Below are 57,671 nucleotides of genomic sequence, written 5' to 3'. Positions count from 1 at the left end.
GGTGGACCCCATCGTCGTGACCGACGAAACCGGCACCATCCTGTCCTTCAACCGGGCGGCCGAGGCGACCTTCGGCTACACAGCCGAGGAGGCCATCGGCGCCAACGTCCGCCTGCTGATGCCGGAGCCGCACCAGAGCGGCCACGACGGCTACATGGCGCGCTACCGGCAGACCGGGGAGCGGCGGGTCATCGGCATCGGGCGCGAGGTGGAAGGGCGGCGCAAGGACGGCTCCACCTTCCCGCTGGAACTGTCCGTCGCCGAATGGCAGGGCGGCAAGCGGCGCTTCTTCACCGGCATCATGCGCGACATCACGGCCCGCAAGGCGGCCGAGGACGCCCTGCGCCGCGCCAAGGACGAGGCGGAGAGCGCGCGGGAGGAAGCGCTCGCCGCCCGGGACCGGGCGGAACAGGCGGACATGGCGAAGAGCAAGTTCCTGGCCGCCGCCAGCCACGACCTGCGCCAGCCGCTGCAATCCCTGTTCTTCTTCGCCCACGCCCTGTCGGACCGGCTGAACGGCCACCCCGCCTCGCCCATTCTGGCGAGCATGAGCGAGTCGCTGAACGGCCTTCGGCTGCTGCTGGACAGCCTGCTGGACGTGTCGCGGCTGGACGCCGGGGTGGTGACTCCGGCGGTGACCGAATTCGCGCTCGGCCCCCTGCTGGAGCGGCTGGCCGCCGAATACGCCCCGCGCGCGGCGGAGGCCGGCATCACCCTGCGGCACGTCCCGACCAGCGGATGGACGCGCAGCGACCCCGCCCTTCTGGAGCGCGTCCTGCGCAACCTGATCGAGAACGCCATCCGCTTCACCGAAAGCGGCCGGATCCTCATCGGCTGCCGCCGCGCCGGCCCGGATTTGCGGATCGAGGTGCTGGACAGCGGCATCGGCATCCCGGCGGAGCATCACGGCGCCATTTTCCAGGAGTTCACCCAGCTCGCCAACCCGGAGCGCGACCGGCGCAAGGGGCTGGGGCTTGGCCTCGCCGTGGTCCGGCGGCTGGCCGGGCTGCTGGAGCACCCGGTCACGCTCCGTTCCGTTCCCGGCCGCGGCAGCGCCTTCTGCCTGACTGTTCCCTCCGTCACAGCGCGCGCCGTGCCCAACGGGCGTTCCGTGGACCAGCCCGCCGCCACATCCGCCGCCCAGGGCCTCGTCGTGGTGGTGGAGGACGACGCCATCATCCTGCTCAGCATGCGGGCGATGCTGGAGGAGTGGGGGTATCAGGTGGTCGCCGCCATGTCCGCCGAGGAAGCCGTGGAGACGCTCGCCAACCTCGACCAGCGGCCGAGCGTGATCGTCGCCGACTACCGCCTGCGCGAGGGCCGGACCGGTCTCCAGGCCATCCGCGACATCTACGGGGTGTGCGGCGTGCGCGTGCCGGCGGTGGTGCTGACCGGCGACACCGACCCCGCGCGCATCGCCGAGGTGCAGCAGAGCGGCCACCGCCTGCTGCACAAACCGGTCTCCCCGGCCCTGCTGCGCGACGTCCTCTCGTCAGCGGCGTGACGGGGCGACGTAAAGCGCGAAACGGCTTTGGCGGCGCCCTGTTCGGACACCATCTGTTGAGGACACCGCGAACGGAGCCCGGATGATCCGCCGTGCCGTAGCCCGCCGTGCCGCAGCCGTCGTGCTCGCCCTTCTGGCGCTGCTGGTCCTGGTCCCCGCCGTGGGGGCCGGCGGCTTCCTGCTGTGGATGCGGGAGCAGATGCCGGCCCACGCCGGCGCGGTCACCGTGCCGGGGCTCGACCGTCCGGTGGAGATCCTCCGCGACCGCCACGCCATCCCCCACATCTTCGCGGCGACGGAGCGGGACGCCTATTTCGCGCTGGGCTACGTCCACGCCCAGGACCGGCTGTGGCAGATGGAGACCATGCGCCTCAGCGGCGCCGGCCGCCTGTCGGAACTGGTGGGCACCCGCTTCGGCGATTGGTCGCTTCGGATCGACCGGTCCATGCGGACGCTCGGCGTCTACCGCCGCGCGCAGGCCGCCTACGACGCCATGCCGGCCGACGCGCGCGGCGCCTTCGATTCCTACGCGGCGGGCGTGAACGCCTATCTGGAGACGCGGACCGAGGCCCTGCCCATCGAATTCCAGATTCTGCGCCATACACCGGAGCCCTGGAAGCCCGCCGACAGCATCGTCTGGGGCAAGCTGATGGCGTTGCAGCTGTCCGGCAACTCCTACGACGAGCTGTACCGCGCCCGGCTCCTGCAAAACCTGTCGCCGGAGCAGGTGCAGGACCTCTTCCCCGCCGACCCGCCGGGCGCCCCCGTGACCCTGGCCGCCGAGCTGAAGGGCATGGACCTGCAAAAGGCGCTGGCCGCCCTGCCCGACCTCGGCTTCGACACGGCCTCCAACGAATGGGCGCTGGCCGGCGGCCGCAGCGCGACCGGCAAGCCGATCATCGCCAACGACCCGCATCTGGGGCTTGAGGCGCCGATCCTCTGGTATCTGGCGCGCATCGTCACGCCCTCGCACAGCATCGCCGGGGCGACGATCCCCGGCGTGCCGCTGCACATCCTGGGACACAACGCGCACGTCGCCTGGGGATTCACGACGACCCACAGCGACACGCAGGACATCTTCATCGAGAAGATCGACCCGCAGGATCCGACCCGCTACATCACTCCCGACGGCTCCCAGCCCTTCGCGACCCGCACGGAGACGATCCACATCGCCGGCCAGCCCGACGAGACCCTGACGGTGCGCGAGACCCGGCACGGCCCGGTTCTCACCTCCCCCGACACGGAGGGCATCGCGCCGGAAGGGCATGTGCTGGCGCTGGCCTTCCCCGCCCTGACCGCCCCCGCCTTGAACGTCAAGGACACGTCCGCGGAAGCACTCTACCGCCTGAACCACGCCGCCAACGCCGAGGCGGTGCGCGAGGCTCTGTTCCTCCACGTCGCCCCGCAGCAGAACGTGGTCTACGCCGACACGGACGGGACGGTCGGCTTTCTCTCCCCAGCACTGGTGCCCGTGCGGAGGGCCGGCGACGGGCGGGTTCCGGTGCCGGGCTGGACCGGCGAATACGACTGGGCCGGCTACATCCCCTTCGATTCCCTGCCCCAGGCGGTCGATCCGCCCTCCGGCCAGTTCGTCAACGCCAACAACGCGGTGGTCGGCCCCGGCTACCCCTACCTTCTCGCCACCGACTGGCCCGACCCGGCGCGCGCCCGCCGCATCGAGCAGATGCTCGGCACCGGCCGCTTTACGGTCGAGGAGGTGGCGGCCCAGCAGCTCGACACCCTGTCCCTGCCGGCGCTCGACCTGCTCCCACTGCTGCTCAAGGCCCCGGTGGACGGCCCGCGCATGGCCGAGGCGGTCGGCCGGTTGAAGGCCTGGGACGGCCGCATGGACCGCGACCGGCCGGAGCCGCTGATCTTCGATTGGTGGCTGCGGGAGCTGGTCCGCACCCTCTTCGCCGACAAGCTCGGCACCCTCTTCCCGCCCTACTGGGACCTGCGCCCGCGCGCCGTGAAGCATGTCCTGACCGAGGCGCCGCAATGGTGCGACGACGTGACGACCCCGGTGAAGGAGACCTGCGACGCGGTCGTGACCGGCGCGCTGAAGTCCGCCCTGGCCCAGATCGAGCAACGGCACGGCCCCGACATGGCCAAGTGGCGTTGGGGCGACGAGCACAAGGCCGACCTGACCCACCGGCTGCTGGGGCGGATCCCCCTGCTGGACCGCCTGTTCGACCTGACCATCGAGACGGACGGCGGCGCCTTCACCGTCAACCGCGGCACGACCCGCCCGCGCGACCCGCAGCAGCCCTTCGCCCATGTGCATGGGGCGGGCCTGCGGGCCGTCTACGACCTCGCCGACCTCGGCAACTCCCGCTTCATGATCGCCACCGGCCAGTCCGGCAATCCGCTGTCGCCCTATTGGGGCGATCTGGTTCGGAGCTGGCGCGACGGCGGCACGCTGCGCCTGACCGGCGACCCCGGCGCGCTTGCCGCCGAGGGCGCCAAGCGGCTGACGCTCACCCCCCGCGACACCGGGAACTCCTCATGACCACAAGCCCTCCGACCGTCACGCTTGCCGACATCCGCACCGCCGCCGACCGCATCCGGGGCCTGCTCCCGGTCACCCCGACCGAGGCGTCGCCCCGCCTGTCCGAACTGGCCGGCTGCACCATCCTGCTGAAGCTGGAGAACCAGCACTACACCGGCTCCTTCAAGGAGCGTGGCGCGCTCAACAAGCTGCTCTCGCTGGAGGAGGCGGAGCGGCAGGCCGGGGTCATCGCCATGTCGGCCGGCAACCACGCCCAGGCCGTGGCCTGCCACGCCAGCCGCCTCGGCATCCGCTCGACCATCGTGATGCCGAGCTTCACCCCCTTCACCAAGGTGGAGCGGACGGAGAGCTTCGGCGCCAAGGTCGAACTGCACGGGGATACGCTGAGCGATGCGGCGGCCTTCGCCCACGACCTCGCGGCGCGGGAGGGGCTGATCTTCGTCCACCCCTACGACGACCCGCTGATCGCCGCCGGCCAGGGCACGGCCGCGCTGGAGATGCTGGAGGCCGCCCCCGACCTGGACGTTCTGGTGGTGCCCATCGGCGGCGGCGGGCTGATCGGCGGCATGGCGGTGGCCGCCAAGGCGCTGAAGCCGGACATCCAGATCATCGGCGTGGAGTGCGCCATGTACCCGTCCATGCGGCAGGCTCTCGCCGGGCAGCCGATCCAGTGCGGCGGCGCCACCATCGCCGAGGGCATCGCCGTGAAGGCCCCCGGCGGCGTCACCCTGCCGCTGGTCCGCCGCCATGTGGACGATGTGTTCGAGGTCGGCGAGACGCGGCTTGAGGAGGCCGTCTACCGCCTCGCCACCCTCCAGAAGCTGGTCGCCGAGGGGGCCGGCGCCGCAGCGCTCGCCGCCGTGCTGGAGAACCCGGCGCGCTTCACCGGCAAGCGCGTGGGCGTCGTCGTGTCCGGCGGCAACATCGACGCCCGAATCCTGGCGCAAGTGCTGATGCGCGGCCTCGTCTACGAAGGCCGCATCGTCCGCCTGCGCATCGGCATCACCGACGCCCCCGGCGCGCTGGCCCGCGTCGCCCGCCTGCTGGGCGAGGCCGGCGCCAACATCGTGGAGGTGCACCACCAGCGCCTGTTCCACGACGTGCCGGTCAAGATGGCGGAAATCGACGTGGTGCTGGAAACCCGCGACCGCACCCACGTTCACCAGCTCGTCGCGAAGATGGAAGAGGCCGGCTTCCCGACGGAGCTGATGACCGAGGTTTCGTGAAGCCCAAACAGCACGAAAGGCTCGACAGCACACCAGAATGGCCAAATATCTTAGATATCAAAGAATTTCACCGCTGCCACAACACTCATATCGCCATATTCAGACAGACCGCCCCCTGAAATCGTACTATGCGACAGATCGCCGCTTCTTTTTACGTGAACAACACGCGATTTGCATGAAACGCATGCCGCGAGTATACACGGCGCCAAACGATCACTTGGCTTGTGTTTCTGGCGGGTGAATGCACATGTCCCTTGCATCCTGGGTTCCGACCTCCATCTCCACCGTCTATGGCCTCACAGCCGCCAACCGCCCGGTCACCGACATCGACGGCGGCCCGCTGGGCACCGATCCTGCCCTTCCCCGCGGGGCCGTGGTCACCACACCCACGGCCTTGTCGGACCCGTCCATGTCGCCTATCGGCTCGGCGGGATCGCCTTACGGGAAATGGGGCTCCACCGTCTCGCCGCAGCCGGTCACGCTGACCTATTCCTTCTACGAGACCGGCGGTCCGGCCGTCGCCACCGGCGGCATAACGCCGGCTCCGCTGAGCGCCGCACGCCGCGATGCGATCCGCAGCGCACTCGCCAGCGTCGCGGACGTGGCCAACATCCGCTTCGTCGAGATCGCGGAAACCGCCACCGGTGGTCCAACCACCAGCCCGGGCGCGTCCGGTGCGCTGGTCGGGCAACTCCGCTTCGTCGAAGACACGCAGTTGGAATCCAACCCGACCACGGCGTCCTACGCCTTCGGCCCCTCCAGCACCGTCCTGTCCAGCGGCTTCGTCGCTTTCGACGCCGACCGTTCCGGCATTCCGGACGACATGAGCCGAGGGGGAAGCGCCTATGCGGTCACACTGCGCGAGATCGGCCGCGCCCTCGGCCTGACGAATTCCTTCGACGCTGGTGACGCCCTTGCGTCGGCGGGGGATCCGCGCGCCGTCAACGGCGCGTGGCACACGGGATGGACGATGATGTCCAACACCGCGCCGTCCGGCGGGACCTTCAACCCGATCGGCCCGATGATCGCGGACATCCAGGTTCTTCAGTCCTGGTACGGCGCCAACTGGACGACCCGCACCGGCAACGACGTCTACAAAATCGACGGCAGTCTTCCGACCGCCGCGATCTGGGACGCAGGAGGCACGGACACCATCGACGCCTCGGGGGCGACCGCCGGCCTCGCCATCGACCTCAATCCCGGTGAATTTGGCCGGAACCTGTCCATCGCCAAGGGCGTCAGCATCGAGAACGTCATCGGCGGCGCCGGCAACGACACGATATTCGGCACGAATTCCATGCCCAACATCGCCGCCGATGGCACCTTCACGGTCATCAACGGCAACAACCGCCTTGACGGCGGCGCCGGCAACGACACCATCATGGGGCTTGACGGCGACGACACGCTGATTGGCGGCCTCGGCGAGAATTTCCTCGACGGCGGGCTTGGGACCGACACCGCCGTCTACACCGTGGCGTCATCCGATGTGGCCGTGGCCACCGAGGGTAATGCGCTGATTCTCAACGTCCCGGCTCTCGGCATCACCGATCGGCTGAGCGGCATCGAATACTTGTCTTTCACCGACCGCACCATCGCCGCTTCAGACGCTCCCGCCAAGTTGCCCAAAGCCCTCTTTTCTAAAGGGGTACTTGGGCCTATGATTGTTGAACCACCGGGCCCCATTGATCCCCCCATTGATCCGAGTCGGCGTCTCGCGGTCTGGTGCAAAGGGATCCGCCGCGAAGTGGAGATGAAGGCCTATTCCGGGCCCGTCTCCTGGCTTAAGAACATGCACATCGGAGAGAACGACAGCGAGGCGATGCGGGGGACCTCCCAGGCCGACTTCATCAACACGGTCGGGGGTGACGACGCCATCGATGGTGACGCCGGTGACGACGTGCTGGACGGGGGCGTCGATTCCAACTTCCTGACCGGCGGTTCCGGGAACGACACTTTCTTCGTCGATGGCCGCAGCAGCGGCGTCACTTGGTCCACGGTGACCGACCTGGAGAAAGGCGAGTGGGTCACCGCCTGGGGCTGGAAGAACGGGGTGTCCAAGCTGACCTGGGCGGAAATGTCTGGTGCGGAGGGGTATAAGGGCGCCACGGCACACATCGACCTTGACACCAACGGCACCATTGATATGAGCATGACCATCACTGGCAAGTCGTCCGGTTCGATCCTGGTCACCCCCGGCCAGGTGAACGGCACCGACTATCTGGCCTTCACGCTCCGATAAGCCCGGGGCATTGAGCAAAAGGCGTTCGTTGGGGAACCGACGAACGCCTTTTCCATCACCGCATCAAAGGTCGCCGATCAGCCGATCCGCTGATACCCGCCGCGAAAATACAGCAGCGGGTTGCCCTGCTCGGTGCCGGCCAGACGGCGCACGCGGCCGACGATGATGACGTGGTCGCCGCCCTCGTAGACGTGCTCGCGGTCGCATTCCAGGTTGGCGAGGCAGCCGGACAGGATCGGCACGCCGCTGTCCCAGCGCTCCACGCCCACGCCTTCCCAGCGCTCCTGCAGGTCGCGCTTGGAGAAGCGCGCCGACAGGTCGGCCTGCCCCTCCGCCAGGATGTTCACCGCGAAGGACGGGGCCTTGGTGAAGGCGTCGAAGGACATGGCGGCGCGGCCCAGGCAGAACTGCACCAGCGGCGGATCGAGCGACACCGACGAGAAGGAGTTCACCGTCACACCGATGCGCTCCCCATCCGGGGCGATCGTGGTGACGACGGCGATGCCGGTGGCGAAGCAACCGAGGGCGTTGCGGAATGCCCGAGAATCGAAGGTCATGGCGGCCTGTGTTCGGCTCGACGGAGCGGTATCCGGCGGGCTTAACCCACCCGGACGTTCGGTGCAAGCCGGATCTGTCTTCACAACCGGCCCCTTACAACCGGATACGGCAACCAGACGCACGTCCATTCCCATTAAATGGATCTTAAGGATGAGGCCCGAAGCTTTCGACGCTGAATAAGGCCCCGCCATCCGAGGCGCCCAACCTCCCTACCAACCTCCTTAGGGAACCATGGCCGCGAACCCTGCCGGCACCGAACAGCCGATCATCATCAAAAAGAAGAAGGGCGGGCACGGCGGCCACCATGGCGGCGCGTGGAAGGTGGCCTACGCCGACTTCGTGACGGCGATGATGGCCTTCTTTCTGCTGCTGTGGCTGTTGAACGTCACCACCTCGGACCAGCGCAAGGGCATCGCCGACTATTTCTCGCCCATGTCGGTCAGCCGGGAACAGTCAGGCTCCGGCGGCATGCTGGGCGGGCGCACCATCACCGCCCCGGGCGCACAGCTCTCCCCCTCCTCGCCGGTGTCGGCCGACGTGCCGGTCTCCGGCCCGCCGGGCTACGCGACTCAGGAGACCGACGAGTCCGCCGACCCCACCGAAGCGTCGGCTTCGGCCTCCCCGACCGAGCAGAAGCCCAACGAGTCGCGGATGGACTACCAGAAGCGGCTGGAGGAGCAGGCCAAGCAGGTCGGCGTTCCCGGCCAGAAGCCGGGCGAAAAGCTGTCCGACTTCGCCGACCGCGTGAAGGACGGGGCGGAAAAGCTGGTGGAAGGCCAGAAGGAGGCCCGCCAGTTCCAGCAGGCCGCCACGGAAATCCGTCAGGCCATCCAGTCGGTGCCGGAGCTGGAGCCGCTGGCCCAGAACCTGATGATCGACCAGACGCCGGAAGGCCTGCGAATCCAGATCGTGGACCAGGACCGCGTGTCCATGTTCCCCGGCGGGTCCGGCCAGATGTACCCGCAGACCCGCCAGCTGGTGATGCAGGTGGCGAAGGCGCTGGCGAAGCTGCCCAACAAGCTGTCGATCAGCGGCCACACCGACGGCACGCCCTTCACCTCCGGCATGGGGCGCGACAACTGGGACCTGTCGGTGGAGCGCGCCAACGCCACGCGCCGCGCCCTGACCGCCGGCGGCATTCCGGAGAACCGGATCCAGGACGTCGTCGGCCGCGCCGACCGCGAACTGCTGGTGCCCGACCAGCCCGGCAACCCGCGCAACCGCCGCGTCAGCATGGTGCTTCTGCGCGAGACTCAGCCCGCCGACAATTCCGCCGCGCCGCGCTGAGACCAAAGCCGCACGCCGGCGGCACCTAAGCGTCGACCACTGGTCTCTAAGCGTCAGATTCTTGCCGTCTTATCGACGCGTTCTTGTTTTGACATTGCGTCGCACAACGTTCGGAACGTTTGCCCCTGTTCAAAACGCAAAATGTTGGTCCATACTTCCTTGGACACACCATTGCCGAACGGCATCGGTCAATTGAGAGCGTAAGCTGCGGGGGAGTCTGTGAGCGTACCCGAGGGCAAGGCGACCGACCTTTTGTCAACTTACGATCCCGGCCTCTATTACGACGAATTGTTCGGAGGCCGTGAACGTCCAGCCGATCACGCGGCGCTGATCCGGCAGAGACTGGCCGGACTGAATTTCGAGGAGCTGCGACGGCGCTCCCAGGATGCGGAGCGGGAACTCTACAATCTCGGCATCACCTTCCTGGTCTATTCCAACAAGGACGCGGTCGACCGCATCCTACCCTTCGACATCATCCCGCGCGTCATCTCCGCCAGGGAATGGGCGCATCTGGAGGCGGGCATCAACCAGCGCGTCACCGCGCTGAACCTGTTCCTCCACGACATCTACCACGACCAGAAAATCCTGAAGGACGGCGTCATCCCGGCCGATCTGGTCCTGGGCAACGGCTGCTTCCGGCCGCAGATGGTCGGGCTGGACGTGCCCTTCGACACCTACATCCACATCATGGGCGTGGACCTCGTGCGCGACCGCGAGGGCACCTTCCGCGTGCTGGAAGACAACGGGCGCGTGCCGTCCGGCGTCTCCTACGTGGTGGAAAACCGCCACATGATGCAGCGCGTGTTCCCCGACCTGATGCAGGACATCGGCATCCGCCCGGTCGACAACTACGGGCACAAGCTGCTGGACGCGATGATGGAGATCGCGCCGCAGGACGTGGCCGACCCGCAGGTCGTGCTGCTGTCGCCGGGCTCCTACAACTCGGCCTATTTCGAGCACATCTTCCTGGCGCGCGAGATGGGCGTGCCGCTGGTCGAGGGCCGCGATCTGGTGGTCGAGAACGACCGGGTCTACATGAAGACCACCAACGGTCTGGCGCGCGTCGATTCGATCTACCGCCGCATCGACGACGCCTTCCTCGACCCCAAGGCCTTCAACCCGGACAGCATGCTCGGCGTCCCCGGCCTGCTGGAGGCCTACCGCAAGGGCAACGTGGCGCTCGCCAACGCCATCGGCACCGGCGTGGCGGACGACAAGGCGATCTACTGCTACGTCCCGCGGATGATCAAATACTACCTGGACCAGGACGCGATCATCCCCAACGTCGACACCCGCATCTGCCGGGAGCCGGACTCCCTGCAATACACGCTCGACAACCTGGACAAGCTGGTGGTCAAGCCGGTGGGCGAGGCCGGCGGCTACGGTATCACCATCGGCCCGCGCGCCACCCGGGAAGAGCTGGCGGAGGCTCGGGCCAAGCTGCTGGCCGATCCCGCCAACTACATCAGCCAGCCGGTCGTCGACCTGTCGGTCTGCCCGACCGTGACCGAGGACGGGATCGAGCCGCGCCACGTCGACCTGCGCCCCTTCGCCATCACCGGAAAGAACACCTGGGTCCTGCCCGGCGGTCTGACCCGCGTGGCGCTGAAGAAGGGTACGCTGATCGTCAACTCGTCCCAGGGCGGCGGTTCGAAAGACACCTGGGTGCTTCAGGACGGGGCACAGGAAGGGGGCGCGTCGTGAATCTGCTGGCCCGTTACGCGGAGTGCATTTTCTGGATGGCGCGCTACATGGAGCGTGCCGAGAACCTCGCCCGCATCCTCGACGTGCACGAGACCTTCGCGCGCGACACGCGGGGCACGACCAACTGGTTCTCCATCGTCCAGCTGAACGCCGACGAAAAGGACTTCTTCAGCCGCCACGACCGGCCGACGGCGGAGGCGGTGGTCCATTACTACATGTTCGACACCCAGCACCCGAACTCGCTGGTGTCGATGCTGCGCATGGCGCGGGAGAACGCGCGCGTCCTGCGCCCCTGGATCTCGACCGAGATGTGGACGCAGATCAACGTGTTCCACAACAAGCTCGTGGAGATGAACGGCAAGGACGTGGCCCTGTCCAACCTGTCCAAGGTCTGCACCTGGATCAAGGAGGAGTGCCAGACCCACACCGGCATCACCGAGGGCACCTTCTACCGGGACCAGGGCTGGTATTTCTACCAGCTGGGCAAGTACATCGAGCGGGCGGACCAGACCACCCGCCTGCTGGACATCAAGTACCACACGCTGCTGCCCTCGCCGCTGGACGTCGGCTCCACCTTGGACATGAGCCAGTGGACCACCGTTCTGCGCTCGGCCGCCGGATACCACGCCTTCCGGCGCGTCTACCCGCGCGGCATGACGCCCACGACGGTCGCCGGCTTCATGATGTTCAACGAAGGTTTCCCGCGATCCGTTGTGATGTGTGTGCGACAGATCGATGGCTTCTTGACCCGCCTGAAGTCGCGCTACACCTTGCGTGGTGGCAGCGAGGCCATGGAGAAGGTGGACGAGCTGCTGGGGGCGCTTCTGGCGCGTCCGATCGACGAGGTGATCCACGGCGGCCTGCACGAGTATCTGGACTGGGTGCAAGGGCAGCTTTCCGGCATCACCACCGAGATCGGGCGGGCCTTCTTCGGCCAGGATGTCGCCGTCCAATCCCAGACCCAGTCGCAATAGCCGGACTCCATGTCGGTCATCCAGCCGCAGCACCGCCCGCTCCAGCAGTTCTTCCGGTCAGGGCCGATGCCCTGCCCCTATCTGCCGGGACGGGTGGAGCGAAAGCTGTTCACCCGGCTGCTCGGCCCCGGCTCGGCGGAGGTCAACTCCACCCTGTCGCGGGCCGGTTTCCGGCGCAGCCACGACATCGTCTACCGGCCGGTCTGCCCCAACTGCCAGGCCTGCGTCCCGGTGCGCATCCCGGCGGCAGCCTTCCAGCCCAGCCGGTCGCAGAAGCGCGTGATCCGCGCCAACCAGGACCTGACCCTGCACGAGGCGCCGGCCATCGCGACGGCGGAGCAGTACCGGCTGTTCGCCAACTACCAAAACTCCCGCCACGGCGAGTCCGACATGGCGCGCATGGCGATGGCCGACTTCGCCGCCATGGTGGACGAGGGGCGCGCCGACACCAGCCTGTTCGAGGCGCGCGACGCCGCCGGCCGGCTGGTCGGCTGCATGCTGACCGACCGGCTGACCGACGGCTTTTCCGCCGTCTACAGCTTCTACGACGCGCGGCAGGACCAGCGCAGCCTGGGCACCTTCATGATCCTCAGCCTGCTTCACCGCGCGCAGGCCGAAGGGCAGCCCTACGTCTATCTCGGCTACTGGATCGAGCAGAGCCGCAAGATGGCCTACAAGGCCAAGTTCCGCCCCCTGGAGGCGCTGGGGCGCGACGGTTGGTACCGGTTGCCGGACGATCCCCCCCGCTGATACCGCATATCAGGGCAATCCCGTACACAGCCGTCCAGACTCTTGCCAAAAGCAGGACATCTGCGGAATATTGCGCCTGAAAAACACCCAATGGTGTTACCATTTAAGATTGGATCGGCGCCACCCACGGCCTCGATCAACGGACAACAAAAAGAGACAGAGCGGGAAAATCCCGCGACATCCACAGGGGGGCACTCCGTTGAGATTCCTGCTCCGTATCAGCGGGCTGATCGACGCCGTGAACAACGGCATCGGCAAGCTCGTCACATGGCTGGTGCTGGTCGCCGTGCTGGTCAGTGCCATCAACGCGGTCGTCCGCTACAGCGTCAACTACAGCTCGAACGCTTGGCTTGAGCTGCAATGGTACCTGTTCGCGGCGATCTTCCTGCTGTGCTCGGGCTACACGTTCCTGCGCAACGAGCACATCCGCATCGACATCGTTTTGGGCCGCTTTTCCAAGCGGGTGCAGGCGGCGGTGGACGTCTTCGGGATCCTGTTCTTCCTGTTCCCAATGGCGCTTTTGATCATGTGGCTGTCCTGGCCCATGTTCATGGATTCCTTCCGCACCCACGAGATGTCGAGCGACGCCGGCGGCCTGATCCGCTGGCCGGCCAAGTTCCTGGTTCCCGCCGGCTTCTTCCTGCTCAGCGCGCAGGGGCTGTCGGAACTGATCAAGCGCATCGCGTTCCTTGCCGGCGTCATCGACGAGCCCGGCGAGAAGATGCACAGCCACTCCTAAGAAGGCGGGAACCGAATCATGGCTGAGATGCTCGCCGCCAACATGGCGCCGTTTATGTTCGCGGCGCTGATCGTTTTTCTTCTGATGGGTTTCCCGGTCGCCTTCGCGCTGGCCGCCAACGGTCTCATGTTCGGACTTGTGGGCGTGGAGCTAGGGCTGCTGACGCCCGCGCTGTTCCAGGCCCTGCCGGAGCGCGTGTTCGGCATCATGCGCAACGACACGCTGCTGGCGATTCCCTTCTTCACCTTCATGGGCCTGATCCTCGAACGGTCCGGCATGGCGGAGGATCTGCTCGACACCATCGGGCAGCTGTTCGGCCCGCTGCGCGGCGGTCTGGCCTACGCCGTGATCTTCGTCGGCGCGCTGCTCGCCGCGACGACCGGCGTGGTGGCCGCGTCGGTAATCTCGATGGGCCTGATCTCGCTGCCGATCATGCTGCGTTACGGCTACGACCGCCGGCTGGCGTCGGGCGTGATCGCGGCGTCGGGCACGCTGGCGCAGATCATCCCGCCGTCGCTGGTGCTGATCGTGCTGGCCGACCAGCTCGGCCGTTCGGTCGGCGACATGTACGCCGGCGCGATGGTTCCGGGTCTGGTGCTGACCGGCCTGTATGCCGGCTACATCCTGATCATCACCATCGTCAAGCCCAGCTTCGCCCCGGCCCTGCCGCCGGAGGCGCGGTCGCTGCGCGGGGCGAAGCTGCTGCTGCGCGTGCTGACCTCGCTGGTGCCGCCGCTGGTCCTGATCTTCCTGGTGCTGGGCACCATCTTCCTCGGCATCGCGACGCCGACGGAGGGCGGCGCCATGGGCGCGGCGGGCGCGCTGCTCCTGGCGATGGCGAAGCGCCAGCTCAGCCTCGGTCTTCTCAAGCAGGCCATGGACACGACCGCGAAGCTGTCGTCCTTCGTGGTGTTCATCCTGATCGGTTCGACGGTGTTCGGCCTGGTGTTCCGCGCGGTCAACGGCGACCTGTGGGTGGAGCATCTGCTGACCAGCCTGCCGGGCGGCCAGCTGGGTTTCCTGATCGTCGTCAACCTGATGGTCTTCGTGCTGGCCTTCTTCCTCGACTTCTTCGAGCTGGCCTTCATCATCGTGCCGCTGCTCGGGCCGGTCGCGGAGAAGCTGGGCATCGACCTGATCTGGTTCGGCGTCCTGCTGGGCGTGAACATGCAGACCTCCTTCATGCACCCGCCCTTCGGCTTCGCCCTGTTCTTCCTGCGCAGCGTCGCGCCGCGCGAGGACTACAAGGACAAGATCACCGGCAAGATCATCGCGAAGATCACCACCGGCCAGATCTACTGGGGTGCGGTGCCCTTCGTGATCATCCAGCTGATCATGGTCGCCCTGGTCATCATCTTCCCCGACCTGGTCTTCTCCGGCCTGGATCGTGGTGAGAAGGTGGACATCGACAAAATCCAGATCGAGATCCCGCAGTTCGACAACGGCGAGCCCCCGCCGCCCTTCGGCACCCCGGACCAGCCCGCCGACGATCCGAACGCCGACCTGATGAAGCAGTTGCAGAAGCAGTAATCATCAAATCGTCGAAAAACAGGAAAGCCCCCCTCCGGCACCCCGGAAGGGGGCTTTCCCGTAGGTTGGGTTGAGCGTATGCGAAACCCAACGCATCTCATCATCAAACGACGTTGGGTTTCGCGGCGCTCAACCCAACCTACAGATCGAAACCGGACAACAAAAAAGCCCCGCTTGCGCGGGGCTTTTTCTTTGGACCTCGTCAGCCCTTCTTCGGCGGAGGGGCGGAGAAGACGAAGTTGTCGAAGGTGTTCTCGGCGACACGGAACCACAGATATTCCTCGTCGCGGAACTTGCGCCACTGCTCGTAGATCTTGCGGAACTTCTCGTTGCGCGCGGCTTCCTCCTCGTACACCTCGAAGGTGGCCTGATAGCAGGCCTGCATAACTTCACGCGGGAAGGGCTTCAGGATGGTGCCGGCGCCGACGAGGCGCTTCAGCGCGCGCATGTTCTGGACGTCGTACTTGCCGAGCATGTCCAGCGTGGCGTCGGAGCAGGCGGCCTCGAAGATCGCCTTGTAGTGCTTGGGCAGCTGTTCCCACTGGGCGGTGTTGACCAGCATCGACACCTGCGGGCCGCCTTCCCACCAGCCGGGGTAGTAGTAGTACTTGGCGACCTTGTTGAAGCCCAGCTTCTCGTCGTCGTACGGGCCGACGAACTCGGCGGCGTCGATGGTGCCCTTTTCCAGCGCCGGGTAGATGTCGCCGCCGGCGATCTGCTGTGGCACGACGCCCAGCTTCGCCAGGATGGTGCCCGCGTAGCCGCCGATGCGGAACTTCAGGCCCTTCAAGTCGTCCATCGACTTGATTTCCTTGCGGAACCAGCCGCCCATCTGGGTGCCGGTGTTGCCCGCGCCGAACTGGATGATGTTGAAGCCCTTGTAGAACTCCCGCATCAGCTCCATGCCGCCGCCGTAGGTCATCCAGGCGTTCTGCTGGCGCGCGTTCAGGCCGAAGGGCATGGCCGAATCGAAGGCGAAGGTCGGATCCTTGCCGACATAGTAGTAGGAGACGGTGTGGCCGCACTCCACCGTGGCGTCCTTCACCGCGTCCAGCACCTGCAGGCCGGGGACGAGTTCGCCCGCCGCGAAGGTGCGGATCTGGAACTTGCCCTCGGTCGCCTCGGCGACGCGCTTGGCGACGAATTCGGCGCCGCCGTAGATGGTGTCCAGGCTCTTGGGGAAGCTGGAGGCGCAGCGCCACTTGATCTCGGGGTTGCTCTGCGCGATGGCCGGGGCGGCCAGCGTGCTGGCGGCGACGCCGACACCGGCGGTGGTGAGGAATGCGCGGCGTTTCATGATCGTCTCCCTTGTCCCTCGTCATTGGGCCGATTCACGCGCCCGGTCCGGCTCCGTTGCGGGAGCCCGGCGTGTCGGCTTTGGGATGTTGCGTTGATAATCCGGCGGTGCAGGGCAGGCGTTACGGACGATAGCGTTATGGACGACGGTCGGCGGAGGAGCGTCTCCGCGATGCCGCCCGTGCGCTTTCACACGGATCCGTGCTGCCCATGCGTTTGCCTCCCCTTTGCGTCCGGGGCTCTGCCGCACCGGGGTACCCCCGCGGCTCGGACCGCCCCGTTTCCGTTTGATAGGAAGACTATGCCGGAATCGCAGGGCAGTGTTCAAGCCCGGGCATGGCTTGAACGGGACGTTCCGCGCAAATTGTTTGGAAAACGAACGGTTCTTCCCCTCCCCCACCCGTCGCCCGGTGTCCGAGGCCGGGAGCGGAGGAGGGGAAGCGCAAGCTCAAGTAAAGCGGTTCACCTTGGGGAAGCCGTTGGGCGGCATCTTGCCGACGCCAGCGCGGTTGCCCAGCCAGCCGGTCAGGTTGGTGACGTTGAACTGCCGCTCCCCGTGCTTCCAGCTCAGGCCCTCGGCCAGGGTGAAGACCTTCAGGTCGGACAGGCTGCCGTCCTTGTATTTCTGCAGCTGCACGCCCTTGCCGCGCGCCATCACCGGCACCTGATCCAGCGGGAAGACCAGCAGCAGGCGGTTATTGCCGATCACCGCCACATGGTCGCCCTCCGCCGGGATGCAGATCTTGGCTTCCTTGCCGTCGTCGGGGTTCAGCACCTGCTTGCCGGCGCGGGTCTGGGCGACGACCTCCGTCTCCTCGACCACGAAGCCGCGCCCGTCCTCCGACGCGACCATCAGCTTGCGGCCGGGCTGGTGCTTGAACAGGGCGATGATGTCCACGTCGTTGCCGAGTTCGATCATCAGCCGCACCGGCTCGCCGAATCCGCGCCCGCGCGGCAGCTTCTCGGCCGACAGCGTGTAGAACTTGCCGTTGGTGCCGAAGACCAGCAGCTTGTCCGTCGTCTCGCAGTGGACCCAGTAGCCTTCCGAATCGCCGTCCTTGTACTTCACATCGGCGCGTTCGGCGTCGGTGAGGTGGTTGCGCACCGCACGGATCCAGCCCTTCTTCGAGCAGAGAACGGTCAGCGGCTCGCGCTCCACCATCGCGTCAACGGGAATGTCGATGATGGCGGCGGCCTCGGTGACCAGCGTGCGGCGGTCCTCGCCGAAGCGCTTGCGGGTCTCCTCCGTCTCCTTGCCGATGGCTTTCCAGCGCAGGGATTCGTCCGACAGAAGCTCGGTCAGCCCCGCCTTCTCGGCGGTCAGCTTCTCGTTCTCCTTGCGGATTTCGAACTCCTCCAGCTTGCGCAGGTTGCGCAGGCGCATGTTGAGGATGGCTTCCGCCTGCACCTCCGTCAGTTCGAAGGCGCGCATCAGCTCCTGCTTCGGCTCGTCCTCCTCGCGGATGATGCGGATCACCTCGTCCAGGTTCAGGAAGGCGATCAGATAGCCGCCCAGCACCTCCAGCCGGTGGTCGATCTGCGCCAGCCGGTGGCGGGACCGGCGGACCAGAACCTCGTGCCGGTGGTCCAGGAAGGCGTCCAGCACCTCGAACAGGTTCATCACGCGCGGGACGTTGTCCTTGTCCAGCACGTTCATGTTCATGGCGAAGCGGACTTCCAGGTCGGTCGCCTGGAACAGCGAGGCCATCAGGACCTCGGGGTCCACGTTGCGGCTCTTCGGCACCAGGACGAGGCGCACATCCTCCGCCGATTCGTCGCGGACGTCTTCCAGCAGCACCAGCTTGCGGTTGGCCAGCAGCTCCGCGATCTTCTCGACCAGCCGGGCCTTCTGCACCTGATAGGGCATCTCGGTGACGACCACCTGCCAGGTGCCCTGCCCCAGCTTCTCCACTTCCCACTTGGCGCGCAGCCGGAACGATCCGCGGCCGGTGCGGTAGGCCTCCACGATGTTGGCGCGCGGCTCCACCAGCACGCCGCCGGTCGGGAAGTCGGGGCCGGAGATCAGCGTGACCAGATCCTCGATCTTGGTCGCGGCCGGCTTCTCCTTGCCGGCCAGCGCGGCCTTCACGCAGTCCTGCTTGTATTTCAGGATCAGCCGCAGGGCGGAGCAGAGCTGGGCGACGTTGTGGGGCGGGATGTTGGTCGCCATGCCCACGGCGATGCCGCTGGACCCGTTCGCCAGCAGGTTCGGGAAGTTGGCGGGCAGGACCGCCGGCTCCTCCCCGTCGCCATCGTAGGTCGGGCGGAAGTCGACCGCGTCCTCGTCGATACCATCCAGCAGCGCCTTGGCGACCTCGGTCAGGCGCGCCTCGGTGTATCGCATGGCGGCGGCGTTGTCGCCGTCGATGTTGCCGAAGTTCCCCTGCCCGTCGATCAGCGGGTAGCGCACGGCGAAGTCCTGCGCGAGGCGGACCAGCGCGTCGTACACTGCCGTGTCGCCGTGCGGGTGGAACTTACCGATCACGTCGCCGACCACGCGGGCCGACTTCTTCGGCGGCGTGCTCGGGTCCAGGCGCAGCTGGCTCATGGCGTAGAGCAGCCGCCGGTGGACGGGCTTCAAGCCGTCGCGCACGTCGGGCAGCGAGCGCGCCATGATCGTGGAGAGCGCGTAGCTCAGGTACCGCTCGCTGAGGGCCTCGCGAAGCGGCTTCTCCGAAATGTCGAGTACGGGGTCTTGGGACGTCATGCTTTCTGGATACCAAATCTAGCCGCGACGCGCCACCGCGTTCGCGTAACGTTCTCTTAATCGTTCACGGGCCGGCGGCACGGGGCCGTTCAGCAGGTGCCGCTCCAGGAAATGGCCGGTCAGCCGCAGCCCTTCCTCCACCTCGCGCGGGCCTCCGCCGCCCAGCCCGATCAGGAATCCGGGCAGCGGCAGCAGGCGTTCGCGGTAGGGTTCCCCGGCCACGGCCGACACGGCGCGGCCGGTGCGCGGGCTGACATAGGCAAGGTAGTCGTTCGCTCCCGTCACCGCGCAACGGTCGAGGTCGAGCCCGAATCCAAGCTCACCGAGCAGCCCGACCTCCCACCTGACGTAGGACTCGGCCCAGGCGTCGGTGCCCAGCAGGCCGAACAGAGCCAGCATGCCGTCGAACACGGCGGTGTGCGGCTCATGCTCCGGCAGCGCGGCCTCGACGAGCGCGCAGGATGCGGTCAGCGCGGCCAGCCGAAGCGGGTCGTCCAGGAAGGCGGCGGCGTAGCCGTGCAACGTCTCCAGCGTGTAGTGGCCCAGATGCTCCGGCAGACGCGCGCGCCAGCGCGCCGCGACCAGCGTGCCGGGCTCCAGCGAGCCGCGATGCCGGCTCGACCGCCCGCCCATGACCATGCCGGCGTGCCGCCCGTGCTCCCGCGTCAGCAGAGTGGCGACCGCCGAGCTTTCGCCATGCGGGCGCGCCGACAGCACGATGCCCTGATCGGACCATTCCATACCCATGCTCTAGCAATTTGTGGGCGAACCCGCAATTCGCCAAGGGCTTTCCCACCGGGGCAGAAATCCCCTCGCCCGCCTCCGGCTCTCAGCGAATGCCTCCGGCATTCGCCTGACGCCGTCAGCGCAAGCGCAGCTTGCGCGAGAGGCGGGAGGGTGAGGGCAAGGTCAATCCAAAAATCCTCCCTGCGCTTCACCTGAATACTCGGCACAACCTTGCCCTCACCCTCCCATGCTCCGCATGGGCCCCTCCCTCTCCCAGCGGGGCTGGGAGAGGGGGAAAGGCGCGCGATACGAAAGGGTTCACATCGCGCCGTTCTTGCTTTGTTTTGCAACCTCCGCTACCCTATTGCCGTCATCACCCGAACCATGCCCTGCTTTCCGCGCTCATCGATTCGCACACGTATCGTCGTGCATCGAACGCACAACGAACGCATGCAAATGACCACTCGCAAATCTCTGACCTGAAACGACAAACCGCCCTTTTCCGCCCATTGTGCACCGGCGCTACGCTGCCCAATCCGCCCAATGGCGCCCAATCGGCGGCACACACGCAACACCGCCGCTTCTTTGGGCAGCGCTTCACCTCTCGTTCACCATTGTGGAAATATGGTGGCTGCTGGCGGATCGCCGACAGGGCGAGCCGGGCGGGGGAAACTGTCCCCGCGGGGTGGTGAGGGGGGTCTTGAGCAGCACGATCGAGCGATACCTTCTGGCCGAAAAAGCGGGCTCCGAAGGCGTCTGGGATTGGGATCTTCGCAACGACACGATGTTCCTGTCCCCGCGCTTCAAGGAGTTCCTCGGCCTGCCGCCGGGCGACGTGAATCGCCCGGAGGATTGGCTCGACCGCGTCCACCCCGAGGACATCGACTGGCTCTACGCCTCCTTCGAGGGGCAGATGGTCGGCGTCTCCCTGCCCTTCCAGATCGAACACCGCGTGCGCCGCGCCGGCGCCCCGACCGGAGAAGGCGAGGACCGCTGGCGCTGGCTAGTCTGCCGCGGCATGGCGGTGATGGACGAGACCGGCGACCCCGTGCGCCTCGTCGGCTCGGTCTCCGACATCACCGACCGCAAGCACGCCGAACGCCAGCTCCGCAAAAGCGAGGAGCGCTACGCGCTCGCCGCGGCGGCCAGCAACGACGGGCTCTACGACTGGGATTTGGCCGAGGGAACCGTCTACTACTCGCCGCGCTGGAAATCGCTGCTGGGCTTCGAGGATGGCGCCATCGGCAACAGCCCGGACGAGTGGCTGGGCCGCGTCGCGCCGGAGGACCAGCCGGCTCTGCACGCCGCGCTCGGCGCGCTGGGGGGCGACGAGACGGCCTTCCAGATCGAATACCGGATGCGCCACGCCGACGGCGGGATCCGCTGGATGTCCTGCCGGGGCATCGCCGTGCTGGGGCCGGACGGCAAGCCGGTGCGGCTGGTCGGCAGCCAGGCCGACGTGACCGACCGCAAGAGCGCCGAACAGCGCCTGCGCCAGAGCGAGGAGCGCTACGCCCTGGCCGCCGCCGGCGCCAACGACGGGCTGTGGGACTGGCGGCTGGACACGGGCGAGGTCTACTATTCGCCGCGCTGGAAGGCGATGCTGGGCTTCGCCAAGAGCAACCTGTCCAATTCCGTCGCGGAGTGGTTCGACCGCGTCCTGCCCGACGACCTGGACAATCTGAAGACCGCCATCGAGTTGCACCTGATCGGCGAACGCGAGCATCTTCAGCACGAATTCCGCATCCGCGCTGCTGACGGGTCGGCGCTGTGGATGCTGGTACGCGGGCTGGCGGTGCGCGACGAGACGGGCCGGGCGATTCGAATCGCCGGTTCGATGACCGACGTCACCGCGCAGAAGAAGGCGGAACAGCAGCTGCTGTTCGACGCCTTCCACGACGGGATGACCGGGCTGCCCAACCGCACGCTGCTGCTCGACCGCATCGGGCAGGCGCTGGACCGTGACCGGCGCGTCGGCGGCAAGCCCTTCGCCGTGGTGATCATCGACCTGGACCGCTTCAAGTCGATCAACGACGCGCTGGGCTCGGCGGTTGGCGATGCCCTGCTGAAGATCATCGCGGAGCGGCTGGACGAGACCCGCCGGGTCGGCGACACGCTGGCCCGCCTGTCGGTGGACGAATTCGCCGTGCTGCTGGGCGACATCGACGACGCGGGCGACGCGCTGGCCGCCGCCGAGCGGATGGCCCAGACCATCGCCCGGCCCCTGACGTTGGACGGGCACGACTTCGTGCTGACCGCCTCCATGGGCATCGCGCTCAGCGCCACCGGCTACGAGCGGCCGGAGGAGATGCTGCGCGACGCGGGCCTTGCCATGTACCGCGCCAAGTCGGGCGGGCGGGCGCGCATCGACGTGTTCGACAGCAACCTGCGCCGTCAGGCCATGGCGCAGATGCGGACCGAGACCGACCTGCGCACGGCGCTGGAGCAGAACCAGCTCTGCCTCTTCTACCAGCCGATCATCGGCGTGTCGGCGGGCCGCATCGCCGGGTTCGAGGCGCTGATGCGCTGGCGCCACCCGGAGCGCGGCCTCGTTCCGCCGGTCGAGTTCATCCCGCTGGCCGAGGAATCGGGCCTGATCGTCCCCATGGGCCGCTGGGCGCTGCGCGAGGCGACGCGGCAGCTCGCCCTGTGGCAGAAGCGCTTCCCGCGCCCGGCGCCGCTGTTCATGAGCGTCAACGTTTCCTCCCGCCAGTTCCGGGACGACGACCTCGTCGGGCTGGTGCGCGCGGTGCTGGAGGAGAGCGCCGTCCCGCCCTCCTCGCTGAAGCTGGAGATCACCGAAAGCCTGCTGATGCAGGACCCGGCCAAGTGCCGGGCGCTGATGCAGCAGATCCGCGACATGGACGTGCGCCTGTCCATCGACGATTTCGGCACCGGCTATTCGTCGCTGTCCTACCTGCACAAGTTCCCGGCCGACACGCTGAAGATCGACCGCAGCTTCGTCCAGGCCCTGTCCACGGGCGAGGGCAACGCCGCCATCGTCCAGGTCATCACCACGCTGGCCGCCATCCTCGGCATGGACGCCGTGGCCGAGGGCGTGGAGACGGAGGTCGAGGCGGAGTTCCTGCGCGACATCATGTGCAAGTACGCCCAAGGCTATCTCTACGCCCGCCCCGCCCCGGCGGACGCCATCGAAGAGCTGCTGGAACGGGAGCTGACCCAGCCCCTGACCACCGGCAGCCTTACCTGACGCGATGCCCGCTTGACCCAACGGACACTTCCCCTGGACCCGGCCTTTGTGCGAGTGTCCGCGCTCACCACCCGGACATGCCCCCGGATTTGAAGGACGTTGCGTTATGGCCGACCGCACCTGCGGAGAGTGCACCCTGTGCTGCAAGCTGATGGGGGTGCCCGAACTGAAGAAGCCCTCGGCCAAGTGGTGCGTTTCCTGCGACCAGGGCAAGGGCTGCACCGTCTACGAGGAGCGCCCGCCCTCCTGCCGGAACTTCCAGTGCTTCTGGCTGATGGACGAGAACTTCCCCGAGGAGTTCCGCCCCGACCGCATCCACGCGCTGGCCGCCTTCAACGACACCAAGGACAGCTGCGTCCTCCATGTGGACCCGGCCAAGCCCCGCGCCATGTCCAGCCCGGAGGTGAACGCCCTGATCGATGCGCTGCTGAAGCCCTACAAGAAGGTCTTCGTCCTGTCCGGCAAGGAAAGCGCCCTGATCCAGCGGTGACGTTGCCATGATCTCTGGCGCAACCTTTCATTAACCATAAACCATCACCGTTCCGGCGCCCTCCCACCAGCGGACCGCCGGACGATGAACGCTCTTCCCCGCCTCCTCCTTGCCGCCACGCTGACCGCCCTGCCTAGCCTTGCCCTGGCGGAGGCCCCGGTGGCGCTCAGCGGTTCCGGCGGCGACGCGTGGACCTTCCGCAAGGCGGTCGAGGGAACCGTCACACCCGGCGCCTGCGAGCGGGTGGAGGTCGCCTCCCCGCTCGGCTCGGCGGTTGCGGATGTGGACGGGAGCCGCTTCACCGCGACCGTCCCGCTGGCCTCCGGCGCCAACGACGTTCAGGCGCTCTGCCGGCATGACGGCCAAACGGTCGCCTCCGCGCCCCAGCGCTGGGAGGTCCGGCTCCCCGACACGCCGAAAGCCTGGGTGCGCGCGGTTGCCACGGCGGAGGGGCTGACCCTCGACGCCGGGCGCAGCGAGCCCGCCGCCGGCCACACCGCCCTCATCGTGAAGACCGAGTGGCGCGCCGCCCCCGGCAACCCCGCACCGCTCCCCGCCCTGCCGTCCACCGCCAAGCGGCTAACCCTGCCCACCCCGGCCACCGACGGCGCCTACCGCGTCACCCTGCGCGTCACCGACGCCCTCGGTCGCTCGGACGAGAGCACCATCCTGTTCCAGGTGCGCGACGGCCACGCCGAGCCCGCCGACCCGCAGCGGCACCCGCCGACCTGGATGCGGGACGCGGTGGTCTACGGCGTCGTGCCCCACCTGTTCGGCCCGCGCGGCCTCGCCGACGTGACCGCGCGGCTGGACGCGATCGCCGCGCTCGGCGTCACGGCGCTGTGGCTGTCGCCCCTGACGGAGGCCCCGGGCCTCGACTTCGGCTACGCCGTCACCGACCATTTCCGGCTGCGCGCCCGCTTCGGGACCGAGGATGACCTGAGGGTGCTGATCACCGCTGCCCACGCGCGGAGCCTGCGGGTGCTGATGGACTTCGTGCCGAACCACCTCGACGAGCACCACCCCTACCACGCCGACGTGGCGGCCCGTGGAGAAGCGTCGCCCTACCACCGCTTCTTCGACCGCAAGCCGGACGGCTCCGTGTCCAGCTATTTCAACTGGTCGAACCTGAAGAACCTCAACTACGACAACCCCGAGGTCCAGCGTTACATGACCGCCGCCTTCTCCCGCTGGGTGCGGGACCTGGGCATCGACGGCTTCCGCGTGGACGCCAGTTGGGCGGTCAAGGAGCGCGCCCCGGAGTTCTGGCCAGCCCTGCGGACTGAGCTGCGCCGCATCAACCCCGACCTGCTTCTGCTGGCCGAGGCCTCCGCCCGCGATCCCTGGTATGTGGAAAACGGCTTCGACGCCGCCTACGACTGGACCGACCAGCTCGGCCAGTGGGCCTGGGCCAACGCTTTCGACGACAGCGCGCCGACGGCGGCCCGCCTGCGCGCCGCGCTGTTGGCGGGTGCACCGGACACGCCGGTCTTCCGCTTCCTCAACAACAACGACACCGGCGCGCGCTTCATCGCCCGGCACGGGCTGGCGCGGACCAAGGCCGCCGCCGTGCTGCTGATGACCCTGCCCGGCGTGCCCTGCCTCTACACCGGCGACGAGGTCGGCGCGGTCTACGAGCCCTACGGTGAGCCGGCGCCAGTCGCATGGGATGATCCCCAGGACTTGCGGGCCTTCCACACGCGCCTGACCGCGCTGCGCCGCTCGGAATCCGCCCTCACCGCTCCCGGTCTGGATTGGATCGAGACGGCCCGGCCCGACACGCTGCTCGCCTACCGCCGTCCGGGTGCCGAACCGGTTACCGTGGTCCTGAACTTCGGCAGCGATCCGGCGGAGGCACCGCGCTTCGACGCCCCGATGCGGGATCTGCTGACCGGCGCGCCGGTCCCGGCGGGGTCGACGGTCCCGCCGTCCGGAGCCCTGGTGCTGAAAGCCGCCCGCGCACAGAGCGCCGACAGCGCCAGTCACTGACCGTCGTCGGTCAGCGCCAGCGCATCCCCCCAATCCAGCCGGCGCGCGGCCTTGAAGACCGCCCCGTCGCGCTTGCCCAGCACCGTTTCCGACACGCCGCCATCGCGGGCGCAGAGCTTGAAACCGATGCGCCCGTTGCCGGCCGACCGAGGAGGGGCGACGATGCGCGCGTCCGGAATCCGGCCGGGCCGGCGCGAGGCCGCGATGTAGACGAACTTCTCGTCCTCCCACGGCACCTCCGCCCCCTTGGCCTGCCGGTGCAGGCGGGAGCGGGCGACCCGCCGTGAGAAGTGGCACCAGTCCGGAGCCACCAGCGGGCAAGCCGCGCTGTGGACGCAGGGCGCCAGCAGATGGGCATCGGCCCCAACCAACCGCTCCCGCGCCCGCAGGATGCGGGTCCAGCCGGCGGGCGTGCCGGGCTCCACGATCAGCAGCGTTCCAGCCGTCAGCGCCCACAGCCGGTCCACCAGCCGGTCCCGCGCCTCCTCGGACAGTTCGTCCAGCACATAGGCCAGGGTCACCAAGTCGCGCGGCGCGATGTCCGGCAGGCCGGCGCCCACATCAGCTGCCCGCCACTCGATCCGCGACGGGGCAGCGTCCCGCGCCAGCGTTTCGCCGACCGCGCGGATGGCCGGGCTGCCCTCGACCAGCAGCGCGTCGTCCAGGCTCGGCCAGCAGTCGGACGCTGCCCAAAACGCCGTGCCCGGCCCCGCCCCGACGTCGAGCGCCGTGGCCGGCGCGAAGTCCGGCTGCACCTCCGCGACCGCCTCCATGCTGGCGCGGACGGCGGCGTAGGTGGCCGGCAGGCGGGTCGCCAGATAGGCCCGCGCCGCCATGTCGTCGGACAGGTGGAAGCGGCCGTCGCGCACCTCCGCCCGGTAGCGTTGCGACAGCCGGTCCGCCTCGCGCTTCAGGTCGGCAAGCGCGATGCCGTCCAGCGCGCGGTCCACCGCGTGGCGGAGCGTTGGGGGAAGTTCCATGGCCTTTGAGACAAGCGTGATCGTTTCCGCCGCCTCGATAGCACGCCGCGCGAGCGCACGGGAATGGACAAGCGTGGGACGCGCAGCGACGCCGCCTCAGCGGACCCAGACGCGACGCGGCCCGCTGTCCACGTGAACGAAGTCGGAGTCCGGGTAGTAGCCGACACCCCCGAGCCCCAGGCCATTGGCGTAATGGGCCACGGCCAGCGACGACAGCTTGGGCAGGCGAATGTCCGCGGCCATGGCGCGGATGTGGAAGCTGCGGTGGGCCACGCTCTCCCCCAGCGTCCGGCGCAGCATCTCGTTGGTCTGTCGGGAGCGGTAGCCGGACAGCACCTCGATGGGAACGGTGAAGCGCGCGCCCATCTGAAGGCGCCACAGGATGTCGAGCAGCGACGCGGCGGTCGGCACCACCTCCCCCGTGCGCCAGTCGCGGAAGAAGCGGTCCACGGCGGCGAGCCCGTTCAAATCGTAGGCGCCGTCACGCCAGTAGACGGTGTTCAGCCGCTCGCCGGTGTTGAGGTTCCGCATGACAAGGCGGCGCGGCACCGTCATCCACTGCGGCACCGCCGCGTCCAGCGCCTGCGCCGGCCGCGCGAGGCTGCTCAGCAGGGCCGAGGCCGCCAGCCCACTCAGAATCCGGCGCCGCGTGGGCCGATTTTCGCCATCGTCATCCATGTTTGATCGGCCGGACGTTACGCGAAATGTTACACAAGTCAAAGGCTTTCCCGGTTGACTCGCATTTGCCCCACCCGTAGATACGGAAGGTCGTGGTCCGCAAGGTTTTGGGGTATGCTACAGCTTCAGCATACCGTGTCTTGTGGGCCGCCCGTGAAGTGACAAGCGAGGGTCCGTTGTCCGGCGGCAGGCAGGCCACCAACGTCCTGTTCGGCTATCTGGAAGGCGTCGATCGCAAGGACGCCGAGCGCTACGCGCGCGCCTTCGGCCGGCGCTGCCTGAAGACATCGGAAACCTGCTGGTATTCGGTCGAGCCGCTGTGGAGCGGCTTCCTCTACGAAATTCACGAGGGCGGGCCGGGCCTGTCCTTCCTGCCGGCCCTGACCAAGGAAATCGACGCCAACCCCGGCGGGATCGCGCTGCTGCCCTCCGGCCGGCGGGTGTTCGAACTGACGGTGCGCAACGGCCGTCCGGTGGGCGCGCTGCTGTCCGAATCGCGCTCGCGCGAGGTGCAGAGCCACATGGCCGTGGTCCAGCCCGCCGGCCGCACCAACGGGCGGCCCTTCGGCATCGTCGTGCCGGCCTGGGCGCCGCAAGGGCATGTGCGCTTCCACGCCGTGCTCGCCTCGCGCCGGATGAAGCGGCTGACGCCGGCCTTTCCCCTGCAACTGGCGGCCAGCGCCGTGGCCTTCCTGGCGGGCTTCGCGGTGCTGCTGGGCGGCGGCATCACCTACGCCTGGTCGCCCTACCGCGTCCCGCCCGGCCGCCTGGACATGGCCCGCATGCCGCACCGGCAGTGGGAAACCGTCATGGCGGCGATCACCGCCAACAGCTACGCCGCCAAGCTGGAGTTCAAGGACGGCAAGTGGGTGGTCGAGACGCTGGCGCCGCCCGCTCCCGCCACCCTTCCGAAACCGTAAGGTCCGTTACAGACCCGCGTTTCCGCCGGCGAGCGCCACGCAGACGCGTTCCTTGCCCTGCATGCTGCCGCATCCGCCGCTGCGCTGGGACACGAACCGGATGACCACCCGTTCGCCCTTGCCGGCGGCGTTGGGCGGCAGCACAGCCTCCGCCACCATCGTCTCCAGCGAATGGGCCGGCGGCGTGCCGGGCTTGACGGCGAGCGTGTGGGTGGTGATGCGGGAACGGTCCGCGGCGGCGACGAATTCGACCGGCGGGTTGGAAGCGGACGACGCGCGCCCCCTGGGTTCCACCGCGCGCTGGGGCGGCGGCTCCAGCGCGGCGACGGCGACCGGCGCCGCCGCGGGGGCGGGCATCCCCGGATCCGGCCGGGCCTCGGGCCTCGGCGGCTCCTGCGCGACCGTGATGGTCGACGGCGCGGGGGCCTTGGGAGCCGGCGCGTTGTCCGGCACCACCGCGATCTCGATGGCCGTGGCGCCCGCCGACTGCGACGCCGTGCGCGGTTCGGTGCCGCGCAGGGCGGGCGTCAGCGCCGCCAGATACATCTTCGTCTCGCGCGGCAGCTTCTGCTTCTTGGCGAGATATGAGGCGTAGCAGGCTGGCCCGCAGTTGTAGGCGGCGAGGAAGCCCGGCGCGCCGAACAGGTCGTACATCTCGCGCAGATACGCGGTGCCCGCCAGGATGTTGTCGCGCGGATTGGACGGGTCGGGGCCGAAGCCGTACTGCCAGCGCAGCATCTCGTAGGTGGCCGGCATCACCTGCATCAGGCCGATAGCGCCGGCCGAGCTGGTGATGGTGCGCCCATTCACGAGCGAGCGCCCACCGCTCTCCCGCACCATGACCGCGCGGATCCATTTTTCCGGCACGTCGAACCGCTCCGACGCCTCACGGATGTAGGGGACCCAGGGGGCCAGGGGATCGTTCGGGTCGATGGGGTTGGCCGCCATCTCCGCCGCCGCCGTGGGGGCGGTTGCCGTTTCCGGAGGATTGGAGGCGCAGCCCGCCAGACCGAGGCCGAGGATCAGGGCGACACCGGCGGCACGGGCCGCCGCAAAGTCTCGATAAGCCACAAGGAAGGGTCCGTGCTGGTGGCGCAGAGATCGAAAGCGTTAGCCTCTCTTTGAGGTGATACGACGCCCGCTGTCAAGCAACAACGTGGCTGTATTGGGCCCGATCACGGGAAACCCGCTTTTTTCATCTCCGAAAGGAATGGTTTTCCCGCGAATGCTGTTCATCCGCTTTCGACCCTTCTTTGTGCCGCTGCGCACGCCGTCTTACGGCTTCGAAGCCGCGCGACTCCCTTGATCCAAGCGCGCCTTCTGCGTGCGGCCCGGCCGCCGCAATTCGGGGGTTAACGCCTTGACAGAACGGGGAACCGTGCATATTGAATGAACGTTCATTTAGAGCATGAGCAGCATGCCCGACGGTTCCCCCTCTCCCGCGCCGCGCCGGTCCCGGCGCAAGGACGCCCGCCCCGCCGAGGTGATCGAGGCCGCGCGCGACCTGTTCGTCACGCGCGGCTACGCGGCGACGAAGCTTGAGGATGTGGCGAAGAAGGCCGGCGTCAGCGTCGGCCTGCCCTACCTCTATTTCGAGAACAAGGAAGGGCTGTTCAAAGCGGTCATCCGCGAATCGATCCTTCCCCAGTTCCGCCTGGGCGAGGACCTCTTGGACGCCCACACCGGCAGCACCGAGGAGTTCCTGCGCATCCTCGCCCAGAAGTTCTGGGAAATGGAACAATGCCCCAACGCCGGCATGTCCAAGCTGGTGATCGCGGAGGCCGGCAACTTTCCGGACATCGCCCGCTTCTACATGGATGAAGTGATCCTGCGCGGCCGGCGCTTCTTCGCCCGCATCCTCCAGCGCGGCATCGACCGGGGGGAGTTTCGCCCGATGGACGTGAACCAGATGGCCCGCGTCGCCGCGGCCCCGCTGACCATGCTGTCGCTGTGGAACCATTCACTTCGGCCGTTCGAGCCCGATCAGGCCTCCGCCTCGGCCGAACTCTACCTTGACGCCTACCTCGACCTTCTTCTGCGCGGTCTGCGGGCCGCACCCAAGGACGACCACCATGATTGACGCCGCCCCCAACCTCCACGACCGCCGCAGCCGCCCTAGCAACCGCCTGCGCCGGTGGCTGCTGCCCGTGCTCCTGGTCGGGGCGCTGGGGGCCGGCGGCGTGGCCTGGAAGGCGCGAACCGCGGGGGAGGCCGCGGCTGTCCCCGCCCACGAGGTTCCGATGCCGCCGGCCGAACGGCCGGTCGAGCTGGCGGCCATCGAGGTGACGCGCGCCGCTCCCCGCGCCCTGTTGGAGACGGTCCGGCTCAGCGGGTCGGTGGAGCCGCTGGAGCAGTCGGTGGTCAAGTCGGAGGTCGCCGCCCGTCTGGTCGAGGTGCCGGTGCGCGAGGGGCAGGCCGTGCGCAAGGGGCAGCTGCTCGCCCGCTTCGACACGGCGGAGCTGACCGCCCGCCTGAACGAGAAGCTGAGCAACCTGGAAGGCGCCAAGGCGCAGCTCGTGCTCGCCGAGAAGACGCGGGCCAAGAACCTCGCCCTGCGGCAGAAGGACATCGTGTCCGAGACGAACCTGGACCAGGCGCAGAGCACCTTCCGCTTCCAGCAGGCGACCGTGTCGGCGCTGGAGGCGCAGGTGGAGCTGGCCCGCAAGGCCCTGCGCGACGCCGTGGTGGTCAGCCCCATCGACGGCACCGTGGCGGAGCGCGCGGTGAACGCCGGGGAGAATCTGGCGGTCAACGCCAAGATGTTCTCCGTCGTCGACCTCAGCCGCGTCGAGGTGGAGGCCACCGTGCCGGCCGACGACGTGGCCCGGCTGAAGCCCGGCCAGACCGTGCGGCTGCGCGTGGAGGGCTTCGGCGAGCGGGAGTTCGTCGGCCAGATCGCCCGGATCAACCCCATGGCCCGCGCCGGCACCCGCGCCATCCCCATCTATGTCAGCCTGGACAACGCCGACGGCGCCCTGCGCGGCGGCATGTTCGCGGCCGGCAACGCGGTGGTGGCCCAGGCCGACCGTGCCTTCGCCCTGCCCCCCGCCGCCGTCCGCCACGACAACGACGGCGATTTCGTGCTGGTGGTGGCCGGCGACCGGGTGGAGCGGCGCAAGGTGCAGACGCTCGGCACGTGGTCGCGCGGCGACCTCGTGCAGGTCGACGGCCTGGATGAGGGCGACCTCGTCGTGACGGCCCCCCTGCCCGGCCTCACCGCCGGCCGGGCCGTGAAGCTGGCGGGAAGCTGACGCGGCGCAGCCGTAGGTTGGGTTGAGCGCGCGCGAAACCCAACATCCTCCGCACCGACAGCACGTTGGGTTTCGCCTATGGCTCAACCCAACCTACGAATGTTTCTTTGAGAGCAGCCCCATGCCGATCACCCGCATCAGCGTCGACAACCCCGTTTTCGCCACCATGATGATGGTGGCGCTGATGGTGCTGGGCCTGTTCTCGTACCAGCGGCTGGGCGTGGACCAGTTCCCGGACGTGGATTTCCCGGTCGTCGTCGTCTCCACCGAATATCCCGGCGCCAGCCCGGAATCCGTCGAAACGGACGTGACGCGGCCCGTCGAGGACGCGGTCAACACCATCGCCGGCATCAAGACGCTGACCTCCCGCTCCTACGAGAGCCGGTCGGTGGTGGTGGCGGAGTTCGACCTGAAAACCGCCTCCACCCAGGCCTTGCAGGACGTGCGCGAGAAGGTGTCGGCCCTGCGCCCGTCCTTCCGGACGGAGGTGAAGGACCCGCAGATCACCCGCTTCAACCCGGACGACCAGCCGATCCTGTCCATCGCGGTGAAGTCGGACATCCGCACCCTGCGCGACCTGACCACCATGACCGACCAGATCGTTCTGAAGCGGCTTCAGAACGTGCGCGGCGTCGGGCGGGCGACCATCGCGGGCGGGGTGAAGCGCCAGATCCAGGTGCGGCTGCGGCCCGAGCGGCTGGAGGCGCTGGGCGTCGGTGTCGATCAGGTCATCAAGGCCATCAAGGACGAGAACCAGGACCTGCCCGCCGGCACCGTGTCCGGTGGCGGGGCGGAGCGCGTCGTCCAGGTGGACGGGCGGGTGATCGACCCGCGCCAGCTGCTCGACCTCATCGTCACGCGGCGCGGCGGCGAGCCGGTGCGGCTGCGGCAGGTGGCCGAGGTGCTGGACGGCCAGGAGGAGCAGGACTCCGTCGCACTGTTCAACGGCCTGCCGGCGCTGGCCGTCGACGTGGTGAAGATCCAGGGCTCCAACACGGTGGAGGTCGCGCGCGGCCTCTACAAGGCGCTGGACGAGCTTCGCCGCGACGGCTCCCTGCCCGCCGACGTCAGCCTGGACGTGGTGCGCGACACCTCGCGCGGGATCACCAACTCGCTGAACAACGTGCAGCGCACGCTGGTCGAGGGCGGGTTGCTGACCGTCTTCATCGTGATGATCTTCCTGGGCTCCTGGCGCAGCACGGTCATCACGGCGCTGACGCTGCCGGTGGCGGTCATGGGCACCTTCGGGGTGCTGGCGGCCTTCGGCTTCACGCTGAACGTGATGACGATGATGGCGCTGTCGCTGGCCATCGGCATCCTGATCGACGACGCCATCGTCGTGCGCGAAAACATCATGCGCCACCTCGGCAAGGGCCAGGGGCACCGGCAGGCGGCGCTGGACGGCACCAGCGAGATCGGGCTGGCGGTGCTGGCGACCACCCTGACCATCGTGGCCGTGTTCCTGCCCGTCGCCTTCATGGGCGGCATCATCGGGCGCTTCTTCCTCCAGTTCGGCATCACCGTGTCGGCGGCGGTGCTGATCTCGCTGTTCGTGTCCTTCACGCTGGACCCCATGCTGTCCAGCCTGTGGTACGACCCGGCGGCGCACGGCCGGCACGCCGGCAACGTCTTCGGGCGCTTCGCCGGGGGCTTCCAGCGCGCCTTCGACGGCCTCGCGCGGGTCTACGGGCGGATGCTCGGCTGGGCGCTGCGGTGGCGGTGGCTGGTGCTGCTGCTGGCGCTGGCGATCTTCGTCGGCAGCTTCTTCCTGGTGCCGCGCATCGGCGTGGAGTTCGTGCCGGCCGCCGACCTCGGCGAATCGGTCGTGGACATCGAGACTCCCGTCGGCTCCTCCCTGGACTACACCACCGCCAAGATCCGGCAGGCGGAGGCGGCGATCCGCGAGTTTCCGGAGGTCGCCTACACCTACAGCACGGTCAACACCGGCGTGGCGGTCGGCAAGAACCGGGGCAGCGTCTACATCCGGCTGAAGCCCATCGACCAGCGCAAGCGCTCGCCCAACGACCTCGCCCCGCCGATCCGCGAGCGGCTGGCCGCCATCCCCGGCATCACCATGGGCATCGGCATCCCCGGCGTGGGTGGCGTGCAGAAGCAGATCCAAGTGTCCGTCCAGGGCCGTGACATCGCCGAACTGGACCGCATCGCCAAGCAGGTGACCGCCGCCATGCGCCGCATCCAAGGCTTCGTGGACGTGGACAGCAGCCTGAAGGCGGCCAAGCCCACCCTGTCGGTGAAGCTGGAGCGCGAGCTGGCGAGCGACCTCGGCATCGGCACCGCGCAGGTGGCGAACACGCTGCGCCCGCTGTTCGCGGGCGACAAAATCTCCACCTGGAAGGCGCCGGACGGCGAGACCTACGACGTGCTGGTCCGCCTGCCGGAAGGCGACCGGGTGGGCCGCGCCGACCTCGACCGCATCTACCTGACCGGCTCCAACGACCCGAACGGCACGCCGCGCATGGTGCCGCTGTCGCAGGTCAGCCGCGTCAGCACGACGCTCGGCGCCTCGCAGATCAACCGCCGCGACCTGTCGCGCGAGGTGAACGTGGCGGCCAACGTCCAGGGCCGCCCGGCCGGCGACGCCGGCAAGGAGCTTCAGGCTGCCATATCCGACATCAAGCTTCCCCCCGGCTACCGCATCGTCTTCGGCGGCTCCACCAAGGACATCGCGGAGACGACGGGCTACGCGGCGCAGGCGCTGCTGCTGGCGGTGATCCTGATCTACCTGATCCTGGCCTCGCAGTTCGGCAGCTTCCTCCAGCCCATCGCCATCATGGCGTCGCTGCCCCTGTCGCTGGTCGGCGTGTTCCTGGGCCTGCTGGTCGCCGGATCGACGCTGAACATCTTCAGCGCCATCGGCTTCATCATGCTGATGGGTCTGGTGACCAAGAACGCCATCCTGCTGGTGGACTTCGCCAACCAGGCCCGCGCCCGCGGGGTGGAACTGCGCGACGCGGTGGTGGAGGCCGGCGTCATCCGCCTGCGCCCCATCGTCATGACCACCATGGCGATGATCTTCGGCATGATCCCGCTGGCGCTGGGCCTTGGCGAGGGCGCCCAGCAGCGCGCGCCCATGGCCCATGCGGTGATCGGCGGCCTCATCAGCTCCACGCTGCTGACGCTGCTCGTCGTGCCCGTGATCCTGACCTACCTCGACGCCATCTCCCGGCGGTTCAAGCGCTGGTTCGGGCGCAAGGATCCGGACGCGGTGGCGCATGGGGTGGCGGCGGAATAACGCCGCATCATACGTTCGTGTCCTCGGACAAGGCGAAGGATGTGTGGCGCACGCGCAGCGTGTCGCAGGTGAGTTCCAGGCCGTACATGTAGAAGGTGAACAGCCGCTCCGCCAGAAAGCCCATGACGCGGGACTGGTAGGGATCGGCCGGGATCTCGATTCGGCCGGCGACCCTTTCCAAGATCGGCATCGCCAGCGACATGTAATCGTCGAACAGTTCCGCCCGCAGGACGAACAGGTTGCCGAAATAGTCCCAGTACTGCTGAAACGGCGTCAGCGGGCGAAGGCGCGCGAAGAACGGCTCCTTCAGTATCTCCTCCATCAGGACGTCGAAATGCTCCCGCACATGGGCTCCGGCGTAATGTTCGTCCGGGGGTACGTTGCGAACGGTGCGGTACGGCAGGATGGCATCGTGGGCGGCCGCGACGGCGCGCAGCCGTTCCACCTCCCCGCTGGTCAACGCGTTCAGTGCCCGCACGCAGGACAGGAAGCTGTCGCGATCGATGGTCAGCGCCTGGAAGGAGGAATAGCGCACGGTTTCAGCGTGAAGTTGCCGAAGCACCGGGTCGGGGTTGCTGAAGTTCCCGGTCGGCCAGACCATCACCCGACGGTAATGCTGAAACCCGACATAGTCGAACCGGTGCAGCAGGTTCTTCCAGACATAATGATGCCCGCGAATCTCGCAGTAAGATTGCCGGTCCAGAATATGGTCGGGTCGCTCCACCGGCAGGCGCGGGCAGGCAACGGCGGGCGGGGACTGCATGTGAAGCGCGTAGAACGGGCCGTTATCGAGTGGGATCACCGGATCCTTGTGATACAAAGTGAAAATACCGAGCCGCACGTTTCACCTTCACCGTGAACGATGTATCGGGCAGGGTAACACGCCGGGAATCCCCCAGCATGGGGAATGTCGAACGGGAAATTGTGGGCGTGGACTGGAACGGCTTTCCCATCGTGATCGTCGGTGCCGGCTTTTTCGGCGCCACCATCGCCGAGCGCGTGGCGACGGTTCTGGACCTTCCGGTCCTGCTGCTGGACCGGCGCCCCAACGCCGGGGGCAACAGCTTCTCCAGGCCCCACCCCGGCACCGGGATCGAGCAGCACCTCTATGGAACGCACGTCTTCCACACCTCCAGTGCCGAGGTGTGGGCGTATGTGAGCCGTTTCACCCGTTTCAGCAACTACCGCCACAGGGTCTTCACCCGGCACCGGGGGTGCGTCTTTTCTCTTCCCATCAACCTGATGACCCTGAACAGCTTTTTCGAACGGACGATGACGCCGGCCGAGGCCAGGGCCGTCATCGCGGCGCAGACGCGTGGCCTGAACCCGGAGACGGCTCGGAATCTGGAGGACAAGGCCATCGCCCTGATCGGCCCCGACCTCTACAAGGCGTTCATCCGCGGCTACACCCGCAAGCAATGGGGCACCGACCCGCGCGATCTGCCCGCGGAGGTCATCAGCCGTATCCCGGTCCGATTCGGCTACAATGATTTCTACTTCTCCGACCCGTTCGAGGGCATCCCCGTCGACGGTTACGGCACCCTTTTCGAGACGATGCTGGCCTCAAGGAAGATCGAACTGCGGCTCGGCGTCGATTACTTCGACGTGGCCGATCGGATCGATCCGCGCGCGCTGATCGTCTACACCGGGCCAATCGACCGGTTCTACGATCATCGCCTGGGAGTTCTCGGCTGGCGGACGCTGGATTTCGAGTTGGAGGTGCTGGAGACGGATGACCACCAGGGCGCGGCCGTGGTCAACGAGGCCGACGAGGAGGTGCCGCACACCCGCACGCATGAGTTCCGGCACCTGCAACCGGAGCGGCCCGACCTCCCGCCGGCCACCGTCATCATGCGCGAATATTCGCGACGTGCCGGCCGGGAGGACGAGCCCTACTACCCGATCAACACGGCGGCCGACCGGGCGCTTTACGACGCCTATCGCGCGCTGGCCCTGCGGGATGAGCGGGTGATCTTCGGCGGTCGGCTGGGAAGCTACCGCTACCTCGACATGGATCAGGCGATCGGTGCCGCCCTGAAGTGCTTCGACCGCGAGATCCGCCCGCGCCTGACGGGGACGATCGCCGAGAGGACGACGGAGTAGGGAACCCCTACTCCCCGCCCGGCACCGGATGGCCGGCGTCCGGCTCCACGTCGGCGCGCCGCTTCCACAGGCGGGCGATGAAGGTCCCCGCGTCTTCCATGTAGAGGAACAGCACCGGCGTGATGTAGAGCGTCAGGATCTGCGACACGCACAGGCCGCCGACCACGGCGAGGCCCAGCGGCTGGCGCAGCTCGGCCGCGGCACCCTGGGCGACGGCGATGGGCAGCGTGCCCATCAGCGCCGCCATGGTCGTCATCATGATCGGGCGGAAGCGCAGCAGGCAGGCCTGCTCGATCGCCTCGCGCGCGGTCATGCCCTGGTTGCGCTGCGCATCCACGGCGAAGTCGATCATCATGATCGCGTTCTTCTTCACGATGCCGATCAGCATCAGGATGCCGATGATCGCGATGACGCTGAGTTCCTGCCCGAACAGCATCAGCGTCGCCAGCGCCCCGATGGCCGCCGAGGGCAGGCCCGACAGGATGGTCAGCGGGTGGATGAAGCTCTCGTACAGCACGCCCAGCACGACGTAGATCACCAGAACGGCGGCAAGCAGCAGCAGTCCCTGCCCGGCCTGGGCGTCCTGGAAGACCTGGGCGGTGCCGGCGAAGCCCGTGGTGATGGTCGCGGGCAGCGCCATGTCCAGCTCGGCGCGGTGGATGGCGGCCACCGCGTCGCCCAGCGAGGCGCCGGGGGCCAGATTGAAGGACAGCGTGACGGCCGGAAGCTGACCCTGGTGGTTCACCGTCAGCGGGCCGGCGGTGCGCCGCACGCTGGCGAAGGCGTCCAGCGGCACCAGCTTGCCCGTGCTGGAGCGCACATAGACGCGCGACAGGGCGCTGTCGTCCTCCTGATACTTCGGCTGGAGTTCGATCTGCACCTGATAGTCGTTGCTGGGCGTGTAGATGGTCGACACCTGCCGCTGCCCGAAGGCGCTGTAGAGGGTCGAGCGCACCTGATCCACGCCGATGCCCAGCGTCGCCGCCTTCTCGCGGTCCACGTTCACATAGGCCTGCGGGCTGTTCAGCTGAAGGTCGCTGGTCACGTCCTGAAGGATGGGAATGTCGTGCAGGGCGCGTTCCAGCCGGCCCGACCACTGATACAGCTCGTCGAGGTCGAGGCCCTGGATGGTGTACTGGTACAGGCTCTTGGACGCGCGGCCGCCGATGCGCAGGTTCTGCACCGGCTGCATGAAGACCGCGATCCCGGGGATGCCGTTCAGCTGGCGGCGGAGCTGCTGGATGATCTCCGGTGCCGACGGACGCTCATCGCGCGGCTTCAGCACGACGAACATGCGCCCGGTGTTGACCGACGACCCGCCGACCGCGACGGAGGAGGTGACGTCCTCCACCGCCGGGTGGGATTTGATGATCGCGGCGACCTGCTGCTGCCGCTCGGCCATGGCCAGGAAGGCGATGTCGGGTGCCGCCTCCGTGGACACCTGGATCTGGCCGATGTCCTCCGTCGGGAAGAATCCCTTCGGGATGGCCTGGAACAACAGGACGGAGCCGATCACCGTCCCGATCATGACGAGGCCCATGATCGGCTTGTAGCTCAGGGCGAGGCGCAGCGTCGCCGCGTAGCCCTTCAGCAGCGCGTCGAACCCGCCCTCCAGCACGCGGCCGAACAGCCCCTCCTGCTCCCCGTGCTTTTCCGGGGTCAGGATGCGGGAGCACATCATCGGCGTCAGCGTCAGCGCCACGAAGGCCGACGCGGCGATGGACATGGTCACGACCACCGCGAACTCGTGGAACAGGCGCCCGACCACGCCGCCCATCAGCAGGATGGGGATGAAGACCGCCACCAGCGACAGGGTGATCGACACGATGGTGAAGCCGATCTCGCGCGAGCCCTTGATGGCGGCTTCGAAGGGGCGCATGCCCTCTTCGACGTAGCGGACGATGTTCTCCATCATCACGATGGCGTCGTCGACGACGAGGCCGACCGCCAGCGTCAGCGCCATCAGCGAGATGTTGTCGATGGAAAAGCCCATCACATGCATGCCGCCGGCCGTCGCGATCAGCGAGATCGGCACCGTCACCGCCGGGATCAGCGTCGCCGACAGGCGGCGCAGGAACAGGAAGATGACCATCACCACCAACGCGATGGTCAGGCCCAGCGTGAACTGCACGTCCTCCACCGCCTCGCGGATCGAGGTGGAGCGGTCGTTCACCACCTCCACCTTGGCACTGGGCGGCAGCTGCGCGCGGAAGGTTGGCAGCAGGGCCTTCACCCGGTCCACCACATCCACCGTGTTGGCATCGGGCTGGCGCTGGATGGCCAGGACGATGGCGCGGGTGCCGTTGTGCCAGCTCGCCGTGCGGGTGTTCTCAACGCTGTCCAGAACGGCGGCTACGTCGCCCAGCCGCACCGGCGCGCCGTTGCGCCACGCGACGATCAGGTCGCGGAAGGCGGCGGCGTTGGGAAGCTGCGGGTTGGCCGCCAGCACGAGCTGCTGCTTGGCGCCCGACAGCGTGCCCACGGGAGTGTTGGCGTTGGCGGCGGACAGGGCCTTTTGCAGCTCGTCGATGCCGATGCCGCGCACGGCCAGCGCGTTGGGGTCCACCTGGACGCGCACGGCGTATTTCTGCGAGCCGTAGATCTGCACCTGGGCCACGCCCGGCAGGGTGGCGACTTTCGGCTGCACCGCCGTCTCGGCGAAGTCGTTGAGCTGCGAGAGCTGCAGCGTCGGCGAGCTGAGCGCGAGCAGCAGGATCGGCTGGTCGGCCGGATTGACCTTGCGGTAGCTGGGCGGGGTCGTCATCTCCGCCGGCAGGCGGCGCTGGGTGCGGGCGATGGCCGCCTGCACGTCCTGCGCGGCGGCGTCGATGTCCCGTTCCAGCACGAACTGGATGGTGATCGACGTGCTGCCGAGGCTGGAGGAGGAGGTGATCGTGTCGATGCCGGCGATGGTGGAGAATTCACGCTCCAGCGGGCTCGCCACCGACGCGGCCATGGTCTCCGGGCTGGCGCCGGGCAGCGTGGCCGAGACGTTGATGACCGGAAAATCCACGCGCGGCAGCGCCGCCACGGGAAGCTGGCGGTAGGCCGCCAAGCCCCCCAGCACCAGGGCCGCCGTCAGCAGGATGGTCATCACCGGACGGCGGATGCACAGTTCGGACAGGCTCACGACGCACCTCCCGGAACCGCGGTGGCGGGGCCTTCGCTCTTCTTCGCGCCCTCGCCGGCCTTATCGCCGTTCCTGGCGGTGACCTTGGCGCCGGGGAAGAGACGCGATTGCCCGTCCACCACAACGCGCTCGCCGGCCTGCACGCCGCTGGCGATGACGGCAAGGCCGTCCTGGCTGCGCGACACGGTCACCGGGCGGATCTCCACGGTGTCGTCGGGCTTCACGACGTACACGAAGCGGCCCTGCTGGCCGGTCTGCACGGAATCGTCGGGCAGGGTCAGCGCCTGCGGCTCGACGCGCAGGGTCAGCACCACGTCCACGAACTGGCCGGGCCACAGGCGGGTGTCGGTGTTGGGGAACTGGCCCTTGACCAGGATGGTGCCGGACTGCTGGTCCACTTGGCTGTCCACGAAGGTCAGCACGCCGTCGGCCGGCGGGCGGCTGTCGCCGGGGACGCCGGCGGTGACCGGCAGCTTGCCCGAGTCCATCGCCTTGCGGATGGTCGGCAGGTGGCGTTCCGGCACGTTGAAGGCGACGGTGATCGGGCGGAGCTGCGTCAGCGTGACCAGCGGCGTGGCGTCCGCCGCGCGCACCATGGTGCCGGGCTTGGCGTTGACCGCGCCGGTGCGGCCGTCCATGGGCGCCGTGATGCGGGTGAAGCTGAGCGACACCTTGGCCGCTTCGATGGCGGCGAGGTCGGCCTTCACCGTGCCCTCCAGCGCGTCGGCGGTGGCGGTCGCGGCGTCGAGCTGCTGACGCGCGATGGCGTTGGTGCGCACCAGCTCGGCATAGCGGCGCACGTCGCCGCGCGCCTTTTCCAGGTTGGCCTTGTCGCGCTCCAGGTTCGCCTGGGCTTGGCGGAGCTGGGCGTCGAGCGCGCGGGCGTCGAGCGTGAACAGCGGGTCGCCGGCCTTGACCTCCTGCCCCTCGGTGAAGTGGACGGTCTCCACCACCGTGTCGACGCGCGCCTTGATGGCGATGGCAGCCAGCGGCTGGACGGAACCGATGGTGCCCAGCCGTTCAGGGACGGCGCGCGCCTCGACCGGCTTCACCACCACGGGAACCGCGCGCGGCCCGGCGGCGGGCGCGGCGGTCTTGGACGCGTGCGTTTCGGCCCCACCGGCCTTCTGCGTGTACCAGTATCCCCCGCCGGCGAGCGCGGCCACCAGAAGCACCGGGACCAGAATGCGTTTCGTCACGTCGAACTCCCGGCCCGGTGGGCATCTGCGGTCAAGGTGGGGGTGGGTAAGGTGGAGCTGGTGAAGGTGGACCCGGTGCCCGCGAGCACCAGATCGAGGATGGCGCGTTCCAGCCGGTCGCGCGGGCGGTCGCCCGCCATCATGATGGCGCCGCGCACCATGCCGATGATCAGGATCGGCGTCAGCTCGGTGTCCACGGCGCGGAACTGCCCGGCGGCGGCTCCGGCCTCCAGCACCGCCCGCAACGCCGCGGCGATCCGCGCGGTGCGGCGGCGCAGCAGGCGCCGGCCCTGCTCGGCTAGGTCGGAGTGGTCGCCGCCCAGCAGCTTCAGCGTCGGCAGCTGCTCGCCCAGCGTGTCGATCAGCGCCGACACCATGGCGCACAGCCGGTCGCGCGGGGCGGCCTCGGCGGGCGCCGGGGCGTCGAGCCGGTCGTCCAGCTCGTCCAGCGCGCGGCCCAGCGATTCCAGATAGAGGTCTTCCTTGGACGGGAAGTAGCGGTACAGGGTGGCCTTACCGACGCCGGCCGCCTTCGCCACCTCGTCCACCTGCACGTCCGCGTAGGCGCGCTCGGCGAACAGGGCCGCTGCGGCCGCGAGGATCGTCTCGCGGCGTTTCAGGCGCCAGCTCGGTGCCGCATCGAAGGGCATCTCATTTACCAAAGGACATCCGGGGAAAAATGAAACTCGCGGGTTTCAAAAACTGAAAATAAGCAGATGCAACATCCTGTCAAGCGACATGGATGGCCCGGTGAACGGCCATGCACGCGCCCGCCGCCTCTTGCGTCGGCCGCGGGGTGGACGGAAGATCGTGCAGCGTTTCATTCGTATGGTCAAAAAATCGGGGAGGCCCAACCAACATGACCGCGATCACCCTGCGCACCCGCCTCATCGCCCAGCTCTTCGCCGGCGCCTTCGGGCTCGGCCTTGCCGCCGCGCCCGTCGCGGCCATCGCCGAGACCTGGGACATGCCGACGCCCTACCCGGACACGAACCTGCACACCGTCGTGGTGCGGCAGTTCGCGGAGGACGTGAAGGCGGCGACCGGCGGCAAGATCCAGATCACCGTTCATTCCAACGGCTCGCTCATCAAGCATCCGGAGATCAAGCGCGCGGTCCAGTCCGGGCAGGCGCAGCTGGGTGAAGTGCTGATCAGCTCCTGGGCCAACGAGGACCCGCTCTACGGCCTCGACTCGGTGCCGTTCCTGGCGACCGACTTCGCCGCCGCGAAGAAGCTCTACGAGGTCTCCAAGCCCTACCTGGAAAAGAAGCTGGAGCGGCAGCGACTGAAGCTCCTCTACTCCATCCCCTGGCCGCCGCAGGGCCTGTATGTGAAGGAGGAGATCGGCTCCGTCGCCGACCTGAAGGGCCAGAAGTTCCGCGCCTACAACCCCGCCACCACCCGTATCGCCGAACTGACCGGCGCCGTGCCGACCAAGATCGAGGCGGCCGAGGTCGCGCAGGCCTTCGGCACCGGCATCGTGACGGCCATGATCACGTCGGCCGCCACCGGCGTGGACACCAAGGCCTGGGACTTCGTGAAGGTCTATTACGACATCCAGGCCTGGCTGCCGCGCAACATGGTCTTCATCAGCAACGAGGTCTGGAAGGGCCTGGACGCCGGCACCCAGAAGGCCGTGCAGGAGGCCGCCGCCAAGGCCGAGGCCAAGGGCTGGGCCGAGTGGGAGAAGAAGACGGCCGAGCTGAACAAGACCCTGGCCGACAACGGCATGAAGGTGTTGGCTCCGTCGCCCGCCATCAAGGACGGTTTCGCCGCCATCGGCAAGACCATGACCGACGAATGGATGAAGGCCGCCGGGGCCGACGGCGAGGCGATCGTCGCAGCGTTCCGGAAGTAGGACGAAACCTTTGCCCCCTCCCCAACCCCTCCCCCGCTTCGCGGTGGAGGGACTTGAATTCCCTCTCCCGCGGAGCGGGGGAGGGTTAGGGAGGGGGCAAGAGTTTTCCAGCACCACGACACCCCCTCCCCGCCCGCCTTCCGGAGTTGGTCGCGTCATGCGCACCGCATTGTCCATCCTGTACCGCGCCGCCGAGTTCCTGGGCGCGGTGTTCCTGGTCCTGATCGGGGTCCTGATCGTCAGCCAGGTGTTCGCGCGCCTGTTCGGGCGCATGGTGCCGGGGGCCGACGAGCTGGCCGGCTACTGCATGGCCGCGTCCTTCTTCCTGATGCTGGGGCCGGCGCTGCGCCGGGGCGCCCACATCCGCGTGGGCGTGCTGATCGACCGCCTGCGCGACGGACCGCGCCGCGTCATGGAACTGGTCTGTCTGAGCTTCGCCACGGCGCTCAGCCTCTACTTCGCGTGGTTCTGGCTGCGCATGACCTACGATTCCTACGATTTCGGCGACCTGAGCCAGGGCGTGCTGCCGATCCCGCTGTGGATCCCGCAGGCGGCCATGGCGGCCGGGTTGGTCGTGCTGGTCGTGGCGCTGCTGGACGATCTGGTGGCCGTGCTGCAGGGCCGCCCGGCCTCTTACCAGACCGCCGGCTTGCAGAGCGAGGGCTGAGCCATGGACCAGACAACCGCCTCCATCGTCGTCACGGTGACGATGTTCCTCATGCTGGGCGCCGGCATCTGGGTCGCGCTGGCGCTGGCCGGCGTCGGCTTCGTCGCCATGGCGCTGTTCACCTCGCGCCCCATCGGGCTCGTCATGGCGACCAACATCTGGGGGGCCAGCACCTCCTGGACGCTGACGGCGCTGCCGCTGTTCATCTGGATGGGCGAGATCCTGTTCCGCACGCGCATCTCGTCCGACATGTTCAAGGGGCTGGCGCCCTGGATGGGCTGGCTGCCCGGCCGACTGATGCACGTCAACATCGTCGGCTGCTCGATCTTCGCGGCGGTGTCCGGCTCCTCGGCCGCGACCGCCGCCACCATCGGGCGCATGACGATCCCGGAGCTGACCCGGCGCGGCTACGACCCGATGATGATCGTCGGCTCGCTCGCCGGGGCCGGCACGCTGGGGCTGCTGATCCCGCCGTCGATCATCATGATCGTCTATGGCGTGGCCGCGGACGTGTCCATCGCCCGGCTGTTCATCGCCGGCGTGATCCCCGGGATTGTGCTGACCGGCCTGTTCATGGCCTATGTCGGCGGCTGGTCGCTGCTGAACCCCGACCGCGTGCCGCCGCCGGAGCCGGAGCAGAGCCTCGCCGACCGGATCCGCGACACCGGATCGCTGATCCCCGTGGTGCTGCTGATCGTCGCCGTGCTGGGCTCCATCTACGCGGGCATCGCGACGCCGACGGAGGCCGCGGGCGTGGGCGTGCTGGGCTCCCTGGTCCTGGCGCTGGCAACCGGGACGCTGAGCTGGGCGACCTTCCGCGACAGCGTGCTGGGCGCCGCCCACACCTCCTGCATGATCGGCTTCATCCTGGCGGGGGCGGCCTTCCTGACCGTCGCCATGGGCTACACCGGCATTCCGCGCCTGCTGGCGGAGTGGATCACGTCCATGCAGCTGTCCACGGCGGCTTTGCTCGTGGTGCTGACCCTGTTCTTTGTCCTCATGGGCTGCTTCCTGGACGGCATCTCCATGGTGGTGCTGACGACCTCGGTCATCCTGCCGATGGTGCAGAAGGCCGGCATCGACCTGCTGTGGTTCGGCATCTACATCGTGATCGTGGTGGAGATGGCGCAGATCACCCCGCCGGTGGGCTTCAACCTGTTCGTCCTGCAGCCCATGACGGGCAAGGACATCTTCACGATCGGCAAGGCCTCCCTGCCCTTCTTCTTCGTGATGATCCTGATGGTGGCTCTGCTCTGGGTCTTTCCGGGGCTGGCGACGTGGCTGCCGTCCAAGATGATCGGGTAGGAAGCACCACGCCGTAAAAGAAAAGGCCGGGCTGCGGTGATGCGCAGCCCGGCCTTTTTCGTGTCCGCGTCCGGCCTTATTCCGCCGGGTGCGGTGCGGCGCCGTGCGGTGGGTGGGCGACGGCGTCCTCCGCCGGGAAGGGCTTCTTCTTGGCGATGTAGCTGTAGACCGTCGGCACGACGAACAGCGTCAGCAGGGTGCCCAGCATCATGCCGCCGACGATCACCGCGCCGATGGCCTGCCGGCTCTCGCCGCCGGCCCCGTGGGCGGTGGCGAGCGGCACCGCGCCCAGCACCATGGCGCCGGTGGTCATCAGGATGGGGCGCAGGCGCAGCACGGCCGCCTCCTCCACCGCCTTGCGGATGTCCACCCCCTCGCGCTGGAGCTGGTTGGCGAACTCCACGATCAGGATGCCGTGCTTGGTGATGAGGCCGACCAGCGTGACGAGGCCGATCTGGCTGTACACGTTCATCGTGGCGCCCGTGAACTGCAGCGCGGCGAGCGCGCCCGTCATGGACAGCGGCACCGTCAGCATGATGACGAACGGGTCGATGAAGCTCTCGAACTGGGCGGCCAGCACCAGATAGATGAAGGCCAGCGCCAGCACGAACACGAAGTACAGGCCCGTCGCCGATTCGCGGAACTCGCGGCTCTGCCCGGCGTAGTCGGTCTGCGCGGTGACCGGCAGCACGCGGTCCGCCGCCCCCTGGAGGTAGCCCAGCGCCTCGCCCAGCGAGGTGCCCGGCGCCAGCGTGGCGGTGATGGTGACCGAGCGCAGCTTGTTGAAGTGGTTCAGCTCCTTCGGCGCCACGCGCTCCTCGACATGGACGAGGTTGGCGAGCGAGATCATCGCCCCCGCCGTCGTCCCGACCCCGGCGGCCGAGGCCACCGGCGGCGTCCCGCGCACGTAGATGGAGGCGATGTCGTCCGGGTTGCGGCGGTCCACGTCGGCGACCTTCACCACCACGTCGTACTGCTTGCCTTCCTTCTTGAAGCGGGTGACCTGACGGCCGCCCAGCAGCGTTTCCAGCGTGCGGCCCACCGTCTCCACATCCACGCCCAGGTCGGCCGCCTTGTCGCGGTCGATGGTGATGCGCAGTTCCGGCTTGTTCAGCTTCAGGTCGGTGTCCAGGTTCGTCAGGCCGGGGAACTTGCGCGCCTCGGCCAGCAGGCCGTCCACCATCTTCTGAAGCTCGTCGTAGGGCAGCGAGCTTTGGATGACGAAGTTGACCGGCTTCTCCACCGGGCTCTGGCCCAGCGACGGCGGGTTGGTGACGAAGGCCAGGATGCCGGGGATGCCGAACATCTTGGGGAAGAGCTGCGCGGTGATCGCCTGCTGCTTCACGTCGCGTTTGTCCCAATCGACCAGTCGGACGAAGCTGATGCCCTGGTTCACCACAGGGAAGCCGACCACGACGAAGAACTTCTCCAGCACGGGGATGTCGCGGAACAGCCCCTCCATGCGCTTGGCGTAGCTTTCCGTGTAGTCCAGGGTCGAGCCTTCCGGCGCGATGGCGATGCCGACGATGGTGCCGCGGTCCTCCACCGGCGCCAGTTCCGACTTCAGGCCGGTGAACAGCGTGTAGCTGAGCCCCGCCACCACCACCCCGATCAGCAGCACCACCGGCCGGGCGCGCAGCGACAGGCGCAGCAGGCCGCGATAGCCGTTGGTCAGGCCGTTCAGGATGCCTTCGATCAGGTTGTAGAAGACGTTGTGCTTGGTCTGGTGCTTCAGCAGCTTGGAGCACATCATCGGCGACAGCGTCAGGGCCACGAAGCCCGACACGATCACAGCCCCCGCCAGCGTCAGTGCGAATTCAGAGAAGAGACGGCCCGTGCGCCCGGTCATGAAGCCGATGGGGGCGTACACGGCGGCCAGCGTGATGGTCATCGCGATGACCGCGAAGCCGATCTCCTTCGACCCCTTCAGCGCCGCCTGGAAGGGGGGCATGCCCTCCTCCACATGGCGGTAGATGTTCTCCAGCATCACGATGGCGTCGTCCACGACGAGGCCGATGGCCAGCACCATGGACAGCAGCGTCAGCGTGTTGACCGAGAAGCCGAAGGCGTACATCAGCGCGAAGCCGCCGATCAGCGACACCGGGATGGTCACCAGCGGCACCAGCGTCGCGCGCAGCGAGCGCAGGAAGAAGAAGATGACCAGCACCACCAGCACGATCGCCTCGAAGATCGTGTGGAACACCGCGTCGATGGACCGGGAGATGAAGACGGAGCTGTCGTAGGCGACCTCCACCCCCATGCCCTCCGGCACGGCGGCGCGGATCAGCGGCAGGGCGTTGTTCACCGCCTTCGACACGTCCAGCGGGTTGGCGGTGGACTGCTTGACCACGCCGATGGCGACGGCCGGCCGCCCGTTGAAGCGGGCGCTGACGCGCTCGTCCAGCGCACCGACCTCGGCCCGGCCCACATCCTTGAGGCGGACCAGATAGCCGCCCTCGTCGCGCAGGATGATCCGCTCGAACTCCTCCGGCGTGCGCAGGTCGGTTTCGGAGACGACGGTGAACTCGCGCGCCTTGCTCTCCACGCGGCCGGCGGGGATCTCGACGTTCTGCTTGCGCAGCGCGTTCTCGACGTCCTGCGGGGTGACGCGGTAGGCGGCCATGCGCTGCGGGTCGAGCCACAGGCGCATGGCGAAGCGGCGCTCGCCGAAGATGCGCACCTGGGCGACGCCCGGCAGGTTCTGCAGGCGGTCCTTGACGTAGCGGTCCGCGAAATCGGTCACGTCCAGCGGCGAATGCCGGTCGGACGAGAAGGCGAGATAGAGGATCGGCTGCGCGTCGGCCTCGACCTTCGCGATCACCGGTTCGTCGATTTCGTTCGGCAACTGGGCGCGCACACGGCCGGTGCGGTCGCGCACGTCGCTGGCCGCCACATCCACGTTGCGGTCCAGGCGGAAGCGCAGGGTGATCTGGCTCTTTTCCGCGCGGCTGATGGAGGACATCACGTCGATGCCCTCGATGCCGGACAGGCTGTCCTCCAGGATCTGGGTGACCTGGGTCTCGATGATCTCGGCCGACGCACCCTTGTAGGTGGTCTCCACCGTGACCACGGGCTCGTCGATCTTGGGATACTCGCGCACCGCCAGACGCTGGTAGGAGACCAGGCCGATCAGCATGAGCGCGAGGCTCATCACCGTCGCCAGGACGGGCCGGCGGATCGAGATGTCGGAGAGGACCATCGGCTCAGCTCCCGGCCGGCTTGTTGTTGACGACCATCACCGGGGCGCCGTCGCGGATCTTCAGCTGGCCGGCGGTGACCACCATGTCGCCGGGCTTCAGCCCGTCGGTGATCTCCACCTCGGCGTTGCGGCGCTCGCCCAGCTTGACCGGGGCCTGCGCGGCCTTGCCGTCCACGACCTTGAAAACGAATTGGTTCTTGCCGAAGGCGACGATGGACTGTTCCGGCACCAGCACGGCGTTCGGCTGCGTGTCGATGGTCAGGCTGACGCGCGCGAACAGGCCGGGGCGCAGGGTGCCGTCGGGGTTGGGCACGCGGGCGCGGATGGCGACGGCGCGGCCATTCACGTCCACCAGCGGGTCGATGGCGAGGACCTTGCCCTCGAAGGTCCGGCCGGGAAAGGAGTCCACCGCGACGTTGAGCGTCTGGCCGACCTTGACCGCGGGCAGGTACAGCTCCGGCACGCGGAAGTCGAGCTTCAGCGTGTCGATGGCTTCCAGGTTCACGATGTCCTTGCCGGACGCCACCACGTCGCCAACCGACACCTTGCGCAGGCCCAGCACGCCGTCGAAGGGGGCGGTCAGGGTCAGCTTCTCAAGCTGCGCCTTGGCGAGTTGCACGGCCGCCTCGTCCGCCTGGAGCTTGGCCAGCGCCTGCTCCCGGTTGCGCGCCGGGCCGGTGTTCTGGCGCAGCAGCTGCTCGGCGCGGGAGAGTTCAGCGCGGGAAAAGGCGATGCTCGCCTGGGCCTGGGCCAGCGTGGCGCGGGCGATGCTGTCGTCCAGCTTCACCAGCACAGTCCCCTTGGTCACGCGCTGGCCTTCCTGGAAGGCGATCTCGGCGATCTTGCCGGCGACCTCCGGACGAATCACCACCGATTCGTTGGACAACAGCGAGCCGACCGCGGTCACGGTGCGCGACACGGCCCCCACCCTCACCGGCACTGCTTCCACCGGCATCGGGGGCATGCCGCCCGGCGGGCCGCCTTGCGGACCACCCGGCTTGCCGCTCGACGCGCCGCCTGCCGCCGGAACCGTTCCGGCCATCAGCGTGTTGAGAGTGCCGCCCAACTTGACGAAGTACCAGTAGGCGCCACCGCCAAGGGCGACCAGAATCACGAGGGCGACGATGCGAAGCGTGTGGCGCATGGAAACCGGACCCGCACAAGCCCGCCGCCCGACACCCGGCCGGCGAGACGTTTCGTTTCTGCCGCGGCGATGAAAGTTGCCGGCGACAACTGAACTATATCGTTCAGTTCAGTTCCGATGTCGAGAAGGTTACGCGTCCCCACACTGGATGGATGGAACGGGTAAATCCGTCGCCAAGCGCCCGCCCTGGATGTCCAGCCGGTCGCATTCGGGCGGAAACAGAGACAGATCAGCGGGTTGCCCCGGCCCGATGCAGCCCTCGGCGGTCAGGGGGCGCACCGCGCCGCCCTCCAGCGCCAGACCCGGCGCGCAGCAGGGGGCCTCGCCCGCCGGGAGGACGGCGCGAATCCGCCCATCCTCGATCCGCAAGTCGGCGAGAAGGCAGCCGTCCGGGCCGGCGCCGGGGGTATCGCCCGCGAGGTGGGCGGCGTCGATGCGGGCGCGCTTCAGCCAGAATTTTCCGTTCGCCAGCAGACGCCCAAGCAGGCTCGTTGTGCAGGTGGACATGCCGCAACCCCGGTGCAGGACTTCCGTACCGACGCTCAGGATGGTCATGGAAATGTAAAGGAAGCTTTGCCGCCTGCCAATTGGCGGGCTTGCCCGACGCCCTGAAATCGGCGATGTGGAACGGAAATGCGCCGAACCGAGGGATGCCCGATGCTGATCGCCCAGATCTCCGATTTGCATGTGACGGCACCCGGCACCGCCCCCAACACCGCCTATGACACGAACGCACGCCTCAAGGCGGCGGTGGCGCACCTGAACGCGCTGGAGCCGCGCCCCGATCTGGTGCTGATCACCGGCGACCTGATCAACGGCCCCAAACCCGGCGAGTACGAGGCTCTGGCGGAGCTTCTGGCGCCGCTCGCCATCCCCTACCGGGTACTGCCCGGCAACCACGACGAACGGAACGGCCTGCGCCGTACCTTCGCCGGCACCGGCTGGATGCCGACGGAGGGCGACTTCATCCAGTATGCGGTGGAGGAGTTCCCCGTCCGTATCCTCATGCTCGACTCGACGGTGCCCGGCAAGCCCGTGGGCGCGCTGTGCGAACGGCGGCTCGCCTGGACGGCGGAGCGGCTGGCCGAGCAGCCGGGGCGCCCGACCATCGTCGCCCTGCACCACCCGACCTTCGACACCGGGCTGGCCTTTCTGGACACGCTGCGCTGCCTGGAGGGTGCGGAGGAGCTGGGGCGGCTGGTGAGGGCGCATCCCAACGTGCTGGCCGTTCTGTGCGGGCACACGCACCGGCAGACGGCGGTGTCCTGGAACGGCGCCTACGGCTATGTGGCGCCCGCCGTCGCCTACCAGATCGCGCTGGACCTCACGCCCGCCCCGCCCTACCGCTGGACGGACGAGCCGTCGGCGCTGGCGCTGCATCTGTACCGGCCGGACGTCGGCCTGATCACGCACCTGAGCCCGATCGGCGACTACCCGGCCAGGGAATTTTCCCGCAGCGCCAGGAATTCCTGAAAATTCGCGCAGCGGCCGGCCTTGTGCGCGGCCTCGTAGGCGGCGTTGAGGGCGCGCTTGGCCTCCACCGCGGCGGCGAAGCGGCGGCGCAGGGACTCGTCGGCGATGCCGAGCCCATCGCCGGACAGGCGGGCCAGGACGTGACGGTAGCAGCACTCCGCCCGTTCCCCGCTGTCGGCGGAGAAGGTGATGGAGCCCGCGCGCTGCCGGTACTCGTACAGCGGCCGGCGGACCAGCGGCAGTCGGCCGACGCGGTCGAGAACCTGCACGTTGAAGACCACGTCGTCGCAGAAGTTGACGTCCTCCTCCCAGCCGGGGACGAGGTCTCGCCGGACGACGGGGAACATCGGCACCGAGGTGGCGAGGAAGCCGTCCGCGTTCAGGACGTCCATGCCGTCACCGGGCGGGAACAGCGTGGAGAGGGGCGCGCCGTCCTCGTCGCGCACCACCGCCACATTGTCCACGGCTGCCCCGTGCCGCGCCGCCAGCGGAGCCAGAACGGCCAGCCGGTCCGCCAGGAAGCGGTCGTCGGCGTCGAGAGGGGCCATCAGCGGCTTGGTCGCCGCGCGGAGCCCGGCGTTGCGCGCGGCGGGCGCCCCGGCGCCGACGCGGCCCGTACCGGTGAAGCGGATGCGGGGGTCGGAGAGGCCGGCGGCCTCCAGCGTCGGGCGGTAATCGGTCCCGTCGTCGCTGGCGATGACCGCTTCCCAGTCCGTCCAGCTCTGGTCCAGCAGGCTGGCGACGGCGCGCGCGATGGTGTCGTGCGCCCGGTGCGCTGGAATGATGACCGAGACGCCGCAACCGTCCATTGACCGCGCTCCCCACTGTCCACGGCGCCCGCTGTGCACGGGGATTGTGCCGAGCAATCGGGGGGATTTGCAACCCCGCCGCGAGGCGTATGCCACACTTCGGGGCTCATTCGGGTAGGATTTGGCGTCGCGGGGCGTTGAATATGGACCCGATACGGGCTATGTGGAGAACCGAGAGAGGCGCAGTGCGGCTCACATCCGATGGCCAAAGCCCCCGATAGCCAAAGCCCGTCTTCAGGGAGATCAAAAACGATGGCGCACGACGGATACACCCGCTTCGACGACGAACCCGAGCAGGAGCCGGACGAGAAGTCGAAGGAAAGCGCCCAGCCGCCCTTCGCTGCCGTGCAGACGAATCTCTTCAAGGCGCGCACGGTGCTGATCTTCGGCCAGATCGACATGAAGCTGGCGCAGGCGGTCTCCGCCCAGCTGCTGGCGCTGGCCCATGAGAACAACGACGACATCACGGTCGTGGTGAACTCCCCCGGCGGCCACGTCGAGGCGGGTGACACCATCCACGACATGATCCGCTTCGTGAAGCCGCGCGTGAAGATGCTCGGCACCGGCTGGGTCGCCAGCGCGGGCTGCCACATCTTCCTGGCCGCGAAGAAGGAAGACCGCTTCTGCCTGCCGAACACCCGCTTCCTGATCCACCAGCCGCTGGGCGGCACGGGCGGCCGGGCGACGGACATCGCCATCGAGGCGAAGGAAATCATCCGCATGCGCGAGCGTCTGAACAAGATCATCGCGCGTGAAACCGGCCAGTCCTTCGAGAAGGTCGCGAAGGACACCGACCGGAATTTCTGGATGCAGGCGGACGAGGCCCGCGAGTACGGCATCGTCAGCCACATCATCGAGTCTTTCGACGAGCTGAAGTAAGCGGCCCGTCGGCCAAGGCCGGATATGCCAAAGCCCCTCTCGCCGGAGAGGGGCTTTTTTCCTGCCCGATACTTTGTGGGCCGACGTCTTTTCCGTTTGGCGGGGACGCCGCCGGTATCAGACCACGATGTTGAGGTTCTGCCCGCGGGTCGGGGTGGTGTTGCCGCCGCCGGCCGCGGCCGGTTGCAGCAGGGTCGTGACGGCCTGCTCCTGCTGCTGCGCGTTCTGGTTCAGCGTCTTCACGCCGAAGTCCATCTGGCCCTGCGCCTGCCGCAGGCCGATCGCCGCGCCCATGGTCGAGGACGTGATGTCGAGTGCCATCGCTCAGTGCCTTTTTTCAAACGGCGGATGCGAAGCGTCCGGCCCGGATGGTCGAAACCGGGATCAGATCACCATGTTGACGCGCGCCGTCCCACCCTTGGCCGTGGACGCGACGTGCGTCGACACCGGTGACGAGTGTACCACCGTCGGCGCAGACGCGGAAGTGGTATGCGACGATGATCCCGCCTTGCCGGGCGTCGAGGATCCGGATTTGGCGGATCCAGAATTGGAGGTGGCGTTCGGCGTGGAGCCGTTTTGAGCCCCGTTCCGGGCCGTGGGGTCGTCGACACCCTGCTGCCCTTGCTCGTCCGAACCGCCGACGAGCAGCTTTAGGGACGGCGCTCCGGATTTCCGGTCCTTCAGCGCTTCCTTGTACTGCTTCAGCGCCGTCTCGGTCGGGATTTGATCGACAGTCGCGCCATCGGCCGGATTCCGGAACAGCAGCACGAGCCGCGACGCGTCGGCGTCGTAACGGTAGGCGACCTTGGGATAGCGCCCGACGATCGGCGCGTCCTTGTCGGCCGTTGGGCTCGCGGTTGTGTTCGCGGCGGGGTCCGTGGCAGCGACCGGCGCCGGATTGGCGGCTGGGTCGGCTGCGGGCGCAAGTCCGGTGTCGGCCCCCCTCTCAGCGGTTGCGCCGCCGCGGGCCGTCATGATGGGCAACGGCTTCACAGCCGTTGTGGTGGCGAGGGCCACATTCATGACAGGTTCACCGGATTATGACACCTTCGAACCTTAGATTGCCTCTAATCCAGCGCAATGTAAAGGGTTTGTTCATCATTATTCGCCTACCCCCGATGAGGCATTCCACCGCAGCGTTTCGGCGTGCCTGGCATTCGCCAATTTTTCACAGCGGTCGTGCTTGCGGATGGGCCACGGCCCTTCTAAGCCTGTTCCATGGCTACGATCGCGGAAGCGCTGGCGCTCGCCCTTGACCACCACCTCGCCGGCCGGCTGGCCGAGGCGCAGGAGCTCTACAACCGCATCCTGGACGCCGAGCCGGACCAGCCGGACGCGCTGCATTTCCTCGGCGTTCTCGCCGGGCAGGTCGGCGAGCACAGGCTCGGCCTCCAGCTCATCGCCCGCGCGATCGCCCAGCGCCCCGACGCGGCGGACATGCACGCCAACAGCGGCAACATCCACCGCTCCGCCGGCCAGGTCGCCGAGGCCGTGATAGCTTACCGGCGCGCCATCGCCCTGCAGCCCGACTTTGCCGAAGCCTGGACGGACCTCGCCAACGCGCACCGCTCCCGGGGTGACACCGGCCCGGCCATCGCGGCGCTCGAACACGCGGTCGCCGCCGCCCCGGATCTCGACATCGCGCGGGAGCGGCTGGCGGGTCTGCTGCACGAGCGCGGGCGGCTCCTGGTGGAATCCGGCCACGGGGTGGAGGCTCTGCCCCCGCTGAAGCGCGCGGCGGAGCTGACGCCGCTCGACGCCGACATCGCCTTCCTTTACGGCAACGCGCTGTACGCGCTGGGCCTGCGGGAGGACTCGCTGGCGCCCTACCGCCACGCGCTGGCGATCACGCCGGACTTTCCGTCCGCCGCCTTCAACCTGGGCATCGCGCTGGGAATGGTGAGCCGGCTGCCCGAATCGGCCGCCGCGCTGGAGCACGCGGCGCGGCTCGACCCGCGCCACGGCGACGCCATCGACACGCTGGTCGTCGCCCTCGTCCTGCTGGGGCGGGAGGGTGAGGCCGTGGACTGGGGCGACCGGGCGCTGGCGCTGAAGGACCGGACGGCCATGGCGCACGCGCCCGCCGTGCCGCCCCTGCCCGCCGTACCGCGCGGGGCCAGCGCGCGCCGGCGCAACATCATCGCCTTCAGCCTGTGGGGCGACCATGACGTCCACATCCAAGGTGCGGTGGAAAACGCCCGGCTCGCCCCGGCCGTCTATCCTGGCTGGACCGTCCGCGTTCACCATGACCGCTCCGTCCCGGCCGGCACGCTCGCGGAGCTGGCCGCGGCGGGGGCGGAACTGGTCGCCATGGACGCCCACGGCAGCCGCGCGCGCGGGCATTACTGGCGGCTCGCCGCCGCCGACGATCGGACCGTGGCCCGCGTCCTGTTCCGCGACTGTGACGCGCGCCTCTCCCACGAGGAGCGCGCGGCGGTGGAGGCCTGGATCGCGTCCGGCCTGCCCTTCCACGTCATGCGCAACCGGGTTCTGGACACGGAGGTCGTTCCGGGCGGGTCGTGGGGCGCCGTCGCCGGGATCCTGCCCGACCTGCAGCCGCTGATCGAGCGCTACGCCGGGGCCGAAGCCGACTGGAACCAGGACCACCGCTTCCTGCGCCGCATTGTCTGGCCGATGATCCGCGACCGCGCGCTGATCCACGACCGCCATCATCGGCGCCACGGGCTGCCGTTTCCGGACGCGGGGGCCGCTCCCTAGAACGGATTTCGGCGGGTCGCGGGCTCACCATTTCCTGCTGTCATGCCCGGACTTGATCCGAGCGGCAACGACGGCTGATGGACGGTGCCGAGATGGCGTGGATTCGAGCATCGCAATGACCGACACGGATCTGCCGAATCCCATGGACGGCCCAGGATTGCGCGGTCATTTTGAACGGGCGAGCCGAGCGCTCGGACAGCCATTTCCAGGAGAATCGTATGCGTGGACTCGTCGCGGGCACCGTTGGTGCGGCCGCTCTCATGCTTTCCCTCCCGCTTCAGGCGCAATCCACGGTCGGCGTGTGGAACGTCGAACTCGGCAAGAAGTGCGCCATCACCCAGACCTGGAAGGGTGACAACAAGAACGACATCGGCATCATGATCTCCTACCTGGCCAAGGGCCAGGGCCTGCTGCTGGCCTTCCACGACACCGACACAACCTTCAAGGAGAAGGAGGAGTTCAAGGTCCTCCTCGAAGTCGACAAGCGCTGGAGGGCGAAGCTCGACGGCTTCGCGGCCGACAAGAACACCGCGGCCATCGTGCTTCCGGCCAGCTCCGACGCCGTCAATTCGCTGATGAACGGCAACTCGCTGTACATGGAAGTGCCGGACAAGCCCGACAATTACTCGGGCACCTACTCGCTGGACGACACCCGCAAGGCCATCGCCGCGCTCGACTCCTGCCGTGCCCAGGCGGATTGAGGCCGTCCATCGTCACGCATCATGGCCGGGCTTGCCCCGGCCATACATGCACGCCGACTTCCCCGACTCTCCCCCGCTCACGCGAGGGAGGACACAGTCGCCACGACGACCAACCCTTGCACGGGCTCCCCGCTCTCGAAACGCAGGGTGTCGCGGGCAAGGCTGGTGATGGTCAGGCCGGCCCCGTCCAGGCAGGCGCGGACATAGCCCTCGGCGTGGGCATAGCGGCCGTGCGGGCTGACCCGGTAGGGCGGCTCCGGCGCGTCAAGCCGCTCCACGGTGAAGGCGAGACGACCGCCGGGGCGCAAGCTCGCCGCCGCCGCGGCCAGAACGGTTTCGAGCGCGCCGAAATAGCACAGCACGTCCGCCGCCACGATCAGGTCGAATGCGGCGCGATGGTCCGCGAGGAAGGCGCCCAGCTCGGCCTCCGCCAAGTCGTCATAGAGGCCGCGCGCGCGGGCGTGGTCCAGCATGCCCGACGACAGGTCCACCCCGACCAGCCGGCCCGCGCAGGCGCGCAGGAACGGTGCGCACAGCCCGGTGCCGCAGCCGGCGTCCAGAACGGTGCGGCCATTGTCGGGCGCGAGCCTTTCGGCGGCAATGGCCTCGGCCAGCAGGGCTGGCGCGCGGTAGCCGAGTTCGGACAGCTTGCGCTCGAACTCCCCGGCGAAGAGGTCGAAGACCTGCCGCACATAGGCGTCGGAGGCGCGCGCTTCCGTGCCGAGTCCGGCGACGGCGGCGCCGATGTGGCGGGCCACGGGGTGGTCGGGGTGGTCGCGCAGCCAGAGCCGGGCGACACGCTCCGCCTCGGCGGTCTGCCCGTCCTCGTGCAGCAGGTAGAGCGCGCCGGACAGGTTGTCGTGCGCCTCGTCCCAATCGGGCCGCAGGGCCACGGCCCGCCGGTAGGCGGTCGCCGCCTCGGCCAGCCGGTCCTGCTCGCGCAGCAGGTTGGCGAGGTTGTTGAAGGCTTCCGCATAGTCCGGCTGCATCGCCAGAGCCCGCCGGAAGGACCGCTCGGCCGGGCCCGCATCCCCCACCGCCTTCAGCGCCGTGGCGAGGTTGTAGTGGACCAGCGGGTGGTCGAGACCGCGGGCCAGCGCCTCCCGGTAGGCGGCCACCGCCTCCGGCGCGCGGTCCAGCGCGCGCAGCACGTTGCCCAGATTGTTGTGCGCCTCCGCAAAGTGCGGGTTGAGGGCCAGCGTGCGCCGGTAGGCGGCCTCCGCCTCCGCCGCGAGGCCCTGGGAGGCCAGCGCGTTCGCCTCCGCGTACAGGCGCATCGCCTGCGTGGCGAATCCTTCGAGGCGGAGCGGGCCGAGGCGGAGCGGGCCGAGGCGGAGCGGGGAGCGCGGCTCGGTCAACGGACGGACTCCTGAAAGGGACGATGGAATAACGGCATCTTTACCTTGAACGGCGGATCATGGCACTTCCTTCCGAACGCGCCCGACGGGATGGGCGTGCGGATGGAAAACAGCCGGATCGCGTCCGGCGGAGAAGGCGAGGCCCATGAACGAGCGTGCGGACAGCGACCGGCCGATGTCGCCGGAGACCATTGCCGCGACGCTCGGCCGCGCCGTGGCCGACCACCAGGGCGGCCGCCTGCGCGAGGCGGAGCAGGGATACCGGGCGGTGCTGGCCGCCAACCCGCATCATCCCGACGCGCTGCACCTGCTGGGCGTGCTGGCGCTCCAGGTCGGGCACGCAGACGCCGCGCTGGAGCTGATCGGCGGCGCCATCGCGCTGGACGACGGCGTGGCCGATTACCACGACAACCTCGGCAGCGCTTTCTCCGCCCTGAACCGCTTTGACGAAGCGGCGGAGGCGCACCGTCGGGCCGCGACCCTGAGCCCCGAATCGGCGCGGGTGCGCTACAACCTCGGCAACGCGTTCCAGGCGCAGGACATGCCGGGGTTGGCGGCGCTGGCCTTCACCGCGGCGGTGGAACTTCAGCCGGACTACGCCAAGGCC

Annotated in this window: 44 protein-coding genes (2 of these 44 only partly in view); 26 read left to right on the top strand and 18 right to left on the bottom strand. The window is 68.3% G+C overall.

Annotation, left to right across the window (positions count from 1 at the left end; genetic code table 11):
• The 4 genes from ACSVC7_RS09145 to ACSVC7_RS09130 all read left to right on the top strand — a co-directional run.
• On the top strand, positions 1-1,504 hold the 3' portion of the coding sequence (locus tag ACSVC7_RS09145) for a hybrid sensor histidine kinase/response regulator (protein WP_448205544.1). The gene continues 791 nt to the left of window position 1, outside the view; the window shows 1,504 of its 2,295 coding nt (coding positions 792-2,295); its start codon lies off the left edge, out of view; its stop codon occupies positions 1,502-1,504.
• An 82-nt stretch (positions 1,505-1,586) separates the two neighbouring features.
• Positions 1,587-4,013, top strand: a complete 2,427-nt coding sequence (locus tag ACSVC7_RS09140) for a penicillin acylase family protein (protein WP_448205545.1) — start codon at positions 1,587-1,589, stop codon at positions 4,011-4,013.
• Positions 4,010-5,239 carry a threonine ammonia-lyase gene (locus ACSVC7_RS09135; protein ID WP_448205546.1) on the top strand — a complete coding sequence of 410 codons (1,230 nt, stop codon included), beginning with the start codon at positions 4,010-4,012 and terminating at the stop codon, positions 5,237-5,239. Before ACSVC7_RS09140 ends, ACSVC7_RS09135 begins: the two co-directional genes overlap by 4 nt.
• Before the next feature lie 247 nt (positions 5,240-5,486).
• A complete protein-coding gene (locus ACSVC7_RS09130; protein WP_448205547.1) occupies positions 5,487-7,478 on the top strand; it encodes a M10 family metallopeptidase C-terminal domain-containing protein in 1,992 nt (663 codons plus the stop codon).
• Between the two features lie 77 nt (positions 7,479-7,555).
• On the opposite strand, the gene ACSVC7_RS09125 is transcribed toward ACSVC7_RS09130, so the two are convergent.
• Positions 7,556-8,035, bottom strand: coding sequence for a flavin reductase family protein (locus ACSVC7_RS09125; RefSeq protein ID WP_448205548.1), 480 nt, complete (start codon positions 8,033-8,035; stop codon positions 7,556-7,558).
• 232 nt (positions 8,036-8,267) lie between these two features.
• Between ACSVC7_RS09125 and ACSVC7_RS09120 the strand changes: the two genes are divergently transcribed.
• The 6 genes from ACSVC7_RS09120 to ACSVC7_RS09095 all read left to right on the top strand — a co-directional run bounded on the left by ACSVC7_RS09120 (position 8,268) and on the right by ACSVC7_RS09095 (position 15,020).
• Entirely contained in the window at positions 8,268-9,323 is a 1,056-nt protein-coding gene (locus tag ACSVC7_RS09120) for a flagellar motor protein MotB (RefSeq protein ID WP_448205549.1), read from the top strand.
• 219 nt (positions 9,324-9,542) lie between these two features.
• A complete protein-coding gene (locus ACSVC7_RS09115; RefSeq protein ID WP_448205550.1) occupies positions 9,543-11,027 on the top strand; it encodes a circularly permuted type 2 ATP-grasp protein in 1,485 nt (494 codons plus the stop codon).
• Complete coding sequence (locus ACSVC7_RS09110; RefSeq protein WP_448205551.1) at positions 11,024-12,001, top strand: alpha-E domain-containing protein; 978 nt, start codon at positions 11,024-11,026, stop codon at positions 11,999-12,001. The genes ACSVC7_RS09115 and ACSVC7_RS09110 overlap by 4 nt, the downstream gene beginning before the upstream one ends.
• A gap of 9 nt (positions 12,002-12,010) precedes the next feature.
• Positions 12,011-12,751: an arginyltransferase gene (locus ACSVC7_RS09105; RefSeq protein ID WP_448205552.1), complete on the top strand. Its 741-nt coding sequence runs from the start codon at positions 12,011-12,013 to the stop codon at positions 12,749-12,751.
• 199 nt (positions 12,752-12,950) lie between these two features.
• Complete coding sequence (locus ACSVC7_RS09100; protein ID WP_448205553.1) at positions 12,951-13,490, top strand: TRAP transporter small permease subunit; 540 nt, start codon at positions 12,951-12,953, stop codon at positions 13,488-13,490.
• A gap of 18 nt (positions 13,491-13,508) precedes the next feature.
• Positions 13,509-15,020 (top strand): TRAP transporter large permease, encoded by a 1,512-nt coding sequence (locus ACSVC7_RS09095; RefSeq protein WP_448205554.1) that lies wholly within the window; start codon positions 13,509-13,511, stop codon positions 15,018-15,020.
• Positions 15,021-15,222: 202 nt separating this feature from the next.
• Here ACSVC7_RS09095 and ACSVC7_RS09090 read toward each other — a convergent pair whose 3' ends face one another.
• From ACSVC7_RS09090 to recO, 3 genes are all read right to left on the bottom strand, one after another.
• Positions 15,223-16,317 (bottom strand): TRAP transporter substrate-binding protein, encoded by a 1,095-nt coding sequence (locus tag ACSVC7_RS09090; RefSeq protein WP_448205555.1) that lies wholly within the window; start codon positions 16,315-16,317, stop codon positions 15,223-15,225.
• Positions 16,318-16,764: 447 nt separating this feature from the next.
• On the bottom strand, positions 16,765-19,023 hold the full coding sequence (parC, locus tag ACSVC7_RS09085) for a DNA topoisomerase IV subunit A (protein ID WP_448205556.1): 2,259 nt from the start codon (positions 19,021-19,023) through the stop codon (positions 16,765-16,767).
• Positions 19,024-19,041: 18 nt separating this feature from the next.
• Positions 19,042-19,764: a DNA repair protein RecO gene (recO, locus tag ACSVC7_RS09080; protein ID WP_448205557.1), complete on the bottom strand. Its 723-nt coding sequence runs from the start codon at positions 19,762-19,764 to the stop codon at positions 19,042-19,044.
• Between the two features lie 685 nt (positions 19,765-20,449).
• Here recO and ACSVC7_RS09075 point away from each other — a divergent pair.
• From ACSVC7_RS09075 to ACSVC7_RS09065, 3 genes are all read left to right on the top strand, one after another.
• Positions 20,450-22,960 carry a sensor domain-containing protein gene (locus tag ACSVC7_RS09075; protein ID WP_483508200.1) on the top strand — a complete coding sequence of 837 codons (2,511 nt, stop codon included), beginning with the start codon at positions 20,450-20,452 and terminating at the stop codon, positions 22,958-22,960.
• 106 nt (positions 22,961-23,066) lie between these two features.
• Positions 23,067-23,450 carry a hypothetical protein gene (locus ACSVC7_RS09070; RefSeq protein WP_448205559.1) on the top strand — a complete coding sequence of 128 codons (384 nt, stop codon included), beginning with the start codon at positions 23,067-23,069 and terminating at the stop codon, positions 23,448-23,450.
• Positions 23,451-23,534: 84 nt separating this feature from the next.
• Positions 23,535-25,439, top strand: coding sequence for an alpha-amylase family glycosyl hydrolase (locus ACSVC7_RS09065; RefSeq protein WP_448205560.1), 1,905 nt, complete (start codon positions 23,535-23,537; stop codon positions 25,437-25,439).
• Here the strand turns inward: ACSVC7_RS09065 and ACSVC7_RS09060 are convergent.
• A complete protein-coding gene (locus ACSVC7_RS09060; RefSeq protein ID WP_448205561.1) occupies positions 25,433-26,419 on the bottom strand; it encodes a small ribosomal subunit Rsm22 family protein in 987 nt (328 codons plus the stop codon). The genes ACSVC7_RS09065 and ACSVC7_RS09060 overlap by 7 nt on opposite strands.
• A gap of 96 nt (positions 26,420-26,515) precedes the next feature.
• Positions 26,516-27,097 carry a peptidoglycan L,D-endopeptidase MepK gene (locus ACSVC7_RS09055; RefSeq protein WP_448205562.1) on the bottom strand — a complete coding sequence of 194 codons (582 nt, stop codon included), beginning with the start codon at positions 27,095-27,097 and terminating at the stop codon, positions 26,516-26,518.
• A 176-nt stretch (positions 27,098-27,273) separates the two neighbouring features.
• Between ACSVC7_RS09055 and ACSVC7_RS09050 the strand changes: the two genes are divergently transcribed.
• A complete protein-coding gene (locus tag ACSVC7_RS09050; protein ID WP_448205563.1) occupies positions 27,274-28,017 on the top strand; it encodes a hypothetical protein in 744 nt (247 codons plus the stop codon).
• 6 nt (positions 28,018-28,023) lie between these two features.
• Here ACSVC7_RS09050 and ACSVC7_RS09045 read toward each other — a convergent pair whose 3' ends face one another.
• Positions 28,024-29,088: a lytic transglycosylase domain-containing protein gene (locus tag ACSVC7_RS09045; protein WP_448205564.1), complete on the bottom strand. Its 1,065-nt coding sequence runs from the start codon at positions 29,086-29,088 to the stop codon at positions 28,024-28,026.
• Between the two features lie 346 nt (positions 29,089-29,434).
• Here ACSVC7_RS09045 and ACSVC7_RS09040 point away from each other — a divergent pair, with 346 nt between their 5' ends.
• From ACSVC7_RS09040 to ACSVC7_RS09030, 3 genes are all read left to right on the top strand, one after another.
• Positions 29,435-30,097: a TetR/AcrR family transcriptional regulator gene (locus ACSVC7_RS09040; RefSeq protein ID WP_448205565.1), complete on the top strand. Its 663-nt coding sequence runs from the start codon at positions 29,435-29,437 to the stop codon at positions 30,095-30,097.
• Positions 30,090-31,268, top strand: a complete 1,179-nt coding sequence (locus ACSVC7_RS09035; RefSeq protein ID WP_448205566.1) for an efflux RND transporter periplasmic adaptor subunit — start codon at positions 30,090-30,092, stop codon at positions 31,266-31,268. The genes ACSVC7_RS09040 and ACSVC7_RS09035 overlap by 8 nt, the downstream gene beginning before the upstream one ends.
• Before the next feature lie 121 nt (positions 31,269-31,389).
• Complete coding sequence (locus tag ACSVC7_RS09030) at positions 31,390-34,521, top strand: efflux RND transporter permease subunit (RefSeq protein ID WP_448205567.1); 3,132 nt, start codon at positions 31,390-31,392, stop codon at positions 34,519-34,521.
• A 7-nt stretch (positions 34,522-34,528) separates the two neighbouring features.
• Here ACSVC7_RS09030 and ACSVC7_RS09025 read toward each other — a convergent pair whose 3' ends face one another.
• On the bottom strand, positions 34,529-35,323 hold the full coding sequence (locus tag ACSVC7_RS09025) for a DUF4422 domain-containing protein (protein WP_448205568.1): 795 nt from the start codon (positions 35,321-35,323) through the stop codon (positions 34,529-34,531).
• Positions 35,324-35,421: 98 nt separating this feature from the next.
• Between ACSVC7_RS09025 and ACSVC7_RS09020 the strand changes: the two genes are divergently transcribed.
• On the top strand, positions 35,422-36,624 hold the full coding sequence (locus tag ACSVC7_RS09020; protein WP_448205569.1) for a UDP-galactopyranose/dTDP-fucopyranose mutase family protein: 1,203 nt from the start codon (positions 35,422-35,424) through the stop codon (positions 36,622-36,624).
• Positions 36,625-36,631: 7 nt separating this feature from the next.
• Here ACSVC7_RS09020 and ACSVC7_RS09015 read toward each other — a convergent pair whose 3' ends face one another.
• The 3 genes from ACSVC7_RS09015 to ACSVC7_RS09005 are packed head-to-tail and all read right to left on the bottom strand — an operon-like array spanning position 36,632 to position 41,603.
• Positions 36,632-39,754 carry an efflux RND transporter permease subunit gene (locus ACSVC7_RS09015; RefSeq protein WP_448205570.1) on the bottom strand — a complete coding sequence of 1,041 codons (3,123 nt, stop codon included), beginning with the start codon at positions 39,752-39,754 and terminating at the stop codon, positions 36,632-36,634.
• Positions 39,751-40,953: an efflux RND transporter periplasmic adaptor subunit gene (locus ACSVC7_RS09010; protein WP_448205571.1), complete on the bottom strand. Its 1,203-nt coding sequence runs from the start codon at positions 40,951-40,953 to the stop codon at positions 39,751-39,753. The genes ACSVC7_RS09015 and ACSVC7_RS09010 overlap by 4 nt, the downstream gene beginning before the upstream one ends.
• Positions 40,950-41,603 (bottom strand): TetR/AcrR family transcriptional regulator, encoded by a 654-nt coding sequence (locus ACSVC7_RS09005; protein ID WP_448205572.1) that lies wholly within the window; start codon positions 41,601-41,603, stop codon positions 40,950-40,952. Before ACSVC7_RS09005 ends, ACSVC7_RS09010 begins: the two co-directional genes overlap by 4 nt.
• Positions 41,604-41,812: 209 nt before the next feature.
• On the opposite strand from ACSVC7_RS09005, the gene ACSVC7_RS09000 reads away from it, so the two are divergent.
• The 3 genes from ACSVC7_RS09000 (at position 41,813) to ACSVC7_RS08990 (ending at position 44,783) form a co-directional block, all read left to right on the top strand.
• Positions 41,813-42,811, top strand: a complete 999-nt coding sequence (locus ACSVC7_RS09000) for a TRAP transporter substrate-binding protein (protein ID WP_448205573.1) — start codon at positions 41,813-41,815, stop codon at positions 42,809-42,811.
• Between the two features lie 157 nt (positions 42,812-42,968).
• Positions 42,969-43,478, top strand: a complete 510-nt coding sequence (locus tag ACSVC7_RS08995; protein WP_448205574.1) for a TRAP transporter small permease — start codon at positions 42,969-42,971, stop codon at positions 43,476-43,478.
• Between the two features lie 3 nt (positions 43,479-43,481).
• Positions 43,482-44,783, top strand: a complete 1,302-nt coding sequence (locus ACSVC7_RS08990) for a TRAP transporter large permease (protein WP_448205575.1) — start codon at positions 43,482-43,484, stop codon at positions 44,781-44,783.
• A 76-nt stretch (positions 44,784-44,859) separates the two neighbouring features.
• On the opposite strand, the gene ACSVC7_RS08985 is transcribed toward ACSVC7_RS08990, so the two are convergent.
• The 3 genes from ACSVC7_RS08985 to ACSVC7_RS08975 all read right to left on the bottom strand — a co-directional run bounded on the left by ACSVC7_RS08985 (position 44,860) and on the right by ACSVC7_RS08975 (position 49,633).
• Positions 44,860-47,982: an efflux RND transporter permease subunit gene (locus ACSVC7_RS08985; protein WP_448205576.1), complete on the bottom strand. Its 3,123-nt coding sequence runs from the start codon at positions 47,980-47,982 to the stop codon at positions 44,860-44,862.
• A gap of 4 nt (positions 47,983-47,986) precedes the next feature.
• Positions 47,987-49,126: an efflux RND transporter periplasmic adaptor subunit gene (locus ACSVC7_RS08980; RefSeq protein ID WP_448205577.1), complete on the bottom strand. Its 1,140-nt coding sequence runs from the start codon at positions 49,124-49,126 to the stop codon at positions 47,987-47,989.
• Positions 49,127-49,255: 129 nt separating this feature from the next.
• Positions 49,256-49,633, bottom strand: coding sequence for a hypothetical protein (locus tag ACSVC7_RS08975; protein WP_448205578.1), 378 nt, complete (start codon positions 49,631-49,633; stop codon positions 49,256-49,258).
• Between the two features lie 150 nt (positions 49,634-49,783).
• Here ACSVC7_RS08975 and ACSVC7_RS08970 point away from each other — a divergent pair, with 150 nt between their 5' ends.
• Complete coding sequence (locus tag ACSVC7_RS08970; RefSeq protein ID WP_448205579.1) at positions 49,784-50,599, top strand: phosphodiesterase; 816 nt, start codon at positions 49,784-49,786, stop codon at positions 50,597-50,599.
• Here the strand turns inward: ACSVC7_RS08970 and ACSVC7_RS08965 are convergent.
• Positions 50,557-51,408, bottom strand: a complete 852-nt coding sequence (locus tag ACSVC7_RS08965; RefSeq protein ID WP_448205580.1) for a glycosyltransferase family 2 protein — start codon at positions 51,406-51,408, stop codon at positions 50,557-50,559. The genes ACSVC7_RS08970 and ACSVC7_RS08965 overlap by 43 nt on opposite strands.
• A gap of 252 nt (positions 51,409-51,660) precedes the next feature.
• Between ACSVC7_RS08965 and ACSVC7_RS08960 the strand changes: the two genes are divergently transcribed.
• Positions 51,661-52,287 carry an ATP-dependent Clp protease proteolytic subunit gene (locus tag ACSVC7_RS08960; RefSeq protein ID WP_448205581.1) on the top strand — a complete coding sequence of 209 codons (627 nt, stop codon included), beginning with the start codon at positions 51,661-51,663 and terminating at the stop codon, positions 52,285-52,287.
• 117 nt (positions 52,288-52,404) lie between these two features.
• Here ACSVC7_RS08960 and ACSVC7_RS08955 read toward each other — a convergent pair whose 3' ends face one another.
• Together ACSVC7_RS08955 and ACSVC7_RS08950 are read right to left on the bottom strand one after the other, a co-directional pair.
• Entirely contained in the window at positions 52,405-52,608 is a 204-nt protein-coding gene (locus tag ACSVC7_RS08955; RefSeq protein WP_448205582.1) for a hypothetical protein, read from the bottom strand.
• 63 nt (positions 52,609-52,671) lie between these two features.
• On the bottom strand, positions 52,672-53,310 hold the full coding sequence (locus ACSVC7_RS08950) for a hypothetical protein (RefSeq protein WP_448205583.1): 639 nt from the start codon (positions 53,308-53,310) through the stop codon (positions 52,672-52,674).
• A 195-nt stretch (positions 53,311-53,505) separates the two neighbouring features.
• Between ACSVC7_RS08950 and ACSVC7_RS08945 the strand changes: the two genes are divergently transcribed.
• Both ACSVC7_RS08945 and ACSVC7_RS08940 read left to right on the top strand, forming a co-directional pair.
• Positions 53,506-55,005: a tetratricopeptide repeat protein gene (locus tag ACSVC7_RS08945; RefSeq protein WP_448205584.1), complete on the top strand. Its 1,500-nt coding sequence runs from the start codon at positions 53,506-53,508 to the stop codon at positions 55,003-55,005.
• Between the two features lie 218 nt (positions 55,006-55,223).
• The gene (locus tag ACSVC7_RS08940; protein ID WP_448205585.1) at positions 55,224-55,706 is read left to right on the top strand and encodes a hypothetical protein; all 483 of its coding nucleotides are present in this window, start codon (positions 55,224-55,226) and stop codon (positions 55,704-55,706) included.
• Positions 55,707-55,783: 77 nt separating this feature from the next.
• Here the strand turns inward: ACSVC7_RS08940 and ACSVC7_RS08935 are convergent, their stop codons facing one another.
• Positions 55,784-57,064 carry a class I SAM-dependent DNA methyltransferase gene (locus ACSVC7_RS08935; protein WP_448205586.1) on the bottom strand — a complete coding sequence of 427 codons (1,281 nt, stop codon included), beginning with the start codon at positions 57,062-57,064 and terminating at the stop codon, positions 55,784-55,786.
• A gap of 145 nt (positions 57,065-57,209) precedes the next feature.
• On the opposite strand from ACSVC7_RS08935, the gene ACSVC7_RS08930 reads away from it, so the two are divergent.
• Positions 57,210-57,671 carry the 5' end (the start) of a tetratricopeptide repeat protein gene (locus ACSVC7_RS08930; RefSeq protein WP_448205587.1) on the top strand. 3,117 nt of this gene lie beyond the right edge of the window, so only the first 462 of its 3,579 coding nucleotides appear in the window; the start codon lies at positions 57,210-57,212; its stop codon lies beyond the right edge, outside the window.

The sequence above is a fragment of the Azospirillum mesophilum genome (assembly GCF_053470405.2).
This window is presented reverse-complemented; position numbering and strand designations above follow the sequence as displayed.

Bases quoted from the DNA above. Each gene is read 5' to 3' on its own strand.
- ACSVC7_RS09140 (WP_448205545.1), top strand. From the start codon at position 1,587: ATGATCCGCCGTGCCGTAGCCCGCCGTGCCGCAGCCGTCGTGCTCGCC.
- ACSVC7_RS09135 (WP_448205546.1), top strand. From the start codon at position 4,010: ATGACCACAAGCCCTCCGACCGTCACGCTTGCCGACATCCGCACCGCC.
- ACSVC7_RS09130 (WP_448205547.1), top strand. From the start codon at position 5,487: ATGTCCCTTGCATCCTGGGTTCCGACCTCCATCTCCACCGTCTATGGC.
- ACSVC7_RS09125 (WP_448205548.1), bottom strand. From the start codon at position 8,035: ATGACCTTCGATTCTCGGGCATTCCGCAACGCCCTCGGTTGCTTCGCC.
- ACSVC7_RS09120 (WP_448205549.1), top strand. From the start codon at position 8,268: ATGGCCGCGAACCCTGCCGGCACCGAACAGCCGATCATCATCAAAAAG.
- ACSVC7_RS09105 (WP_448205552.1), top strand. From the start codon at position 12,011: ATGTCGGTCATCCAGCCGCAGCACCGCCCGCTCCAGCAGTTCTTCCGG.
- ACSVC7_RS09095 (WP_448205554.1), top strand. From the start codon at position 13,509: ATGGCTGAGATGCTCGCCGCCAACATGGCGCCGTTTATGTTCGCGGCG.
- ACSVC7_RS09090 (WP_448205555.1), bottom strand. From the start codon at position 16,317: ATGAAACGCCGCGCATTCCTCACCACCGCCGGTGTCGGCGTCGCCGCC.
- parC (WP_448205556.1), bottom strand. From the start codon at position 19,023: ATGACGTCCCAAGACCCCGTACTCGACATTTCGGAGAAGCCGCTTCGC.
- recO (WP_448205557.1), bottom strand. From the start codon at position 19,764: ATGGAATGGTCCGATCAGGGCATCGTGCTGTCGGCGCGCCCGCATGGC.
- ACSVC7_RS09070 (WP_448205559.1), top strand. From the start codon at position 23,067: ATGGCCGACCGCACCTGCGGAGAGTGCACCCTGTGCTGCAAGCTGATG.
- ACSVC7_RS09065 (WP_448205560.1), top strand. From the start codon at position 23,535: ATGAACGCTCTTCCCCGCCTCCTCCTTGCCGCCACGCTGACCGCCCTG.
- ACSVC7_RS09060 (WP_448205561.1), bottom strand. From the start codon at position 26,419: ATGGAACTTCCCCCAACGCTCCGCCACGCGGTGGACCGCGCGCTGGAC.
- ACSVC7_RS09055 (WP_448205562.1), bottom strand. From the start codon at position 27,097: ATGGATGACGATGGCGAAAATCGGCCCACGCGGCGCCGGATTCTGAGT.
- ACSVC7_RS09040 (WP_448205565.1), top strand. From the start codon at position 29,435: ATGCCCGACGGTTCCCCCTCTCCCGCGCCGCGCCGGTCCCGGCGCAAG.
- ACSVC7_RS09035 (WP_448205566.1), top strand. From the start codon at position 30,090: ATGATTGACGCCGCCCCCAACCTCCACGACCGCCGCAGCCGCCCTAGC.
- ACSVC7_RS09030 (WP_448205567.1), top strand. From the start codon at position 31,390: ATGCCGATCACCCGCATCAGCGTCGACAACCCCGTTTTCGCCACCATG.
- ACSVC7_RS09020 (WP_448205569.1), top strand. From the start codon at position 35,422: ATGGGGAATGTCGAACGGGAAATTGTGGGCGTGGACTGGAACGGCTTT.
- ACSVC7_RS09005 (WP_448205572.1), bottom strand. From the start codon at position 41,603: ATGCCCTTCGATGCGGCACCGAGCTGGCGCCTGAAACGCCGCGAGACG.
- ACSVC7_RS09000 (WP_448205573.1), top strand. From the start codon at position 41,813: ATGACCGCGATCACCCTGCGCACCCGCCTCATCGCCCAGCTCTTCGCC.
- ACSVC7_RS08995 (WP_448205574.1), top strand. From the start codon at position 42,969: ATGCGCACCGCATTGTCCATCCTGTACCGCGCCGCCGAGTTCCTGGGC.
- ACSVC7_RS08990 (WP_448205575.1), top strand. From the start codon at position 43,482: ATGGACCAGACAACCGCCTCCATCGTCGTCACGGTGACGATGTTCCTC.
- ACSVC7_RS08985 (WP_448205576.1), bottom strand. From the start codon at position 47,982: ATGGTCCTCTCCGACATCTCGATCCGCCGGCCCGTCCTGGCGACGGTG.
- ACSVC7_RS08980 (WP_448205577.1), bottom strand. From the start codon at position 49,126: ATGCGCCACACGCTTCGCATCGTCGCCCTCGTGATTCTGGTCGCCCTT.
- ACSVC7_RS08975 (WP_448205578.1), bottom strand. From the start codon at position 49,633: ATGTCCACCTGCACAACGAGCCTGCTTGGGCGTCTGCTGGCGAACGGA.
- ACSVC7_RS08970 (WP_448205579.1), top strand. From the start codon at position 49,784: ATGCTGATCGCCCAGATCTCCGATTTGCATGTGACGGCACCCGGCACC.
- ACSVC7_RS08965 (WP_448205580.1), bottom strand. From the start codon at position 51,408: ATGGACGGTTGCGGCGTCTCGGTCATCATTCCAGCGCACCGGGCGCAC.
- ACSVC7_RS08960 (WP_448205581.1), top strand. From the start codon at position 51,661: ATGGCGCACGACGGATACACCCGCTTCGACGACGAACCCGAGCAGGAG.
- ACSVC7_RS08955 (WP_448205582.1), bottom strand. From the start codon at position 52,608: ATGGCACTCGACATCACGTCCTCGACCATGGGCGCGGCGATCGGCCTG.
- ACSVC7_RS08950 (WP_448205583.1), bottom strand. From the start codon at position 53,310: ATGAATGTGGCCCTCGCCACCACAACGGCTGTGAAGCCGTTGCCCATC.
- ACSVC7_RS08945 (WP_448205584.1), top strand. From the start codon at position 53,506: ATGGCTACGATCGCGGAAGCGCTGGCGCTCGCCCTTGACCACCACCTC.
- ACSVC7_RS08940 (WP_448205585.1), top strand. From the start codon at position 55,224: ATGCGTGGACTCGTCGCGGGCACCGTTGGTGCGGCCGCTCTCATGCTT.